The sequence below is a fragment of the Anaerotignum neopropionicum genome (assembly GCF_001571775.1).
Lineage (GTDB): Bacteria > Bacillota > Clostridia > Lachnospirales > Anaerotignaceae > Chakrabartyella > Chakrabartyella neopropionicum.
The window spans coordinates 1-57,671 of record NZ_LRVM01000014.1 but is presented as its reverse complement, the minus strand read 5'-3'; the positions used below and the strand labels follow the sequence as shown (position 1 = coordinate 57,671).

The 57,671-nt window shown below is 41.8% G+C and carries 51 protein-coding genes; 6 read left to right on the top strand and 45 right to left on the bottom strand.

Annotated elements, in window-relative coordinates:
* Positions 1-137: 137 nt before the first annotated feature.
* From CLNEO_RS14310 to CLNEO_RS14275, 8 genes are all read right to left on the bottom strand, one after another.
* Positions 138-440, bottom strand: a complete 303-nt coding sequence (locus CLNEO_RS14310) for a DUF1292 domain-containing protein (RefSeq protein ID WP_066090644.1) — start codon at positions 438-440, stop codon at positions 138-140.
* 36 nt (positions 441-476) lie between these two features.
* Positions 477-905: a Holliday junction resolvase RuvX gene (ruvX, locus tag CLNEO_RS14305; protein WP_066090641.1), complete on the bottom strand. Its 429-nt coding sequence runs from the start codon at positions 903-905 to the stop codon at positions 477-479.
* Positions 906-920: 15 nt separating this feature from the next.
* Entirely contained in the window at positions 921-1,181 is a 261-nt protein-coding gene (locus CLNEO_RS14300; protein WP_066090638.1) for an IreB family regulatory phosphoprotein, read from the bottom strand.
* A 105-nt stretch (positions 1,182-1,286) separates the two neighbouring features.
* Entirely contained in the window at positions 1,287-2,585 is a 1,299-nt protein-coding gene (mtaB, locus tag CLNEO_RS14295; RefSeq protein WP_066090635.1) for a tRNA (N(6)-L-threonylcarbamoyladenosine(37)-C(2))-methylthiotransferase MtaB, read from the bottom strand.
* A 22-nt stretch (positions 2,586-2,607) separates the two neighbouring features.
* Complete coding sequence (locus CLNEO_RS14290; RefSeq protein WP_066090632.1) at positions 2,608-3,399, bottom strand: HAD family hydrolase; 792 nt, start codon at positions 3,397-3,399, stop codon at positions 2,608-2,610.
* Positions 3,400-3,411: 12 nt separating this feature from the next.
* Complete coding sequence (locus CLNEO_RS14285) at positions 3,412-3,966, bottom strand: hypothetical protein (protein ID WP_066090629.1); 555 nt, start codon at positions 3,964-3,966, stop codon at positions 3,412-3,414.
* A 312-nt stretch (positions 3,967-4,278) separates the two neighbouring features.
* Entirely contained in the window at positions 4,279-4,749 is a 471-nt protein-coding gene (locus tag CLNEO_RS14280; protein WP_066090626.1) for a hypothetical protein, read from the bottom strand.
* A gap of 251 nt (positions 4,750-5,000) precedes the next feature.
* Entirely contained in the window at positions 5,001-5,699 is a 699-nt protein-coding gene (locus tag CLNEO_RS14275) for a 5'-methylthioadenosine/adenosylhomocysteine nucleosidase (protein ID WP_066090623.1), read from the bottom strand.
* Positions 5,700-5,883: 184 nt separating this feature from the next.
* Between CLNEO_RS14275 and CLNEO_RS14270 the strand changes: the two genes are divergently transcribed.
* The 4 genes from CLNEO_RS14270 to CLNEO_RS14255 all read left to right on the top strand — a co-directional run bounded on the left by CLNEO_RS14270 (position 5,884) and on the right by CLNEO_RS14255 (position 8,922).
* A complete protein-coding gene (locus CLNEO_RS14270) occupies positions 5,884-6,582 on the top strand; it encodes a gamma-glutamyl-gamma-aminobutyrate hydrolase family protein (RefSeq protein WP_066090620.1) in 699 nt (232 codons plus the stop codon).
* 2 nt (positions 6,583-6,584) lie between these two features.
* A complete protein-coding gene (locus CLNEO_RS14265; protein WP_083532054.1) occupies positions 6,585-7,442 on the top strand; it encodes a mechanosensitive ion channel family protein in 858 nt (285 codons plus the stop codon).
* A gap of 6 nt (positions 7,443-7,448) precedes the next feature.
* Positions 7,449-7,643 carry a DUF951 domain-containing protein gene (locus CLNEO_RS14260; protein WP_066090617.1) on the top strand — a complete coding sequence of 65 codons (195 nt, stop codon included), beginning with the start codon at positions 7,449-7,451 and terminating at the stop codon, positions 7,641-7,643.
* A gap of 526 nt (positions 7,644-8,169) precedes the next feature.
* Positions 8,170-8,922 carry a YdcF family protein gene (locus CLNEO_RS14255; RefSeq protein WP_066090614.1) on the top strand — a complete coding sequence of 251 codons (753 nt, stop codon included), beginning with the start codon at positions 8,170-8,172 and terminating at the stop codon, positions 8,920-8,922.
* A 437-nt stretch (positions 8,923-9,359) separates the two neighbouring features.
* Here the strand turns inward: CLNEO_RS14255 and CLNEO_RS14250 are convergent, their stop codons facing one another.
* The 12 genes from CLNEO_RS14250 to CLNEO_RS14190 form a co-directional block, all read right to left on the bottom strand.
* Positions 9,360-11,519 (bottom strand): heavy metal translocating P-type ATPase, encoded by a 2,160-nt coding sequence (locus CLNEO_RS14250; protein WP_330382614.1) that lies wholly within the window; start codon positions 11,517-11,519, stop codon positions 9,360-9,362.
* A gap of 99 nt (positions 11,520-11,618) precedes the next feature.
* Positions 11,619-11,966, bottom strand: a complete 348-nt coding sequence (locus tag CLNEO_RS14245; RefSeq protein ID WP_242864227.1) for an ArsR/SmtB family transcription factor — start codon at positions 11,964-11,966, stop codon at positions 11,619-11,621.
* Positions 11,967-12,025: 59 nt separating this feature from the next.
* Positions 12,026-12,934 (bottom strand): LysR family transcriptional regulator, encoded by a 909-nt coding sequence (locus tag CLNEO_RS14240; RefSeq protein ID WP_083532053.1) that lies wholly within the window; start codon positions 12,932-12,934, stop codon positions 12,026-12,028.
* 292 nt (positions 12,935-13,226) lie between these two features.
* Positions 13,227-14,072, bottom strand: a complete 846-nt coding sequence (locus tag CLNEO_RS14230; RefSeq protein ID WP_242864226.1) for a ferredoxin — start codon at positions 14,070-14,072, stop codon at positions 13,227-13,229.
* 118 nt (positions 14,073-14,190) lie between these two features.
* Positions 14,191-15,198 (bottom strand): peptidyl-prolyl cis-trans isomerase, encoded by a 1,008-nt coding sequence (locus CLNEO_RS14225; protein WP_066090603.1) that lies wholly within the window; start codon positions 15,196-15,198, stop codon positions 14,191-14,193.
* 116 nt (positions 15,199-15,314) lie between these two features.
* Positions 15,315-18,818 (bottom strand): transcription-repair coupling factor, encoded by a 3,504-nt coding sequence (gene mfd, locus CLNEO_RS14220; RefSeq protein ID WP_066090600.1) that lies wholly within the window; start codon positions 18,816-18,818, stop codon positions 15,315-15,317.
* Between the two features lie 2 nt (positions 18,819-18,820).
* Entirely contained in the window at positions 18,821-19,504 is a 684-nt protein-coding gene (pth, locus tag CLNEO_RS14215; protein WP_066090597.1) for an aminoacyl-tRNA hydrolase, read from the bottom strand.
* A gap of 573 nt (positions 19,505-20,077) precedes the next feature.
* Positions 20,078-21,058: a 2-hydroxyacid dehydrogenase gene (locus CLNEO_RS14210; RefSeq protein ID WP_066090594.1), complete on the bottom strand. Its 981-nt coding sequence runs from the start codon at positions 21,056-21,058 to the stop codon at positions 20,078-20,080.
* 393 nt (positions 21,059-21,451) lie between these two features.
* Positions 21,452-22,411, bottom strand: coding sequence for a ribose-phosphate diphosphokinase (locus CLNEO_RS14205; RefSeq protein ID WP_201032947.1), 960 nt, complete (start codon positions 22,409-22,411; stop codon positions 21,452-21,454).
* A gap of 121 nt (positions 22,412-22,532) precedes the next feature.
* Complete coding sequence (gene glmU / locus CLNEO_RS14200; RefSeq protein WP_066090591.1) at positions 22,533-23,909, bottom strand: bifunctional UDP-N-acetylglucosamine diphosphorylase/glucosamine-1-phosphate N-acetyltransferase GlmU; 1,377 nt, start codon at positions 23,907-23,909, stop codon at positions 22,533-22,535.
* A 193-nt stretch (positions 23,910-24,102) separates the two neighbouring features.
* Positions 24,103-25,221, bottom strand: coding sequence for a glucose-1-phosphate adenylyltransferase subunit GlgD (gene glgD, locus CLNEO_RS14195; protein WP_066090588.1), 1,119 nt, complete (start codon positions 25,219-25,221; stop codon positions 24,103-24,105).
* A gap of 2 nt (positions 25,222-25,223) precedes the next feature.
* Entirely contained in the window at positions 25,224-26,498 is a 1,275-nt protein-coding gene (locus CLNEO_RS14190) for a glucose-1-phosphate adenylyltransferase (RefSeq protein ID WP_066090584.1), read from the bottom strand.
* A gap of 547 nt (positions 26,499-27,045) precedes the next feature.
* On the opposite strand from CLNEO_RS14190, the gene murC reads away from it, so the two are divergent.
* A complete protein-coding gene (gene murC, locus CLNEO_RS14185; protein WP_066090581.1) occupies positions 27,046-28,422 on the top strand; it encodes a UDP-N-acetylmuramate--L-alanine ligase in 1,377 nt (458 codons plus the stop codon).
* Between the two features lie 142 nt (positions 28,423-28,564).
* On the opposite strand, the gene rlmH is transcribed toward murC, so the two are convergent.
* From rlmH to CLNEO_RS14060, 25 genes are all read right to left on the bottom strand, one after another.
* Positions 28,565-29,044 carry a 23S rRNA (pseudouridine(1915)-N(3))-methyltransferase RlmH gene (gene rlmH, locus CLNEO_RS14180; protein WP_066090578.1) on the bottom strand — a complete coding sequence of 160 codons (480 nt, stop codon included), beginning with the start codon at positions 29,042-29,044 and terminating at the stop codon, positions 28,565-28,567.
* Positions 29,045-29,052: 8 nt separating this feature from the next.
* The gene (locus CLNEO_RS14175; protein WP_066090575.1) at positions 29,053-29,847 is read right to left on the bottom strand and encodes an MBL fold metallo-hydrolase; all 795 of its coding nucleotides are present in this window, start codon (positions 29,845-29,847) and stop codon (positions 29,053-29,055) included.
* Positions 29,848-30,015: 168 nt separating this feature from the next.
* Positions 30,016-31,272, bottom strand: coding sequence for a UDP-N-acetylglucosamine 1-carboxyvinyltransferase (locus CLNEO_RS14170; protein WP_066090572.1), 1,257 nt, complete (start codon positions 31,270-31,272; stop codon positions 30,016-30,018).
* A gap of 237 nt (positions 31,273-31,509) precedes the next feature.
* Complete coding sequence (gene yycI / locus CLNEO_RS14165; protein ID WP_066090569.1) at positions 31,510-32,373, bottom strand: two-component system regulatory protein YycI; 864 nt, start codon at positions 32,371-32,373, stop codon at positions 31,510-31,512.
* A gap of 45 nt (positions 32,374-32,418) precedes the next feature.
* Positions 32,419-33,831, bottom strand: a complete 1,413-nt coding sequence (locus CLNEO_RS14160; RefSeq protein ID WP_066090566.1) for a hypothetical protein — start codon at positions 33,829-33,831, stop codon at positions 32,419-32,421.
* Between the two features lie 27 nt (positions 33,832-33,858).
* Entirely contained in the window at positions 33,859-34,320 is a 462-nt protein-coding gene (locus tag CLNEO_RS14155; RefSeq protein ID WP_066090563.1) for a hypothetical protein, read from the bottom strand.
* Between the two features lie 150 nt (positions 34,321-34,470).
* Positions 34,471-36,219, bottom strand: a complete 1,749-nt coding sequence (locus CLNEO_RS14150) for an ATP-binding protein (protein ID WP_066090664.1) — start codon at positions 36,217-36,219, stop codon at positions 34,471-34,473.
* Positions 36,220-36,269: 50 nt separating this feature from the next.
* Positions 36,270-36,962, bottom strand: coding sequence for a response regulator (locus CLNEO_RS14145; protein WP_066090560.1), 693 nt, complete (start codon positions 36,960-36,962; stop codon positions 36,270-36,272).
* Between the two features lie 201 nt (positions 36,963-37,163).
* Entirely contained in the window at positions 37,164-40,334 is a 3,171-nt protein-coding gene (locus CLNEO_RS14140; protein WP_066090557.1) for a PAS domain-containing hybrid sensor histidine kinase/response regulator, read from the bottom strand.
* A 267-nt stretch (positions 40,335-40,601) separates the two neighbouring features.
* A complete protein-coding gene (locus tag CLNEO_RS14135) occupies positions 40,602-44,870 on the bottom strand; it encodes an acyl-CoA dehydratase activase-related protein (protein WP_066090661.1) in 4,269 nt (1,422 codons plus the stop codon).
* 371 nt (positions 44,871-45,241) lie between these two features.
* Entirely contained in the window at positions 45,242-45,619 is a 378-nt protein-coding gene (locus CLNEO_RS14130; RefSeq protein WP_066090554.1) for a hypothetical protein, read from the bottom strand.
* Positions 45,620-45,666: 47 nt separating this feature from the next.
* Complete coding sequence (gene rsmI / locus CLNEO_RS14125; RefSeq protein WP_066090658.1) at positions 45,667-46,515, bottom strand: 16S rRNA (cytidine(1402)-2'-O)-methyltransferase; 849 nt, start codon at positions 46,513-46,515, stop codon at positions 45,667-45,669.
* Between the two features lie 8 nt (positions 46,516-46,523).
* Positions 46,524-47,279 carry a tRNA1(Val) (adenine(37)-N6)-methyltransferase gene (locus CLNEO_RS14120; RefSeq protein WP_066090551.1) on the bottom strand — a complete coding sequence of 252 codons (756 nt, stop codon included), beginning with the start codon at positions 47,277-47,279 and terminating at the stop codon, positions 46,524-46,526.
* Positions 47,269-48,141 carry a PSP1 domain-containing protein gene (locus tag CLNEO_RS14115; protein WP_066090548.1) on the bottom strand — a complete coding sequence of 291 codons (873 nt, stop codon included), beginning with the start codon at positions 48,139-48,141 and terminating at the stop codon, positions 47,269-47,271. Before CLNEO_RS14115 ends, CLNEO_RS14120 begins: the two co-directional genes overlap by 11 nt.
* A complete protein-coding gene (gene holB, locus CLNEO_RS14110; RefSeq protein WP_162266484.1) occupies positions 48,141-49,127 on the bottom strand; it encodes a DNA polymerase III subunit delta' in 987 nt (328 codons plus the stop codon). Before holB ends, CLNEO_RS14115 begins: the two co-directional genes overlap by 1 nt.
* Before the next feature lie 269 nt (positions 49,128-49,396).
* On the bottom strand, positions 49,397-49,723 hold the full coding sequence (locus CLNEO_RS14105; protein ID WP_066090545.1) for a cyclic-di-AMP receptor: 327 nt from the start codon (positions 49,721-49,723) through the stop codon (positions 49,397-49,399).
* Between the two features lie 20 nt (positions 49,724-49,743).
* Positions 49,744-50,370 carry a dTMP kinase gene (gene tmk / locus CLNEO_RS14100; RefSeq protein ID WP_066090542.1) on the bottom strand — a complete coding sequence of 209 codons (627 nt, stop codon included), beginning with the start codon at positions 50,368-50,370 and terminating at the stop codon, positions 49,744-49,746.
* A gap of 446 nt (positions 50,371-50,816) precedes the next feature.
* Positions 50,817-51,812 (bottom strand): ATP-binding protein, encoded by a 996-nt coding sequence (locus CLNEO_RS14095; protein ID WP_066090539.1) that lies wholly within the window; start codon positions 51,810-51,812, stop codon positions 50,817-50,819.
* 15 nt (positions 51,813-51,827) lie between these two features.
* Positions 51,828-52,754: a DnaD domain protein gene (locus CLNEO_RS14090; protein ID WP_066090536.1), complete on the bottom strand. Its 927-nt coding sequence runs from the start codon at positions 52,752-52,754 to the stop codon at positions 51,828-51,830.
* Between the two features lie 106 nt (positions 52,755-52,860).
* Positions 52,861-53,898, bottom strand: a complete 1,038-nt coding sequence (locus CLNEO_RS14085) for a glycosyltransferase family 4 protein (protein WP_066090533.1) — start codon at positions 53,896-53,898, stop codon at positions 52,861-52,863.
* A gap of 207 nt (positions 53,899-54,105) precedes the next feature.
* Complete coding sequence (locus CLNEO_RS15990; RefSeq protein ID WP_157723601.1) at positions 54,106-54,246, bottom strand: hypothetical protein; 141 nt, start codon at positions 54,244-54,246, stop codon at positions 54,106-54,108.
* A gap of 141 nt (positions 54,247-54,387) precedes the next feature.
* A complete protein-coding gene (gene upp, locus CLNEO_RS14075; protein WP_066090527.1) occupies positions 54,388-55,014 on the bottom strand; it encodes a uracil phosphoribosyltransferase in 627 nt (208 codons plus the stop codon).
* A 55-nt stretch (positions 55,015-55,069) separates the two neighbouring features.
* On the bottom strand, positions 55,070-55,498 hold the full coding sequence (gene rpiB, locus CLNEO_RS14070) for a ribose 5-phosphate isomerase B (protein WP_066090524.1): 429 nt from the start codon (positions 55,496-55,498) through the stop codon (positions 55,070-55,072).
* 32 nt (positions 55,499-55,530) lie between these two features.
* Positions 55,531-56,586 (bottom strand): L-threonylcarbamoyladenylate synthase, encoded by a 1,056-nt coding sequence (locus CLNEO_RS14065; protein ID WP_066090521.1) that lies wholly within the window; start codon positions 56,584-56,586, stop codon positions 55,531-55,533.
* A gap of 1 nt (position 56,587) precedes the next feature.
* Positions 56,588-57,088, bottom strand: coding sequence for an SEC-C metal-binding domain-containing protein (locus CLNEO_RS14060; RefSeq protein ID WP_066090517.1), 501 nt, complete (start codon positions 57,086-57,088; stop codon positions 56,588-56,590).
* A 283-nt stretch (positions 57,089-57,371) separates the two neighbouring features.
* On the opposite strand from CLNEO_RS14060, the gene CLNEO_RS15985 reads away from it, so the two are divergent.
* Positions 57,372-57,671, top strand: a 300-nt coding sequence (locus CLNEO_RS15985; protein ID WP_201032945.1) for a hypothetical protein, incomplete at its 3' end; no start/stop codon positions are given.

Sequence of the window (57,671 nt, the reverse complement as noted above, 5' to 3'; positions counted from 1 at the left end):
TTTAAACAATGATATTCAATAATACGAAAATAATTTGTCTATCTGTAGGGAAAGTGGCGTCAGCTTAATTGAGTTAATTAATTTTTTTGTCTAAATAATCCGCCACGTCATATTTCTCTCAATTGAATGAATAAGAGTTAATTTATTTCCACATCATAATCTTCGCCTTTTTGGGCAAACAGTTCAGCTACGCGGTCAAACTCCGCGTCATCCTCAACCAATTCATAGGTTACATCATCCGTATTAATAGAGGTTTCCTTCAAAATAAGAGCCTCGGTTTCTTCATCGTCCATCAATTCCGTTTCCACAACCAATAAATAACGCTCGCCACCGCAGGCAACGTTGTCAATAATAGAAAATTCAACCTCAGTGCCATCTTCCTCTGTCATGGTTACTGTTTCAAATTCATATTCATTTGCTTCATCAAAAATATCTGCCATAATCTTTTTACTCCTTTTTCTCCGTTTGCAACTGGTTTATTCTCTGTTTATGCTATCCAAATAGCCTTGAAGAATATGCACCGCTGCCATCTTGTCAATCACACGTTTTCTCTTTTCGTGGCTCAACTCCGCCTCACGCAAAGCACGCTCTGCCGCAATGGTACTAAACCGTTCATCCCACAAAACCAACTTAACCTTTGGAAAGCGTTTTTCAAGACGCTCAGCAAAAGCCTTTGTTTTCACACAACGCTCTCCCTCGGAATTATCCAGATTTTTCGGATAGCCCAACACAATGGCCTCCGGTTGATATTCCTCCACCAATTCCGACAAGCGCTTTAAGCTCTTCTTATATTCAGCAGGGTTCTCCCGACGAATAATTTCCATTCCCTGTGCTGTCCAGCCCAAGGGATCGCTTAGGGCAACACCAATGGTTTTATCGCCATAATCTAATCCTAAAATACGCAAATGATTTCCTCTTTCTTATTCGTTACGCTCCATATAATCCTTTACCAATTCCTCCAGCAGTTCATCCCGCTCCAATTTCCGAATCATGACACGAGCATTCATATAACTGGTAATATAAGTAGGATCACCGGATAAAATATAACCGACAATCTGATTTACAGGGTTATATCCTTTTTCCTTCAAAGCCGTGCTAACAGCGATGAGGATCTTTTTTGCTTCGTTTTCGGGTTCTTTGTCTAATCTTCCAAAATATTGTGTTTCATTAATATTGTTCATACCGCTCACTCCCCAACATACGATCCATTCGCTTCTCATCTATTATCTTATTTCATCATAATATAAACCAAAGCGGATTGCAACTATATTATCCTTAAAGAATTTTTACAAATTGGTATCACCAAAGGCATTTTCCCCTTCGACATAGGTTATTTTCGTCAAGACAATGCTGTTTGTTATATCCTTCCCGCTTTTTGCGTGCACCTTCATGTAATTTGAAGTATGCCCCTCATATGTTCCCTCAGAAAGCTTCTTTTCATACAAAACCTCAGTTGTTTCCCCAATATATTGTGCCAAAAACGCAGCACTCATTTCATCACTTAAAGCAAGCAATTTATGGCTTCTTTCCGATTTTACGCTATTGGGCAGCTGATCCTTTCTTTCTGCCGCAGGCGTCCCTTTTTTGGGAGAATAGGGGAATACATGAATCTTTGCAAACCCGATTTCCTTTGCAAATCCATAGGATTCTTCAAAATCTTGCTCTGTTTCACCGGGAAATCCAACGATAATGTCTGTTGTCAGCGCCACCTGAGGCAAATATTTTCGCAAAAGCACCGCAGCCTGCCTATATTTTTTTGTATCATACTTACGGTTCATTTCCTGAAGCGTTCTGTCACATCCACTTTGCAAGGACAGGTGAAAATGGTGGCAAACCTTTGGCAGTTCAGCCATTGCTTTTGCAAATTCCTCCGTAACCACATTCGGCTCTATAGAGCTAAAACGAATACGACGAATCCCTTCCACCCCATGCACCTGGCGCAAAATATCCAAAAGGCCGGTATCCTTGCGGTCTTTGCCGTAACTTGCCACATGAATTCCCGTTAAAACAACCTCCTGAAATCCATTTCCCGCCAAACGCCTTACCTCTTGCAAGACATCCTGTGGCTCACGGCTGCGAATTGGCCCTCGGGCATAAGGAATAATGCAATAAGTACAATACTGACTGCAGCCATCTTGAATTTTCAAATAGGCACGGGTGCGATTGGCCAGTTTTTGAATGGAAAGCGGCTCGAAAATCCGCTCTTTCATAATATCGGAAACATGGTTTTCTACGCCATCCTCCGGATGATAGCTTTCCACCATCTCCACAATCTGCCCACGATCCTTCGTGCCGATGACTAAATTTACACCTTCAATTTCCATAATCTCTTTCGGCGCCGTTTGGGCATAACAGCCCACTACGGCAACCACGGCATTCTCATTTTGCCGTTTTACCTTACGGATCAGCTGTCTTGATTTTTTATCTCCAAAATTTGTCACCGTACAGGTATTAATAACATATACATCTGCTGCTTCATCAATTCCTACTATTTCATAGCCCTTTTCTGCAAACAGCTCGGCAATTGCCTCACTCTCGTATTGATTTACCTTGCACCCAAGGGCATAGCTCGCCGCTCTTTTCATGGTTCTCTCCGTTCCTTATGGGTTAAAGCCCTGTTCTTTCTCGTATGGCTTTCACTACCCCGCCTTTATTATTGCTTCCCGCCTGAAAACGGGCAAATTTTTTCACACCTTGTGTCGCACCTTCCATGGCATAGCTATAATATGCCTGTTGAAACATTTCCACATCATTATACTGATCGCCGAAAACAATGGTTTCTTCCGGCGTTACACCCCACATTTTTTGCAAAGCCTCTACCGCTGTTCCTTTGGTAACACCGTTTAATCCCGTATCTAAGCAAGTATCGCCGGAAATCACAAGACTTAAACAATCATCCAACCGTGAACGCAGTTTTTTGTAGCAATCCTCCGCAGTTTCCCCTTCATGAGATATCATGGATACCTTAATGATATCATCCTCTACATGGTACAAATCCTCCGCTAGACGTACTTCATACTGAAATAGCGGGGAGGATAACAATTCCAAAAGCTCCCGACTTCTTGTATAGCTGCAATATTTTGCACAAAGCAGCGGCTCCACCCCTTTGAGGGAAAAAATGGAATCAAGACAATGAACCACCTTCTCCGCCTCCATAGGCTTGACCACAAGCTCTTTCCCGTTATCAACCACAAAAGCACCATTTTCCGCGATGACAACAACATCTTCGATGTGTTGATCAAAATGCTTTTTTAGGCTTGGATACTGACGTCCACTGGCAACAACAAATCGAATTCCTTTTTCCCTAAGCCTTGGCAAAAGTTTGTAAATATCTGTGTCGATATTCTTTTTGTCATCTAAAAGCGTTCCATCCATATCCGAAACAATCAATTTAATCATCTATATTCCCTCTTAGCTGTTATTAATTTTAAAAAACGCAGGGAGTATTTTCAACGCGATCTCAACGTCCTTGCCCGATAACCAGACCAAATACTTGCGTATTAATTCCCATTTTTGACGTTTAAACAAAACCTTGGCGCAGATTTCTTCCATTTCCTCCAATTTTTCTATGATCTCATCCTTCTCGTAATTAGAAATATGATCCATCATGCCAAATTCCAGGCGCAGCTGCGTAAAATCTACATCCAATATTACGTCATCATGCTCTTGCTTAAGGTAATAATCCAACAGACCTTCGTTTTGATAGCCATTTTGTCGAAACCCCTCAAGGCGCTCCAGCATTTTTTTAATGTTTTGTCGATATGCTTCCGCTTGCAACGCAGTATCCTCGTAGGGTTGAATGACAGTAAGACCACTGCAAAAGCCATCTATTTTTTCTTTATATGCACTCATTAGATAGCGAAACAAAACGGACATCTTTTCTGCATCATACGAATAAGCATCCCATGTTTTACAGCTACGGTCAATATCCTCATCTATTTTTAGAGAAAAATCATTATGTTCCATAAAGACCCCACCCCTTTAACATTGGCATCCCAGTATGCTATTTTTCATCTTAAAAGTATATCATATTTGTTCATATATTTGCAAGATTTCCACGAAAACGAAAAGAGTCTTTCCATAAGAAAAACTCTTTCCTGCTGTTAACAAAGTCATTTTTCATGCAATCAAAGGCTTAAGAAACATAATGTTCCCCAAATAAAAACCCACAAACAGGGTCTTACAAATACCATACGCTATGAAAAATATCGCCGCAATCCTTTTTTTGTGCAAGATGCCGATTATACCAAAGGGTGCCACTTTTTGGCACCCTTCTCATTATTTCTCGTGACTTTCATTTTCCTCGTCTTCAATAATGACAACCATGCCGCCTAAGCGTCTGTTGAGCTCGCTTCTGGTAATCTTAATTATATTCGGCGTTAAACCGTCTGCCTGAACGTCAATAAAATATGGTTCCTCATTATCGCAATCGTTTTCATCCAGCCAACCGCCAAAGAAAGACAAAATGGAACGCATAATTTCCACACTATGCCCCCAATAATCCAAATCCAAAAAAATCATACGATTTTTCTCTCCGTTTTTGGAAAATTTACGGCTTTTATAAACCATTGTAAAAAGTCGTCTTTCTTCGCCTTTGTAGGTGAAATAAACAGCCATTTCATTGCTTTCACCAAAACGATTTTCATATCGGTTTATTTTGGCACTGGGATCAAAATATTTTAATACAAACTGATACAATTGTTCCAGTTCAATTTCTTTTGTAATATATCCATGGGTTTTTGCTGTCATAGATGGCACATCCTTTCTACGCTCTCTCGTGTCGAAAAATATTTTGTGTGCTAAATATTTCTTCTTGATTGCATTATACAGGAACGAAACAGCCATGACAAGACAAATCAAGAAGAATAACGAGAAAAAAATGAAAGACTTTTTTAGGCACTTTTGCATCCATATTTGTCCATATATACCAATGGGCACCTCTCAAAAAGCATTTCTATTTCTTGTTCTCTACGTTCACTTCAAACTATTATATGCAAAATTCACATTTTCTCTAATATTCTTTCAACCAATTCGCTGCAACGTTTTGCCGCCATGATGCTAAATTTTTCAAATGATATATTGGCCTCTTCCCCCGCACCATCAGAAATGGCACGCACAATTAAAAACGGAATTCGGTTAAGCCAGCAGGTATGGGCAATTGCAGCACCCTCCATCTCTGCACAGGTGCCTTGCACATCCTTACGAATTTTATTTTTTCCTTCTCTCGTACAAATAAACTGATCTCCACTGGCAATACGCCCTGAAATTACACGAAACCCATCCGCAATCTCTGCTGCGGATACCTGTGCCAGGCGAACCAGCTCCTCATCTGCTTTAAAATAGCTTTCTGCCATACGGGGAATGATGCCCACGGGATCCCCTAAGGCTGATGTATCCATATCATGCTGTACCGCATCGGTAGAAATAACAATATCGCCTATTTTTAAATCCTCAGCCAAGGCGCCTGCAACCCCCAGCACAAGGATATAATCCACACCAAAATGGTCAATCATCGCTTGCGTACAAACTGCCGCATTCACCTTTCCAATGCCGCTTCTAACCAAAATAATATTATTTCCCTTATATCTGCCAATATAGAAGGATAATCCAACAACATTTTTTGTTGTAACAATTTCAATCTTTTCTTTCAAACAAAGAATTTCCTCTTCCATTGCTCCAATAATACCAATGGTTTTCATTTTCTGTCATCTCCGTTCAACATAGTGTCCTTAAATGGTTACAATTTCATCCGCTTCATTGTTATTTTATCATACCACAACCCACCCAAAATGTACAAGCTAACTTTTTTACCTTGTCTGCCATTGCAAAAATGCAGCAACTTTTGTATACTATTAGGAAAGTTAATGTAGAGGGAAGGATTCTATGCAACCGGTAATTGGAATTACGCCAGACTATGACAGCGCAGCCGGCAGATATCAGCTGCATCAAGATTATGCTGCTGCCATTAGCGCCGTCGGAGGCTATCCTGTCATGCTCTTTGGTCAAGGGGAAATACCCTTATTTTTAGATGGAATTGTTTTATCCGGCGGAGGCGATATAGACCCACTGCTCTTTCACGAAGAACCCTTGCGAGAAAGTGGAGAAATTTCTCCACGAAGAGATCAATTTGAGCTTTCCCTCTGCCAGGCTGCAATACAAAAAAACATACCTTTATTAGGAATTTGTCGGGGTATGCAAGTGATTAATATTGCTTTGGGCGGAACAATCTATCAGGATATTGGGGTACAAACAAAAAGTACCCTAAAGCATAGGCAGCAAGCACCGCGTGACTACGCAACACACAGTATTATGATTGAAGAAAACACCTTGCTCTCTCATCTTTGGGGAAAAGAAAAAGCGGCGGTTAATTCCTTTCATCATCAAGGAGTTGCTCTTTTGGGCGAAGGACTTCGTTATTCAGCCAAAAGCCAGGACGGCCTAATTGAAGCCATTGAGCACACGGAAAAACCATTTATTTTTGGCGTGCAGTGGCATCCCGAGGCAATGAAAACCGGGGAACAAGGAAGAATATTCGCCGCTTTTGTTCAGGCTGCAGCCGAATTTCATGCAATTAGGAGGTAACTATGAAAAATTTACAAGATCTACTTGGTTTCGAAGCAATGATGCAAACCGGGGTAAATTTCGGCATAAAAATTTTACAAATTGTGGGGACGCTAGTGCTGTGTTGGCTATTCATCCGCATATCCAGTAGTGTTGCGCAAAAGTTCTTTAAAAAACAAACGGAAAAGCAGCGTTTGGCCATGCCTGATAGAAAGGCCAAAACACTAAGCTCTATTTCTTCAAGTGTTTTGAAATATGTAATCTATTTTGTGGGACTTTTTACAATTTTGAATTTATTAGGTGTAGACAGCAAATCCTTATTGGTCATTGCCAGTGCCGGCTCTGTTGCCATCGGCTTAGGCGCACAAAGCGTAGTGACCGATATGCTGGAAGGGTTTTTCATTTTTTTTGAAGATCACTATGCAGTGGGAGATATTGTTACAATTCAAAATATCACAGGCACCGTAGAAGGTGTGTCCTTGCGTTATACAAAAATTAGAGATCCGCAAGGAAGAATGCACATTATCCCCAATGGCTCCGTTGGAATTGTAACGAACCTCTGTAACGATTTTATTAATGCAATTGTTACGGTGGGGATTGCGTATAACGAGGATATTGACCGTGTATTGTCAATTTTGGAGAATGAAATGCAGCAGACCTCAGATATGGATAGCATTTTGGAAACACCGGTTGTTGTCGGTGTTGTGGGCTTGGATGATTCGGCTGTGAATATCCGCATTGTTGCAAAATGCAAAATCAAAACCAATTTTGCCGTTGAAGCCGAATTGCGCAAACGTATTAAAAATCGACTTGACAGAGAGGGTGTAGAAATCCCCTTCCCCCAGCGTACGGTTCATATCGTACAACAAAAGGAGGCATAACAAATTATGGTTTTTTCCGTTGGAGATATTGTGCAAATGAAAAAAACGCACCCCTGCGGTTCCAATCAATGGGAAATTTTGCGTGTGGGCATTGATTTTCGCATTAAATGCTGTGGCTGCGGGCATATGGTTATGCTGCCCAGAGTAAAGTTTGAGAAAAATGTGAAAAAAATCGTTTCTGGAAGCAAGGAAGAAAAATAAATAATTTTGATGAAACAACCGAAAGCCCTTCCATAAAAATTAAGCCTCCATGGTAGAACCAAATGAGGCTATTATATTAGAATGGAGGATGGTACGTTTATTAAAAATGAAAACAAAGATTTATATATACTGTGAAAATAATATCTAAAACAAGCCTTTCCATAAAAACACCTCTCCATGGTAGAACCCTAGAGGGGTGTTTTGGAAAGGCTTGTTTACGGAGATCCTACAATTTTCTTAAATAAGTAGTACCATTTCTTAAAACAATTGATATCCTTAAATTTTAAATGTAAAATCTTAGATAATGTCTGTTGCTGATGCATTACGATCACATAAGGTCAAAATCTTGGGGGGGGTTTTGCTCCTGACTGTTAATCCCCATAACATGGGATTTGTACATTAATTTTTATTCTTGCTTTTTACGAAGATTAATGGGGTGCGGGTGGCATCAAGGTTTTCCATAAGCTGTACTACCTGCTGAAAAGCTAGTACAGGCTATTTTAGAATTTAAGAGGTGGGGTAAACATTGAAACGTTTTAAAAAAGCTTTATTTATCATTCTCGGCATATTTTTCGTTTGTGATGCACTGCTTTTATCAATATTAACAAGTTTTAATATAGGTCCTCTTGCAACGTTTATGGTTGGTGGTGCCTATTTAATTTATGGTTTCTATTATGAAACCATTCAAATCCTTTCAAAAAAAGGCCTTCTTAAGTGGATAAAAAATTTATTCCTAATAGGTAACGCAATTATGCTTTCAGCCATTTTATTTCTTGGTGTCTTTGGTAAAATAGACACCGTAACTTATAAAGAAGATGCTGTCATTGTTCTTGGTGCAGGACTGAATGGCGAAACGATTACTTTACCCCTTTATTATAGGCTGGAAAAAAGCGTAGAATATTTCAATAAAAATCCAAATGCCATTATCGTTGTATCCGGAGGACAAGGACGTAACGAAACCATAACGGAAGCCCTGGCAATGGAAAGGTACTTGCTTTCAAAAGGAATTCCTGAAAACAAAATAATAAAGGAAGACAGTGCAACAAGTACCTACGAAAATTTTCTTTTATCCAAAAAGCTTTTAGATGATTATTTTAAAAGCGAATACAAGACAATTTTTATAACAAATGATTTTCATATATATAGAGCAAAAGAGATCTCAAAAGTTGTAGGGTTCAATAGTAACTATATGCATGCAAAAATACAATGGTATTTAGCTCCAGCAACCTATATCAGGGAGCTTTTAGCGAATATTAAGTTTATTTTGCTAAGACAGTAGCTGTTTTAAATGGGATTGGAGTACTCTATGAAAAAATTAAAGATTATTTTAGGTTGTTTTGTGATTGCCTGAACCCGCATAAACATGCGGGTTCCAGACTGAAGACAAACCTTGGGCGCCGCCCAAACCTGCTTGCTTTTTGAAAAAAGCAAGACCAAAAACTTTTATTGAAACCGCATAGATATGCGGTTTCTAAAGGGTCAAGGTGCAATGGCAAAGAAGTGCCATCTGTCCAAAGGACAGCTTTGCGCAGCAAAGTGCTGAGGTGAAACCCTTGTGGGTGTTTGAGGGCAAAGCCCTCATGGTTTTGACTTTGTCTACGTTCTGGAACCCGCAAACATGCGGGTTCAATTTTTTGAAAAAAACAAGCGGGGCATCTATGTTCTAACAGCCCCATATAGTATGCACTGTTATTTCTTCCTCCATATAAAAAACACTTACTTCTTCCTCATCGCATTTAAAATTGCCAATACCGCCACGCCCACGTCCGCAAAGACTGCCATCCACATGGAGGCCATACCAACGGCACTTAGGATTAAAACTAAAGCCTTTATGCCTAAGGCAAACACAATATTTTGCCTTACAATGGTGCGTGTGTTTTTTGCAATACGAAGCCCCACTGCCAATTTCCCAATATCATCATCCATCAGCACAACGTCCGCCGCTTCAATTGCCGCATCAGAACCAATGCCGCCCATGGCAATGCCCAAATCCGCCCCGGCCAACACAGGGGCATCGTTTATACCATCCCCTACAAAGGCAATTTTCCCAGGTGCTTCTCTTTCCTTTATTTCATCCAGTATGCGAACCTTATCCTGGGGTAACAGCTCCCCGTAAAAACCATCAAGCATCAGCTCATTTGCCATGGCTTCCGCATTTTCCTTACGATCCCCCGTCAGCATTGTCAAGGACTGAATGCCTTTTTGACGTAATGCCGTCAAAGCCTCCTGCAATCCATCTTTCAAGGTATCTGCAACAACAATATAACCCTTGAATTTTCCGTTTTTCGCCACATAAATTACAGATCCTACGCCTGCAAAGGGAGAAAACGCAACATTTTCTTGCTCCAGCAAGCGCTGATTTCCCAATAATACCCGCTCACCATCCAAACTGTAGGAAACACCAAAACCGCCTAATTCCTTATATCCTGAAATTAAATCCACAGGAGTTTTCTTTATTTTCTCATATTCTTCAACAATCGCCTCTGCAATGGGGTGATTGCTGTTTGCTTCGCCCAGTGCCGCTAAATACAAGAGCTCCTCTTTTTCTTTGCCCTCGATTGCTACCACAGAGAACTTGCCCTTTGTCAATGTTCCCGTTTTGTCAAAAATAAGGTGGGTAATGTGGCAAAGCGTGTCTAAATCGCCGCCGCCTTTTACCAAAATACCATTTTTTGAAGCAGCACCAATGCCCGCAAAATAGCTTAGGGGCACAGAAAGCACCAATGCGCATGGGCAAGACACCACTAGGAAAATTAACGCACGCCCAAACCACATGCTAAATTCGCCAAAGCCCAGGATAGGTGGAAGCAGGGCAAGGGCCACCGCCAGGCCTACCACAACAGGTGTATAAACCCTTGCAAACCGCGTTATAAATCGTTCCGTTTTGGATTTCTTTCCGGCAGCATTCTCCACCATCTCCAAAATTTTCATTACCGTTGAATCCTTGAAGGGTCTGGTAACTTGTATTTTCAAATTTCCGTCCAAATTGATGCATCCGCTTAATACATCACTACCCGGCGCAACTCCTCTGGGCAATGCCTCGCCGGTTAATGCCGCCGTATCTAAGAGGGCAGATCCTTCCTTTATCCTTCCGTCTAATGGAATTCTTTCCCCCGCCTTAACGAAAATAAAATCGCCAATATTCACCTCGTCGGGATGCACCCGTTTGATGCCGTTTTCTGTAAACACCTCCGCGGAATCGGGACGAATATCCAGTAGTGAAGTAATGGATTTTCTGGAGCGGTTTACGGCATACTCCTGGAAGGCTTCACCAATTTGGTAAAACATCATTACAAACACCGCCTCCGGCATTTCGCCAATGGCAATAGCCCCCACCGTAGAAAGGGACATTAAGAAATTTTCGTCAAAAACTTGACCTCTCAAAATATTTTTTGTTGCTCTCAGCAAAACATCATAGCCAAAGATTCCATAAGAAAACAAAAACAAAAGAATGCCCGCCGTGGAATCTCGCAGGAAAACCGCAGCCAAAAAAATCATTCCTCCACAGCCAAAGCGAAGCCATAGCTTTTTACCATCAACTTCTTCAACAGGCTGATGGTGGTGATGCTGGTGGCTATGAATATCGTGGTCATGATGGTGGTGGTCATCATTTTCTGTATGACAGCGGGAACAGGAACAACCCTTAAGCTTCACCGATTCTTTATTTTCCAACGCCACCGCAACCTCCGGCTCATACTTATGTACAATCTTTTCTATTTTTTCCAAAACAATTTGTTCTTCTGCCCCTTCTGCCAAGGATACGTCCATGGTTTGCTTAACCAAATTTATCTCCGCTTGGCGGGCTTCCTTTAATGCATTAACCGCCGTTTCAATTTTTCCTGCACAGTTTGCACAGGTTAAGCCTCTTAAATACACCTTCAATCAAAACACCTCCACGATTGTTCACGTGATTATTTGTTCATTTGTATTCCAAAAAAACAGGCTGTGAAGCATATCCTTTCATCAGCCTTAATTTTATTCAACATATCCCCGTTTATGGGCGATATGAACCATACCTTGTTCCAATATTGTTTGAACATGCCCATCATCCAAAGAATAAAATACAGCTTTTCCGTCCTTGCGATATTTCACCAAATTATTTTGCCGCAAAACCCGCAATTGATGGCTAATGGCCGACTGGGACATATCCAAAGAATCCGCCAGCTCCCCCACATTTTTTTCCCCAATTAAAAGGCTCTGCAGGATACGAATTCTTGTAACATCACCAAAAACCTTAAAAAACTCTGCCACATCATGAATAAACTCTTGTTTCAACTCGGTAATGATATCGATTTCTTCTGTAGGAACGTGGCTGCTTTCCACGATAACACCCCCAATCAAATGAACATTTGCTCATATATTAGCATATTGTTTCTCCTTTGTCAACCCAAATCATTTTTTTGAAGCTCAATTAGTTCAATAAACCCTTGAACGGCATGGGGTGATGTAACATTTTTCAGCTTTACCATTCCTATGCTACGTTTTGGCAAGGGTGGCGCAACAGGTATTTCATACAGCCGTTTTTCCCTTAAAGCATCTTGGGTAAATTCCTTTATGACATAAGTTAAACCTAAGTTGATTTGAGCAAAGCTAATCAGCAAATCGCTGCTGCCTAATTCCAAAATTGGGTTTAAAACGACACCGTTTTCTTCCGCATAACGGTCAATATACCTTCTGGAATTGCTTAAATCCTCTAAAAGCAACAGAGGATATCCGGGCAAATCCTTCAACTCCAAGCCAACCTGGGACAGCAGCTTATATCGTTCTCCCCCCACCAAAACATCATGGATCTCGATGCAGGGCATAATTTCAAAGTCCCCATCATCACTTATGGGCAGGTTGATAAAACAAACATCTACACTTCCATTTTTTAATAGACGCAAAGACTCATAGGTGGTTTTATTGGTTACCTTAATATTGATATCCGGATACAGCTTATGATACTTTTCCAAATATGGCAGCAAAAAATTTGCAATTACCGTATCACTGGCGCCAATTTTCAGCTCGCCCATTTCCATATTTACCATTTGAAAATATTTTTCCTCCGCCGCGTGGATTAAGCCCAACGCCTGCTCCAGATAAGTATACAGCAGCTTTCCCTCCGCAGTAGGATACACCCCTTTTGCGGTACGAATCAAAAGGGGACTGCCCATTCTGTCTTCCAATTGACGAATTGCCATGCTTACTGCCGGCTGTGAAATATATAATTCTCTGGCAGCCGCAGACATATTACCGGTACGCACAACAGCGCAAAAAACTCGGTACAAATCCAACGAAACATCAACCTTCAAACGCAACACCCCTTTTTCTTTTTACTTAAAATACTTTCTCAGAAGGTTGATCATATCAGTCCCCTCAAAAAATGCAGACTATACCGGACCAGAAAGTACCGCGCAAAACATAATCAACAAAGAAAACCCTGCCCAAATAAGGGGCTTAAAAGAGGGTTTCTCATTCTTTATCAGCTCAGCAAGCCCAAAGGCAAAGGAAAATACAAATAGAAAGGGCCATACAATCCATGTGTGGATACAAAAAATCCCAATATTATCAAGTAACCCTATAAGCATAGTCCATCATCCCCTACTACACAAAATATTCACCCTCAGCCCGTCTTTCATAAAGCTCTTCCAATTCCTCCTTATGGTAAATAAATCCCGCATCCTCAAAATGCTTTGCTCCCACAGGACATTTTTTAACACAAGCACAGCATTTCATGCAAATTCCGGAAACAACGGTTGGGTCTTCCTTGGAAATAGACCCCATAGGACAGACCTGGGCACAAATGCCGCAGCCACAGCAATCCTCCCCCGTTATAGGCTTTACCTTGCGAATATCAATGGCATGCTCATGCCGATCTCTGGGCGTGAAATAGGAGCGAATGGGCTCCTCACCTTTTACATAGGCAGGGCCGTCATATTTCCAACCACACTTTATCTTTTCGGCAATTTTTTCACCAAAAGCGGTGAGCTTGATTACATCCTCCTCATCCGGTCTGCCTGCACCTAGCTTTCTGGAAAAAGAATGCTCGCTAACAAATGCACCGCCTGCAATGGTTTGAAATCCCTTCTCCTCCATAATGTTTCTTAATTCAATAAGTGCATCATCATAATCCCTATTCCCAAAGGACACAACAGGAACCCCAAAGGCACCGTTCCCCTTTAATTTTTCATTGAAATATGTTAATAAAAGATTGGGCACACGCCCTGCAATCACAGGGGTTCCCAAAATCACAAGGTCACCCTCGCCAAAAAAGGCCTCGTTTTCTCTATGTTGAGGCAATGTAAAATCATATGTATCATATGGCACATTCAATGCCTTGTGAATCATTTGTGCAACAGTGGTTGTCACTTTTTGGGTACCTCCCGTAGGACTAAAAAAAACTGCCCAAACCTTTTTTATTTTCATCATTGACGGATGCTTTTTTCGCATCCTTCCTCCCTTCCAAATCAGCCTGCTTTTATGATACTCCATCCTTATTTACTTTTCAATATAGAAAAAGAGGAATGCAAAAATCATTTCTGATTAAAGAATTCCTCTGATCAATTGCTTAAACTACTGAATGAAACTTTTCAAGGTTTTTGTAGGCTTCATCTATATACTCCACTTTTTGAGCGGCCATCATTTCTTCAAATCTGGCATCACTATAATCCGTCTGCTTCTGATTTACAAAAGTAGTTTCTGCCTTCTCCTTAACTTCGCTTTCCTGGGGAGTGGTAATACTGGTTACACGCAAAATAAAATATGTTCCATCCACGTCAATAGGGCCAGTAACTACGCCAATTTCAGGAACTTCCGTCAGACCAAAGGATGAGAGCAATTGCGTCTTATATACCGTCATTTTCCCGCCGTCTTCCTTCAATCTTGCATTTTCATCAATATCATATTCCTGAAACAGACTAATGAAGTCTGTGCCACTTTTGGCCTTCTCTGCAACCTCATTTGCTTTTTGCGCATCATCCAAAACAATAGAATCCAACTCCACTGTAATCAGCTCTTCTTTGATTTGTTCCTTGTTTTCTTCGTAGTATCTTGCCTTTTCTGCCTCATCTACTTCACACTCAGCAACCAATGCCTGATACACCAAGGAATAAATATAAGAGCTTTCCATAAAAGGTGCTAAGGATTCCGCGTCAATGCCCATTTTTTTAATATCTTCCTGGGGCACATTGGCAACAAACTGTTCCGAGGCAGAAGCAACCTCTTGCTTTTGGTCATCTGTTAAGGTAATATTGTTTTCTTCCGCATATTTTTTTGCGGCAATTACGCTTTGTAATGTTTTAAGTGTTCTCTCCTCCACCAATTCATCTGCCGTCTGCCCATCAAAATCCATCGTCCAGATATCGTCACCGCCAACAGCCGTAAAGCTTTTGCTGGTAGTATACAGATACACCATATATTCCGATTTCATGATCTCTCTGCCATCAATTTTCATGACTACTTCGTCATTAAAATCGCTGCCGCCAGCATTATCGCTATTGCTTGCATTATTGCTACCGCAGGCAGAAAGAGCCATCGCGCCGGCAATCAGCAGGCAAAGAAGTCCTTTTTTCTTCATTTTAATCCCTCTTTCTTTCACTTTTTTTAGTTTAAGTACTTCTACAAAACCCTTTGTTTTATCGTCGAAAAAATACCTAATGTTATCATTATACACATTCTTTCTTCAAATGACCATCATTTTATTGCATTTAATACGAATTTAATTTCTTCTAAAACCTTGGTTTCCTTTTCTTTATTTAACTTTAAGGTTAAATATGGACTAGCTCCCGCTGTAAATAAATATTTCCCCCGCCCTTGGGAAATAAGCTTCGTTAACTTCAAAGGATCCGTTTTCGCATCCGCTCGGAACTCAAAAAGTATATTCCCCCGCTTTTGCACAATAGAAGAAATCCCCAAGCTTCTTGCTTCACTTTTTAACAGCACAATTTCCAGCAGCGTCTGTACGCTTTTGGGCAAATCCCCATAGCGATCCTCCATTTCTTCTTGAATATCATAATACTCCTCTTGAATACGTACATTGGCAATCTTTTTATACAATTCCATGCGCTGCTCCTGATTTTTGATATAAAAATCAGGAATATATGCACTGATGTTTAAATCCACCGTTGTTTCGAAGGGTTCTTCCTTGGGTGCTTCACCTTTTAGCTGCTGTACCTCTTCTTCCAACAAACGGCAATACATATCATACCCAACAGATTCCATATGTCCATGCTGTTCTGCCCCTAAAAGATTTCCGGCACCGCGAATTTCCAAGTCCCGCATCGCAATTTTAAAGCCGGAACCAAACTCGGTAAACTCTCGGATGGTCTGCAAGCGTTTTTCTGCCACCTCACGCAGCATTTTATCCCTCCGATACATCAAATATGCATAGGCTATGCGGTTACTGCGCCCCACACGCCCCCGCAGCTGATAAAGCTGTGCCAAGCCCATTATGTCGGCATCCTGAATGATGATGGTATTCGCATTGGCAATATCCATACCCGTTTCAATAATGGTGGTACACACCAATACATCTGTTTCTCCGCTGATAAAAGCCTCCATAATACGCTCCAGCTCCCGCTCAGACATCTGCCCATGGGCATAGGCAATATTGGCTTCCGGCACCATTTTTTGCAGGCGAAAGGCCTCTTCGCGAATGGACTCCACGCGGTTATATAAATAATAAACCTGTCCGCCTCTGGCCACCTCCCGATGAATTGCCTCCCGCACAAATTCCGGATTATTCTCCATCACATAGGTTTGAATGGGATGCCGCTCCAAGGGCGGTTCCTCAAGCAGGCTCATATCTCGTATCCCCGAAAGGCTCATATGAAGTGTACGAGGAATGGGCGTTGCCGATAATGTCAATACATCCACATTTTCCCGCAGTCGTTTCAGCTTTTCCTTGTGAGAAACACCAAAGCGCTGCTCCTCATCTACAATAATCAACCCCAAATCCTTAAACACAACGTCCTTAGACAAAATTCTGTGGGTGCCGATTACAATATCCCCATATCCCCCTTGTAATTTTTTCAAAGATTCTTTCTGCTGCTTTGCCGTTCGGAACCTTGAAAGCAGCTCCACCGTAATGGGATATCCGGACATACGCTGAACAAATGTATTATAGTGCTGCTGTGCCAAAATCGTTGTTGGCACAAGGAAGGCCACCTGCTTCCCATCCTGTACGGCTTTAAATGCCGCCCGAATGGCCACCTCCGTCTTTCCATAGCCGACATCTCCGCAAATCAGACGATCCATTACCTTGCTGCTTTGCATATCATGCTTCACATCTTCAATGGCATTTAGCTGATCATCTGTTTCCGCATAAGGAAAAGCTTCTTCAAACTCCCTTTGCCACACCGTATCCCGAGCATACTGAAACCCCTTTGTCGATGCACGTTTTGCATATAATGCAACCAAGTCCTCCGCCAAAATTTTAATGGCAGCACGGGTTTTGGCCTTCGCCTTTACCCAATCTTGACCGCCCAACTTATTCATCTTTGGTGCTGCGCCGCCGCTGCCGATATATTTTTGCACCATATCCATTTGATTCACGGGTACAAAAAGATTTCCGCCGTCACGGTAGGAAATTTTCATGTAATCCTTCTGAACACCCTCAACGGATATTTTCTCCAAACCGCCAAATACACCGATTCCGTGGTTATCATGAACAACATAATCTCCCACTTTTAAATCCGTAAAGCTTTCAATGGCTGCGCCGTTCTTTCTTTTCTTATTTTTCCGTTTTTTTTCACCGCCGCCAAACAGCTCGCTGTCGGAAAAAACAGTAAGATTAATGTATTCGTAGCCAAACCCCTTGGATAAGCTGCCCTTTGTAACCCAAACAGCCCCTTTGGGCATAGGCGAATCCAAGTTTTCCATATAAACCGCAGGGATATCCATTTCCGAAAGCTCCTTTGCCATACGCTGGGCTCTGGAACCGGTTCCGCCCAAAATCAAGATTCGGTGCTCATTTTTCTTTAAATATTGCAATTCCTCGCAAAAAAGATCCACTCTTTTGCTAAAGGATGGCGTAGACCGCACGGCAAAATTCACCTTCACCTTCGGTTCAAAATCCGAGGTTCTTTGATTCAAACCGGCAAGTAAAATACGATCAAAGCCTTCCCCCTGCCTTAAAATATCCGTATAGTCAAACAACAGCTTTGCCTGACCGGGCAGCAAATAGCCTTGGGCAATACGCCCCTTCATACTCTCTTCATATTCTGCCATAAGTGCAGCCATGTGCTCCCGGATGCGTTCAGGCTCATCAAAGCAAAGCAAGGTATCCTCAGGAATATAGTCCAGCAAGCTTACTGTATTTTCGTAAAAATACGAAATATACACGCCAATATTTGCTAAGTTTTTTTCAATGCGCAGACGTTCTGCATCCTCACCAATATTTTCCTTTAGGCGTTCGCTTTCCTCTACCAAACCCTTTTTCGTCATGTTTTGCAAGCATTTTCCAAACTCCTTACTGATTTTGTTCGCTGCCTGCTCCGCCATGCTTTCTTCATAAACCAGCTCTCGCATGGGGAAAATACGAGCCTCCTCCAGCTTATCTACAGAACGCTGACTTGCAGCATCCATAGAGCGAATGGAATCTATCTCATCATCCCAAAACTCGATTCTCACGGCATCCTCTGCCGTTAGAGAATAAATATCCAAAATGCCGCCACGCAAAGCAAACTGACCTGGGCTCTCCACCAATTCTGCCCGCTCATATCCTAAGCAAATCAACTGCTTTGTCAGCTTATTGATGTCAATAATATCTCCAACCTTTAAGGTTGCAATAAACTGGGTAAAAAGCTCTTTTTGGGGATACCTGTCTAAAAGCGCCTCCACAGAGGCAACAATGACTGGTCTTTCTCCTGATAGCAGTCGTTCCATGGCATGAAATCTATGGCGATTCATTTCCATACTATGCACATCTGCGCTGTAAAAAAGAATATCCTTTGCTGGGTAGTAGATGGGATTTTTATGAAAAAACGAAAACTCCTCCAGTATCTCTCTAGCACGCAATTCGCTATAAGTTAGAATCAGCAACGGCCTTTGGCAATGCTCCTTAATGGAATAAAGCAAATGTGTTTTTTCCACGTCAATGACCCCTGTTGTAAATACAGGGGTATGATTCTTTCGTATCGCTTCCAATACATTCTGATAGCCTTCCAATTCCAATAAAGGCTCAGTTAGTGCTTTCATCCTTACACCTCGCCTTGAGGTTTCTTTTCCACCTTAACCTCAGCTGCTTTCTCAATTTTTTCTTTTTTTGGCGGTTTCGGCCTTTGATTTATCTGGTTCATGGCCTCCATAATCCCTTGGGATAAAATTAGCTCCACCGCCTTAACCGCCTTGTCCAACCCTTGCTCCAACATAGGCAAATCGTCCTTGGAAAACTTTGCCAAAACATAATCCGCCAAATCCCATCCATTTGGTTTTTCGCCGATACCCACTTTAATGCGCCAAAACTCGTCCGTCCCCATCTGGGCAATAATATTACGTATCCCATTATGCCCACCGTGACTCCCTTTTTCACGAATACGCACACCGCTGACAGGTAAGCTTGTATCATCAAATATCACAACAAAATGATCTTGTGGCACCTTATAAAAATTTATAATTTCCCGAATGCTCTCTCCGCTTAGGTTCATAAAGGTTTGGGGCTTAACCAAAAGCACCCGTCTGCCCTCGATCATACCATCCCCTACCAATGCTTTATGTTTGAAATTATTGATCTCTATATTATATTTCTTTCCCAAGTGATCTACCACATGAAAACCAACATTGTGCTTTGTTCCTTCGTATTTCGCCCCCGGGTTTCCCAAGCCTGCAATTACAAAAAAATCCTGCCCCTTATCATTTTTTTTAAATTTATCGAAAAGTCCCATGTTATCCTCCGGTAGTTTAGCTCTATTCCTATCATTTACATATTTTCACTTTTTTTATGTATCTTATCAAGAAACTCCAACAGATTTCTTCATGAAAAAGCTCAACATAAAAGTTAAACACAGTGAAAAGCCCTAATTTATAAATTAGAGCTTTGATGTATCACTTCTTTGTTCATGGTATTGTTTTTGAAATAAAATCAATCCAGCAATCACAGAAAATGTCAAGTTATTTCGTATTATCTTATATTTTCTATCATTTCCAAATTATTGTTATATTATAACATAATTATCCTAACAAAAACAATCCCCTCTAGGCCTCACAGCCAAAAAGTACGACAAATGCCCCCCTTAATATTCAGACCTATTACTGTGCAACATTATGCGGCGCAATCATTTTAGAACCAGACATCCTAAACAATCTTAGCCTTACAAAAAAATTATAAAAAAAGCGGGCAACCCATGCCCGCTTTTATACCGCTATCAAATATGCTTGTATGCAGCCAGGGATTTCCTGCTGTATACATTTTCAAAGTACCACCACACAAAAGGCGGGCCTTACAAAAGTCCGTTCACTTATTTTACTTCGTTAACCAATTCTGCACCTTCAAGGAATGCTTTTGCATTGCCGCAGGTTACTTCTGCCATAGAGGTCAAAGCTTCTTCTGTCAAGAATGCCAAATGGCCGGAAAGAACAACCTTATCGCTAGCCAGCAATCTTGCCAATGTAGGGTCTTTGTCTTCTTTTGCACTTCTGTCTTCGAAGAAATATTCATGCTCAACTTCGCAAACGTCCATACCAACACCACGGAATTTACCTGCTTCTACTGCATCAGCCAAAGCTACGGAATCAACCAAACCGCCACGAGCAACGTTAACCAAGATTACGCCATCTTTCATTTTACCGATTGCTTCTGCATTAATCATATGGTGTGTTGCAGGCATCAACGGGCAATGAAGAGAAATTACGTCAGAACGAGCATAGAGCTCATCCAATGTAACATATTCTAAGCCAAGGTTAGGATTGGGGAATGCATCATAAGCGATGATGTTCATGCCAAAGCCCTTCAAAATATTAATCATACACTGACCAATTTTACCGGTACCAACAACGCCTGCTGTTCTGCCAACCAACGCAATACCATCCAAGCCAGCAATGTCAAAGTTGAATTTTGTGGATCTTTCATAAGCCAAATGGGACTTTCTGTTTACAGCCATCAACAAAGCAGCGCCCTGTTCTGCAACAGATTCAGGAGAGTATGCAGGTACTCTAAGAACAGGCAAACCGCATTCCTTTGCAACTGCCAAATCAACACTATCAAAACCAGCGCAACGCAACAACAATACCTTAATACCTAATTCCTTCAATTTACGAACTGCTTCAGCGGCCACTTCGTCATTTACAAAGGAACAGGTTGCATCATGGCCTGCTGCCAAATGCGCTGTAGCAGGTGTCAATCTTTCATTAAAGAAAGTGACCTCATAGCCATACTTTTCAGCCACAGGACCGAAAGAGTCTTTCCAATAGGACTTAGTGTCAAAAAATGCAATTTTCATATTAAAACTCCTCCTAAAATTATGTGATAATGGTAAAATTCGCTGGGAAACACAATCGGTTTCTCCAAAATGAATACAGTACTTGCTCATTTGTCTTACTTTTAACAATATAATCCTTTTATGCTAGTTTGTCAACTAACAAAACATAAAATTGTCAGTTTGCCCAAAGCATGCCAGACTTCCTCTTATATTCCAATGAAAAAAAGTGTATTTTTCTAATAATTTTAAAATATTTGCTTATTTTTTTCTTTTTCACAAAAAAATACAAAAAAAACAACCAAATATATATTCATTTTTTCTGCTTCTTATTGCCTTTTTGTAAAATCAAAGGCTCCCATTTTCCAATTTAGGGAAAACAGGAGCCTTTCTTATGAAAAAATTAATTTCTAATATTTAGTCAAACAGCTGAGAAATTGAGCTGCCTTCATGAATGCATTTCAGTGCATTTGCAAAAATATCAGCAACCGTTACCATAACGATCTTTTCAATCCTTTTTTCTTCAGGCAAGTTAATTGTGTCAAGAACTAACAATTCATTAATTGCGGAATCTTGAATACGCTTAATTGCAGGCCCGCTTAATACTGCGTGGGTACAGCAAGCATCAACTTCAATGGCTCCTCTTTCCTTTAAGGCATTTGCAGCATTTGTAATTGTGCCTGCGGTATCAATCATATCGTCAACCAAAATTACTTTTTTGCCCTTAACATCCCCAATAATGTTCATAATTTCACTAACATTTGCCTTGGGTCTGCGCTTATCAATAATGGCAAGCGGAATATTTAAACTTTCTGCAAATTTTCTTGTTCTGGTTACGCTGCCAAGGTCAGGGGAAACAGCAACGAAGTTTTGCAAATCATCGCCGTACTTTTTAATATAAAAATTTGTCAATAATGGACTTCCCACCAAGTTATCTACAGGGATATCAAAGAAGCCTTGGATCTGCGCACAGTGCAAATCCATTGTCAATACGCGGTTTGCACCTGCTGATGTCAAAATGTTCGCAACCAACTTTGCACTGATGGGATCTCTTGCTCTTGCCTTACGATCCTGTCTTGCATAGCCGTAATAAGGCATTACCGCCGTAATTCTTGCCGCAGAAGCACGTTTCATGGCATCAATCATAATCAGCAATTCCATTAAATTATCATTTACAGGAGCTGAGGTGGACTGAATAATGTAAACATCCGCACCACGAATCGTTTCGTTAATTTTTACCGAAATTTCGCCGTCACTAAATTGCTCAACCTCTGCATTTCCCAGTGTCATATCCATCTTTTTTGCGATTTCCTCTGCTAAAACACGGTTGGAATTGCACGCAAAAACCTTGATGTTGCCACCATTAGAATTAATCATTTCAATATCCCCCTAATAATCTTTTGCATTTTATTATCTGTGGCTGAACGCAGCCCGCCATTTATATGTTACACCTATTAGCCTGCAATTTCAACTAAATTCCGACGCATTTATTCATATTTTACGATTCTTTTTTGATTTTTTTCTTTTGCCAACCTTCAATAGTCACTTGTCTAGCTCTTGCAACAGCAAGCACATCCTCGGGAACATCCCTTGTAATGGTAGAGCCGGCCCCAATATAAGCCCCTGCCTTTACAGTAACCGGCGCAACCAAATTTACGTTACAGCCTACAAAAACATGGTCCTCCACGGTGGTACGGTGTTTCTTCTGACCGTCATAATTTACCATAATGCTGCCGCAGCCAAAATTCACCTTCTCACCGGCATCGGTATCACCGATGTACGCCAAATGGGGAATCTTTGTGCCGTTGCCCACCGTTGAATTTTTCACTTCCACAAAATCTCCAACCTTAACGTTTTCACCAATTTTACAGTTGGGGCGGATATAAGCAAAAGGCCCTACGGTTGTATTATTTCCGATTTCAGATTCTATGCCCGTAGAACTTTGGAAGGTCACACCATCTCCAAGTAACATATCCGTCAAACGAGCATTCGGCCCGATTTTACAATCCTCACCGATTTCAGTATTTCCTTCTAACACACAACCCGGCAAAATTACGGTATCCATTCCAATTTTCACCTCTGCGCCAATATAGGTGTTCTCCGGATCCACAAGAGTTACCCCGTTTTCCATATGACGGCAGTTAATCCTCTCCTTCATAATTTTTGCAGCCTCCGCCAACTGCACCCTTGAATTAACACCGAAAAATTCCTTATCATCCTCTGCAGAAACTGCGCCTATTTTTCCGCCTGCTTTTAAAATCAGCTCCAGACAATCGGGCAAATAGTATTCTCCCTGCACATTATGGTTTTCCAGCTTCGCCAAGGAGGCTTTTAAATCAGTGCCTTTAAAAATATAAATGCCCGTGTTTATCTCGTTTATGCACCGTTCTTCCGCCGTTGCATCCTTATGCTCCACAATTTTCATGAATTTTCCATCTAAATCACGAATTATGCGTCCGTATCCCTCTGGATTTTCAACCATTGCAGAAACAACCGTCGCTCCAAAACGCCCCTGACGATGCTTTTCCACTAATTTTCGCAGAGTTTCCCCTTGAATCAAAGGTGTATCCCCATAAAGAATTAATATATCTTGATTGGACTCAATAAAATCGCCCACCATCATAACTGCATGGCCTGTGCCCTTTTGTTCCGCCTGCAAAGCAAAGGTTACACCATCCTTTGCAATGGCTGCCTTTACCTCCTCCGCCTTATGCCCTACAACAACGGAAATCTCTCGGGCACCGCAGCCCTTTGCCGTATCTATTACATAATCTATCATTGTTTTATTTAGTATTTCATGCAGCACCTTGGGTTTCTTCGACCTCATGCGGGTGCCTTCTCCTGCCGCCAAAATAACAGCCTTCAAATTTTCCATGCCATTCTCCCTTCTCACGGCCTTTATCTATAAGCCGCACATAGCCTTGGATATTTTCTCATTTTTAACATAAAAATTCAATATACGCTTTTACTAAAAAATTCTTTTGTTTTTAAAGAAAGTCAGTAAAAGCACATTTTTAATATAAAAAAAGAAAAAACAGGCGCTGTTACCATCGCCTGCCTCTTTCCTTTTATAGTCTTGTCCCTTTTTTCAGGATGGCTAAATTTTGAACGGACTCTCCAATTACCTGTTGTCCATCGGAAAGCACAACCTCTTTATCCAAAATTGCATTTTCAACCACGCAATTCTTTCCGATTCTGCAGCCCTCCATAACAATGGAGTTTTTCACCACAGAACCCTCCCCCGTGTAAACCCTACGGAAAATAACAGAATGTTCCACCCTGCCGTTAAAAATCGTGCCGCTGCCTGCAATGCAATCTCGCACCTCAGCACCTATATTATATTTTGCCGGAGGTTCATCCTTTGCCTTGGTTTCTAAATATGGATACTGATTAATGAAGGTATCTCGAATTTCTTTCTTCAAAAAATCCATGTTTACATTATAATAAGCGCTAACACCTGTGCTTAAGGTGTTCCAATAGCCTTGAAATTCGCATCCGTAAATTTTTAGCTCCTTGCGCTTTGCAATCAAAATATCCTTTACAAAGTCGTATTTTCCTTGGGGAACAATCTCGTTTAAAAGATCAATCAATAGCGTCCTGGAAATAACGTAGGTCCCAAGGGATGCGTTATTCGTCTTTGCCTGTACGGGCTTTTCCTCAAATTCAAGCAAGCGCCCCGTTTCATTCATCTCCATGATACCAAAATTCTTTAAATCCTCTCGCTCCATTTCCTGATAAGCGATGGTAATATCCGCTTCCTTTTCCTTATGGCGCTCTAGCAAATTACGGTAATCCATTTTATAAATGGAGTCCCCACTGGTTATAATCACATATTTCTCGTTGCTTCTCAAAAGATAAGTCATGTTTTGGTAGATAGAATCAGCAGTACCTTGAAACCAATTGGAATCAGTGCTGCTGATAAAGGGGGTAAATACAAATAGCCCTCCCTGCTTTCTGCCAAAATCCCACCATTTTGAAGATGTCAGATGATCCCTGAGGGAACGGGAATTATACTGGGTGAGTACGGCAACCTTACCAATGCCGCTGTTTGACATGTTGCTTAATGTAAAATCTATGGCACGATAGCTGCTTCCTACGGGCAATGCAGCCGCCGCTCTATGGTCGGTAAGAACACCGAGTCGTCCCTCATTGTTACCGCCTGCTAAAATGATACCAATGGCTTTCATACTCATTTCCCCTCCCGCACTACAGCTTTACCACTTTCCAGCTTACCGTTTTCATAATCTTCCGCCCTCGTATCACCATAGATTACGCAGTTTTTCCCTATGGTAATGCCATCGGGCACCTTACTATGACTACCAATTACAGTAATGCCCGTATTATAAATATTGGGTTTCGTTTCATTTGGCACATTTTCGCCAACACCCATGTGTACGCCGTTGCCAACCACACAATCTTCATCTACAATGCAACGCTCCAGCACCGCATTCTCTCCGATAAAGGTTTTCCCCATAATTATGGAATCACGAACAATGGTGCCCTTGCCAATAATAACCTGCGCACCCAAAACAGAATGGTATACCTGACCGTAAATTTCACTGCCGTCTGTCACAAGGGATTCCTTCACCACAGCCTCCGGCGCAGTATAAGTTGGGGGCTGATGGTCGGCATTGGTATAAATTTTCCAAAAATCCTCATATAAGTTAAACGCAGGCAGCGCTTTAATCAATTCCATATTGGACTCCCAATAGGATTCAATGGTTCCAACGTCCTTCCAATAGCCTTTAAAACGATATGCATACATTATCTGCCCTTCATCCAGCATTTTGGGGATAATATGCATACCAAAATCACTATCTGGGTGCACCGTCCGATCTTCCACCAAAGCCTCTCTCAATCTGCTCCAAGTGAAAATATAAATCCCCATGGAAGCCAAATTACTTTTCGGGTTTGCAGGTTTTTCTTCAAACTCATAAATGCTGTCGTCCTCCTTGGTATTCATAATACCAAAGCGACTCGCTTCCTCAAAGGGCACTTCCAAAACGGCAATGGTTGCCGCTGCGCCCTTTTCTTTATGGAATGCCAACATTTTAGAATAATCCATTTTGTAAATATGATCCCCAGATAATATCAATACATATTCGGGATTATTACTGTCAATATAGTCTATATTTTGATAAATGGCATTTGCCGTACCCATAAACCATTCGCCGGAATCCCCGCCCTTCACATGAGGGGCTAAAATGGTAACACCGCCGTTTTTCTTATCCAAATCCCAAGGAATACCAATGCCAATATGCTGATTCAACTGTAGAGGCTGATACTGGGTCAGTACCCCCACCGTGTCTACTCCCGAATTAATACAGTTACTGAGGGGAAAATCAATAATTCGAAACTTTCCGCCATAAGCAACCGCCGGCTTGGCTACCTTTCGTGTCAAAACTCCTAGACGGCTTCCCTGTCCGCCTGCCAAAAGCATTGCAATCATTTCTTTCTTGCGCATTTGTATCTACCCCCTGCCTTTATTTGTCCAAAGTATCTTTACAAAAACAAATATATATTAGACAATTCATAATAATATTCCATGAAACAAATCCTTAATCCCAATTTTATTCAAATTATCGTGATATTTTGCCTTGTCCAATGGCTGCTTATGCAGATGCTGCAATCGAAAGCTGTTAAAAATAACCAACCCTTTCCTTAAAAAATGCTGACCAAAGAATGCGCCTTCGGTCTTTCTCTATGTAAATGCTTTATGTTTCTGAAAAAATCCTTTGCTTAATTGCAATTTTCCTTTTATTATCTTAATTATACCATAATATTACCATAAAAAAAATAAGTATTTCTCTCGTCATTTCTACCAAATGCTTTGTTCTTCGTGTTTTTTCAAAATAAATAGTATGTTTTTGTTTTAATTTAATCGTTTTGGTATACAATTAAATATATAAATTTTTGTTAATCATTGCCTTTCTTTTTTCTGTATACTATAATGGTAGGCAATGTTATGTTAGAATTCGTAACGATTCATACAACAATAGAGGCGGTAATATATGACAACAATGTTTAAAAATTCAGACCATATTTATTTTATTGGCATCGGCGGAATCAGTATGTCAGGCTTAGCGGAAATTTTGGCAAGTCGGGGTTATAAGGTTTCCGGCACCGATATTCGCAGCACCCCTGTGACAGACCATTTGCAAGCCACAGGCATCCAAATCAATATCGGCCATGATGCAAAAAACATTACAGATGACGTAACCCACGTTGTTTTTACAGCTGCAATCCATGATGGAAACCCTGAATTGGAGGCGGCAAAGGCTAAAAATCTTATTATTTTGGATCGTGCACAGCTTTTAGGACAAATCATGGGAGAGCATACAAACTCCATTGGTATTTCGGGAACCCATGGCAAAACAACCACCACCTCCATGGTGTCGGAAATTCTTTTGGCGGCGAAAAAAGATCCTACCATCACCGTAGGCGGCATTCTACCTACCATCGGAAGCAATTTAAAAATCGGAAGCTCCTCTTATTTTGTGGCAGAAGCCTGTGAGTACTGCAACAGCTTTTTGCAATTAAACCCCTTGGTGGGTGTTGTTTTGAATATCGAAAGCGACCATCTGGACTTTTTCGGTTCTTTGGAAAACATTTACCATTCGTTTCATGATTTTGCAAAACGCATTCCCGATAATGGTGCTTTAATCATTAATAAAGAAATTCCAAATATTTCAAAAATCACAAAGGATTTGGCGTGCCGCGTAGAAACCTTTTCTATGGCGGAGGCTGCAAACTGGACGGCAAAAAATGTAGTCCATCACGAGGATGGAAAAAACACCTTTGATGTTTATTATAATCAAGAAAAGAAGGCAACCATCCATCTAAATGTTCCGGGAGATCATAATATTTCCAATGCCTTGGCGGCAATTGCCTCCGCAAGCTTTTTGGAAATCCCTCCGGAAGATTGGGTAAAAGGCCTTGTCCATTTTTCGGGAACAGAACGGCGTTTCCAAAGAAAAGGGGAAAAGAACGGCGTTGTTGTCATTGACGACTATGCCCATCACCCCACGGAAATTCGGGCAACCTTAGCCGCCGCAAAAAAAGTGAAACACCGCACCACTTGGTGCGTTTTTCAGCCCCATACCTATTCTCGCACCAAGTTTTTGTTTGAAGAATTTGGGGATGCCTTTTTTAATGCAGATGAAATTATCATTGCCGATATTTATGCGGCAAGAGAAACCGATGACGGCACAATCAGCGGAACAATGCTGGCAGAGCGTATTGCAAAAACAGGAAAATCTGCCCGCTATGTGGGAAACTTTGATGAAATCACAGCTTATTTGCAAAAAAACTGTCAGGCGGGGGATTTACTTCTTACGGTTGGCGCGGGGGATGTGTATAAAATCGGGGAAGCTTTTCTTGCCAAATAATTTATCAAAACATTTTCTTCGACGTAAAAAGCTGTACCATAAAAAATTATTACTTGCAACTCCATAAATTTCAACAAAAAAAGCAGACCTCTTTCCCCTTGCTGGGAAGGATTGTCTGCTTTCCATTTTGCTATTTTTCGTTTTATTTATGATAAGGCTCTTTCCGATTGATTTTTACCGCCCGATAGATTTGCTCCAGCAAGATAACACGCATCATTTGATGGGGGAAGGTCATGGGAGAAAAGCTCAAGGAAAAATCCGCCCGTTCCATAACCTCTGGGGATAACCCCAAAGAACCTCCAATGATAAATACCATATGGCTCACCCCTCGAACCGCCCTCTCTGCCATAAAATCAGCCAAAGCCTCAGAGGAAAGACTCTTGCCCTCGATGGCCAAAGCTACCGCAAATGCGTCATCCTTAACTGCCTTTAAAATGCGCAGGCCTTCCTTTTGGCGTACCTCGTCCTCTTGGGCAGGACTCATGGTTTCTGGTGCTTTTTCGTCAAGCAGCTCCGTAACTTCCAGCTTCATATAACGTCCAAGACGTTTGCTGTATTCCTCCACTGCCCCTCGCCAATATTGCTCCTTCAGTTTACCGACACACACAATCGTAACCTTCATTTTCTCACCTATAATTCAACCTTTATCCCCGTATTATGGCGATAAGCCATGTCCATTTTAATATGCCTGCCCACCTCAATTCTATTCTTCCCCAAAATTTTTTCCACCGTATCAAAGGCCAAATGGGGCTCATTGTTTTCCTGACTTAAATGCCCCAAAAAAACATGCTTCATTTTTCCATCTACAACTGAGGAAAGAAGCTCTCCCGCCGTTTTATTGGAAAGATGACCTTTATCGCTTAAAATTCTCTTTTTTAAATGCCAAGGATAACTCCCCTTTTGCACCATATCCTCGTCATGGTTTGCTTCCAGTAAAAGAATATCACTGCCGACAAGGTTTTCCAAAATTTCATCTGTAACATGCCCAATATCTGTAGCAAGGGTAACCTTTCTTTCCCCTGCAAAAATATTGTATCCCACCGGATCTACGGCATCATGGGGAATACAAAAAGGCTTTACACAAATATCATTTATAATGCAATTTTCTCCCGGATAAACAAAGCGCTTGTTTCCCGGTGCAATCTTTCCCAAGGTATCCTCCATGGCCATCCAAGTTTCACAAGTAGCATAAATAGGCACGTTAAAGCGCCTAGAGAAAATCCCCGCGCCTTTAATATGGTCTAAATGCTCATGGGTAATAAATAACCCGTCTATATCTTGTCCTGTCAGCTTCAGCTCCGCCAGGCTTTCCTGAATCTTCTTTCCGCTAACACCCGCATCAATTAAAATACGGGTATATTTTGAAGCGATGTAGGTACTATTTCCGCTGCTTCCACTTGCGAGGGTACAAAATTCTACTGCCAAAAAAACTCCCCCATTCCAATTTTAAACCGCTCTTTGAATGACAGAAAGCAGGGTTTCCCCTGCTCAGCCTGTAAATCTATTTTTGTAGACCAACGGCAAAAAGCCATGTTTTGGCCAAGCTGTTCTGTCTTGATCTCACAAAATCAAAACCTCTGCCCCATCATTATTTCACTCAGAAATACGCTGAATATTCGCCCCTAAGGCATTAAACTTCTCCTCAACGTCCTCGTAACCTCGATCAATGTATCGAACACCGTTAATTTGCGAGGTTCCCTCTGCGGCCAATGCTGCCAAAATCATAGCTGCGCCAGCCCTTAAATCAGTAGCCTCAACAGTGGCGCCTTGATAATGGGGAATGCCCTCAATTGTAGCAATTCTTCCGTTAATATCCACAAGTGCTCCTAATTTACGCAATTCATCCATATATTGGTATCTGTTGTCCCATACATTTTCTGTAATTACGCTGGTTCCCTTGCAAATACTCAAAAGTGCAGCCATTTGGGGTTGCAAATCCGTAGGAAAACCAGGATAGCTCATTGTTTTAACATTTACACTGCGTAAGGGTTGATTTGCCATTACCCGTATCGAATCGTCCCCTTCTTCCAGCTTCACATTCATTTCCTCCAGCTTCGCTGTCAATGAATCCATATGCTTGGGAATTATATTCTTTATCAAAACATCTCCGCCTGTAATTGCGGCCGCAATCATATAGGTACCCGCCTCTATTTGGTCGGGAATAATGGCATACTGTGCTCCATTTAGCTTTTCTACGCCTTTGATACGAATAACATCTGTTCCTGCTCCCTTAATATTTGCCCCCATCATGTTCAGATAGTTGGCGGTATCAACAACATGAGGCTCTTTTGCTGCATTTTCGATGGTTGTAATCCCCTCTGCCAGGGTTGCCGCCAACATAATGTTTATGGTCGCCCCAACACTAACCTGATCCATATATATAGAGGCTCCAACCAATTTATCCGCATAAGCCCTTACAAAGCCGCATTCTTCCTCTACCGTTGCACCCAATGCACGAAAACCTTTTAAATGCAAATCAATGGGGCGTTTTCCAAAGTTACAGCCACCGGGCATAGCAACTTCTGCCTTTTTGTAGCGAGCCAAAAGTGCGCCTAAAAAATAATAGGATGCTCGAATTTTCTGTACTTCCTCAAAGGTAGCCTTAAAATCAATTCCCATCGAGCAGTCAATTTCAATAGTATGCTTATCTTTATGTACGCATCTGCCCCCCAATTTTTCAATGGTATGACAAATACAGCTTACATCCTCAATATTGGGTAAGTTTTCCAAAACACTTTTTCCGCCCGCCATAATTGCGGCTGGCAACACCGCTACCGCAGCATTTTTTGCTCCACTAATCATCACTTCGCCCACAAGACGTTTTCTGCCTTTTACAAGCAATTTATCCATTAAACGTTCATCCTTCCAATGAATTGCCAAAGGACACTCCCTTTGTACACGAAAGCCGGGCTTGTCTTTCTTACTCTCAACCTACTATTATCCGTTGTCGCCCTAACCATTCGAATTATATCATGAAAAAGCCACTGAGGAAAGTATTTTTTCCCGCTTGACAAATTTAATAATCAATTATTCTTATCTCCTTTTACGCAGAAAGAAAAAAGGCCTAAGCCTTTTTTTGTGATTCGCTTATTTTACATCCTTTTTTACAATTTGGCAAGTGTATGCATTTACCAGATAAGGCTGGCTGTCTTCCATCAAGTAAATGCGATAGCAAGGCTCCAAATATAAGCCTGTCCCCACCGCCGCATTGCCTTGCTCCATTAAGTCATACCCAAGCTCAAGGCGTTGTATTGCCACACCATTGCTATCCTCTCGTTGGTTCCATTCCCGCATAAAAGTCATTAATGCCTCATCAATCATGCAAATATCCTTCTTTTCCTGACTCATACCTGTTATTTCACAATAGGTAAAATCCAGCTGATAAATCCCCTTGGCAGACACAAAAACAGAAAAATAATTGGAAAAAATTGCTTCATCCTTATATACAGAGCAAAAGTCAACCCGCCACCCATCTTCTTCTTTGTATGAATAACAAGACTCAAACTGTCCAAAAACCGCCGCCATTTGTTCCATTTTCCGTTGTGCCACTTTGATTGCATCTTCCTTCGTCAAGCCTGCCAAGCCCTTTTCAACGATTTCATCCGTAAAGCTCCCCCGATCCCACTCCAGCGTAAGCGTTTTACTCTCTGTTTTATATACTGTTTTTGTACCAATCGTTACCTTGGTTTTTTCTCCATTAAAAATAGCGGCCTCCAAGTCCTCCTTATTATAAGAAGGAACCTTTGCCTCCAATCGATACATGGGCTTTGCATCAATTTTTAAATCTGTATATAACGAGATTCCATTTCGGGACAAAACCTCAAAAATCGCCTTTTCCTGGGCAGCGGTCATGGTATTATCCCGTTTTTGCTGTATATTTAACCCAGCCAACACTACATTCAAAATAAGTAGCAAAATAATCACAAAGCGCTTAGCTCCTGCCCATTCCACGACCCCGCCTCCTTTCTAATTCCCATTTTTTCTACATCCATTTTTCTACTGAGAAATATGACTCATCTCTGCAGCAGGATCTGCGTAGGTGTCGGTTACAAACAAGTAGTCATATAATGTAATAAACCACTTTAAGTCTATATTCCCTGTCAAATCCACATAATAACCCAAGGAAATATTTCTTACATCCGAAATCACCTTTTCCTCCACAGTTTCCTGATAGGTTTTATTGGCATCATCCAGCGCATCAATAAACTGAACATCCAACTCCATGTCCGGCGTACTTACAGCTTCATAATTTACCACATATCGGTGATATTTTTTCACCCTTTGGTTTCGTACGGTAACCTCTATTGCATGGCTGCTCCCGATTTTTTCCTGCATGGCCACGGATAGATTGACAGGCAAATCGTTGACAGCATAATCAAAATAATATATTGTTTCATTGCTCTTTTTTTCAATATCCGCCAGAAAAACATCTGTGGTCAAGGATGTGTCATTCTCCAAAAAATTACAGCAAATCTGATACCCCTCAAGAAGCCCTGTATTATTGGTATCATTTCCGTAGGCCCCATAGCTGTAATAATCCAAAACCCGGGTATTGGAAAAATATTTAATTACCGTTTGGCTGTCACTAAAAATAAAATCACCGCTTTCATCCTTCGTGCTCCAGTCCACAGAAAAATTTCGAAAAAAGCCTTTTACCGCATTTTCCATATCAACACGACTCAATACGCCATCTTTTTCAAATGCCGCAAACTCCCGTAAGCTGCAATAACGATAGGGCAACTGCGCCCACTGGGGCAAAAATAAATTTCGCCAAATGACAGAGGTTCCTGTTTTCTGCCCTGTGGAAATGTATGTCATTTCATCATCATTGGTCACCAGTTTATCATAAAAATCCGATGCGGACTGGCTTTTATTTGTGGTGTAGCATACACTTTCGTTGGTTTTTGAATTTACAAAATAAGCCTTGCTCTCCTCCCCCGGGCGTCTGGAAGGAAGGATTGTAATATAATCGAAGGAATCCATTTTGTCGCTATTTTTCGCTCGTTTGTATTGGCTTAAATATTCATCGGCCGATACCATAAAATCATACTGCATTACCATGCAGCGTTTCCCAAGAATTTCCTTCCAATCGGCAGTCAAAAAGTCCACTTGGTTATCCTTTTCCGATAAAATTTCATTTAAAACACCATTTGCCTCCTGCAAAAGACTGCTTGTCCCTATTTCATCGGGATAATATACGGAAAATGCACCTTTCCCCTCACCCACAGCATAGCGGGTCGCCAAAAGAACATCCCCATCCGCCTGTTTGCCAAAAAGAGATTCTCCATTTACCATCAAATTAAAAAAGTTATGACTTGATGTTCCTTCAAGCCATAACTCTCCTGTTTGATAAACCGCAGCTATGACCAAAGCAACAATGACAAAATTCGTGATTTTGTATAATTTCATTTGATCCCACCGCTTTTTCTCTAATTTTTATTTGAATTTTGGCAATAAGCCGGGTAAAGCAATCATGCTTTTTAATTCATCCTTCACTGCCTGAGGTTTTCTTTTCAATTCATAGATATACACCGCTTCGTCATAGTCGTCGCCGGAAACCATTATCTCAATATAATTTGTTCCCAGCTTCAAAGGAAGCGTCATACTAAAAATACCCAAAGAACCCACTTCGAAATCGTTACGATAATCCTCAAGCATGATTCCTTCCCCATCCCTGCGACAAATCGTTACTGTAATATCAGCAAAGGGTACGGTTTCTCCGTAAACCATACGAGAATCATCAAACGTAGCTTCCTGCCCTTCCTCATTCTCATTCAAGCCACTGGTAATTGATAACGGCACAGGATTATTTATCTCATCAGCAAAGGCGCACACGGGCGAAATAGAAAACAATAACACAATAAAAAACATTGTGAAACTCAAAATTCTCCGTTTCATTCCCGACCACCTCCATTCCATTGTACAAAATAATTATAGTTGCGTTATTATTATACAATAGAAATATTACATTCATGTTACAACGTGCTTACAGTTTTATAACAACTTTTTCCTATGCAAAATAAGCGGTTTTTTTGCAGGAAAAGGCTATTATACTTCTGTATAGGGTTGTGTCGTGAATTTTTTAGGAAACCACATGGTCATGGTTGTTCCCTTTCCATACTCGCTTTCTGCACTCAGCCTTCCTCCGTGGCCTTCCATGATTTCTTTTGCAATGGCAAGACCAAGGCCTGTGCCTCCCATGGCGCGACTTCTGGCTTTATCCACACGATAAAATCGCTCAAAAATACGGGGCAAATCTTCCCTTGCAATTCCCATACCCGTATCCTTCACGGAAATTTTATAATAGGTTTCATCCTCCGTGATGTAAATTTTAATTGAGGCCTGCTCCAGGCTATATTTCATAGCATTTGTAACAATATTATTCACAACCTGACCAAGACGATCTCGATCCGCATGAATAATTACCGGTTTCTCGTATGGTTCGAAGGTCAGCTCCTGTCGCTTAGCCTCTGCGTGAATTTTGTTTTGCTTTACGGTTAAAGCTAGAAAGTCATTCATTTCAATTGCACAAATGTCCAGACACACCTGCTTATTATCAAAGCGAGAAAGCTGAAGCAAATCTCGAACTAAAAATGCCATTCTGTCGGCTTCACTGTCAATAATGCCTAAAAATTCCATGGCAATTTCCTTGTCCTCCATTGCGCCGTCCATAAGGGTTTCCGTATAGCTTTTTACCGTTGTTAATGGCGTTCTAAGCTCATGGGAAACATTGGCCACAAATTCCTTGCGCATATCATCCAGCTTCTTTTGCTCCGTAATATCTTGCAAAACAACAATCACACCCTCTATTTGCCCTGCAGCATTGTAATATGGCGTAAAGGTTGCGTTGATAAAATGCTTATCCACAGGGAAGGCTACCTTTTGGGAAGGCTCACTGCCCATATCCAAATATACCCCCGAATTAATATCATACTTTCGAATAAAAGTAGAAAAATCCATTTCTATCTTATCTACCCCAAGCATTTCCGTTGCGGCAGTATTGGCTAGCATCAATTCCCCGTCTTTATTAAAAGAAATCACGCCGTCACTCATATTATGCAGCAAAATTTCCAAACGATTTTTTTCCTGGTAAATCTCCGACATGTTTTTGGTCAACTCAGACGCCATGTAATTAAAACTGCTGGTCAGCTGACCAATTTCATCAGAGCTGCGTACCTTTAAGCTTTGCTCAAAGTTGCCCTCCGCCATGCTTTTAGCGCCCTTTGTCAAGGCCAAAATAGGGCCTGTGAGCGTTTGTGCAAATACATACCCCATAATCACCGCCAAAAACAAGGAAATGGCAACAGCAATGATAATGGTTTTTGTTGTCTGATCCAAGCTTGAGCGCATATCCCCCGCATCCAAACGGGTGTAGATGATATATGACTCGTTGTCCCCCGTCCCTTCTATAGGCACGGCGTAGCTCATCCATTCCTTCAGCAGACCAAAGGAATCCGTACTCTTTTTCCCCGAAGAAAAGGATGAAATTCCGTTCATGGCGGCAATGATCGCCTGGTCTGAATAAACGGGATAAGGCTCTTGAAAAACGGAGGTGGATGCAATTGTATTGCCATTGGCATCCAAAATATTCCCTTCAATCCCCACCGCATTGGTAACCGCTCTGAGTAAGTTCTCTTGAAAATACTGGGAATCGTTATCCTCTATAACCTGCTCGTCAATTTTTTCTGCATATTGCTCCAGCTGCGTTCTGGATTTTTCCATCTCAATATTTCTAAGGCTCAGCAAAATATAAGAGCCACTGACAATCATCACAATCAGCACGAGCCCAAGATACATAATAATTAACTTCCATTTAATACTTCGCAAAGGCTCCAACCTCGTCTTCCTCAGCAATCAAAATAATAGCCTACGCCTCTTTTGGTTAAAATATATTCCGGCTTTCCCGGATCATCTTCCAATTTTTCCCGTAAACGACGAACCGTAACGTCTACCGTACGGACATCGCCAAAATATTCATAACCCCAAACCTTTTCCAAAAGAGTTTCTCTGGAAAAAACCTGTCCCTTTTGCTGGGTAAGAAATTTCAATAGCTCAAACTCTCTCAGGGTTAGCTCAAGAACACGATCGTCCTTGCGAACCTCATAGCGCTCCAAATTCACGTTCAGCCTGCCATATGCGCATCCGTCTGTTTCCGCTGCAACAGCTTCTTCTTGAACAACCTGACGGCGTAAATTCGCCTTCACTCTTGCCATCAGCTCCCGCACACCAAAAGGCTTAGTAACATAATCATCTGCACCTAATTCCAGTCCTAGTACCTTATCAACTTCTTCCGCACGCGCCGTAAGCATAATGATAGGTGTATTTTTCTTTTCACGAATTTTTTTACAAGCCTCATAGCCATCCATTTTGGGCATCATGATGTCCAGCAAAATCAAATCCGGATTTTCCTCCAGGGCAAGCTTTACGCCATCCACGCCATCGGCGGCTTTTAATATCTTGTAGCCTTCTTTTTTTAAATTAAACGCTATAATCTCAACAATATTCTTTTCATCATCCACAATAAGTATTTTTTTATCCATTTGTTGTCCCCCATTGCATAGGTCAGAATAAACTGTCTTTCTTCATTATACAAAAAATATTGGAAAAAGTACAGTTTTACATTTTTTCTCTCTATAATACAATTTAACATAAATACTTGCAAAAAATAAGTATACCGTGAAATGTTCCAGCCATTCCCTCTGTTTTCAAATCTCCCCGCAAGCCAAAATTTCACAGCAACTCTATTGTTCCATATCCTTTTTTGCCTTTTCGTATTCCTTCAATAAATGGAATAAAACACTTATATCAATGGGCTTTAAAATATGCTTCGTCATCCCTGCCGCCATGGATTCCCCAACATCCGAGGAATACGCATTGGCTGTCATCGCAATAATGGGAATGCTGTTTGCATCCTTATGATTCATTTTACGAATTTCTCTGGTTGCAGTAAAACCATTCATAATCGGCATTTGTATATCCATAAGTATGGCAAGATAATAGCCTTCTTGGGACTGTCGAAAAAGCTCCACGCACTCCTGTCCATTCCTTGCAACATCAACTGAAATATCACACATTTCCAATAGCGTTTTTGCAATTTCCACATTCATCTCGTTATCCTCAGCTAAAAGAACATTGGTATTTTCAAATTTTCCAAGGAGCCTTCTCCCCTCAGCGGCTGAATTCATATCTGCCTGTCCTTCTTGCATTTTTTTGTCTATGGGAGAAACGGCAGCTTCAAGCTTTCTTTTTAGAGGAAGCTCAACACGAAAAACACTTCCCTTGTCCTCTTCACTTTCAACAAAAATCTGACCGCCCATAAGCATCGCCAGATTTTGAGAAATTGCCAGGCCTAATCCTGTTCCGCCGGCATCCAGCCCACCCTTGCCCTGTTCAAAGGGAAGAAAAAGTTTTTTCAGAAAACTCTTTTGTATTCCTATTCCGTTGTCTTGAACTTCTATTTGGAGCAAGACTCGGCTTTCATCCAAAATTTCAACCGCAGCGATTAAGGATATTTTCCCCTTTGACGGTGTATATTTAAAGGCATTACTCAGCAAATTGATTAATATCTGGCTGATTCTAAGGGAATCTCCTTCAAAAATTCCTTCTTTTTCTCCTTTAATCTGCACCAAAAATTCCTGCTCCTTCATTTGTCCCTGGGTATAACCATAAACCACCGACTCATACAGCAATTCATGAATATCAAATTCCTTTATATTTAAAATTGTTTTCCCTCCTTCAATTTTACTCATATCCAAAATATCATTGATTAATGCCAGCAGATATTTGGAAGAAGTATTGATTTTTTTCAAGCAATCCTCCGCTTTTTCCTTGCATTCCAAGTTTGCCTGCGCAATGGCTGCCATGCCCATAATTGCATTCAGCGGCGTTCTGATATCGTGAGACATACGGGATAAAAATTCACCTTTTGCCGCGTTTGCCTGCTCCGCCAGCTTAAGTGCATCCTTAAGGGTGTTTTGGTGCTGGGCTTCTCGTGATTTTTGCTCATCAATATCCTTAAAGTAAACCATAACACGTGTGGAATCCGGTTCCCCCTCGATGAGCTGAACCTGAATACGATACCAGCGATAAACACCCATACTGCTTCGCACAGGAACCTCCAGCATAACCTCTTTTTTCCCATTATGAAATTCCTTCTCCAAAGAATATACAGAAAATTTCTTCCTTGCCGCTTCACGATACTCGTCATGAATTAAATTAAAGCAATCGGAGGTTAGAAAATGAAACACCTTTTTCTCTGTTGAACTAAACGTAATATAGTCCTTCGAATCCTTCCAAATAAAGGTTTTTCTGCTTTTTATATCCACTTCAATAATCAAATCGTATAATTGATTAACCACCTGAAGAAATCTTTGATTTGACATTCGGTGCTTCTTCTGCTCTGCCTGCAATTTTTTTTCTACGCGAATCTGCTCCTTTTTCATGGCATCAATGGAGCGTAATGTACCTATAATCTTCTTTACTCTCCCATTCTCAACTATGGCGTTTCCTTGACAGAAAATCCATTCTTTTTGCTTATGCTGATTCACATAAACCTCTATTTCCGCCCCTGTGCTTTCACCATGCAATATTTTTACTATCAATTCAGCAGTTTCCGCAGGAAAATAAGACAGCTCCTTTATATTTTTTATAAAATCCCGAATTTTCAGTGTGCCAACCCCGTCCCTTCGGGTACCATGATATACCAAAAAATCTTCCTTGGCGTAATATTCGAAAAATCCTACCGCCATATCTTCTACCGCCAAACGATATCGCTCTCTTTCTTGCATTAACTGTGCCTGAACTTCCTTGATTGTGGTAATATTGAGCAATATCAGCAAATATACTGGCCATCCCATCTGGTGCCCAACCAATTTCCCCTCACATTGCACCCAAATGAGTTTGCCTTCCTTGTTGCACACACGGCATTCAAAGGTAATTGGCTGTCCCATCTTTCCCTTTTCTTTGATTTCTGTTATTACATACTCTCTGTCTTCCGATAAAACATTATCCCCCACTTGAAAATTTCCATCCGTTTCATAAAAAAATTCATAAAATGTTTTACTGGCTTCCATTAACACAATTTCATCGCCTATCCTTATTTTTAATACATACCCAGGCAAGCTGTCAAAAAGAGCCTCTTGCTCCAAAAGCAGCTGCTGTGCAACATCGTTTTCCTTTTCAACTTCTTTCCACAGCATCATTGCGATCACATCCGAGGTATCCGTATTTTCCGGAAACACCACGTTACCTCTGACCCAGCGATATGCTCCTGTTTCATCCTGAAGCAGGAAATCACTGCTAATTCTTCTTTTTCCCATTGCATAGTCCTGCAATAGCCGTTCCTTACCATAAATCCCCTTGATCTCTCCATCGTAAATGGGATGTACCCTTTGATTGAGAGATTCTGTCAATTCATCATAGGTTTTTCCAGAAAAAATCACCCTTTTGCTGCAAAAATTTGGTAGTATGTTTTGATATTCATTTTGGGTTAAATTTACCATGCAGCTATATAAATAGCCTTCTGACAGTATTACATCTATATATTCAAAAAGAATAAAAAGCTTTGTCCCATCCTTCCCGCAGATAATAGGCGTAAGCATAACAGCAAAAGCCGGCACATTTTCCACGCCCCATAGTATATTTGTTGCCGCCATTCTTATCATTCTCTTGGTAGTATCATCAAATATTGTTGTTACATAATTCCCTTTATGGTTTGTATTTTCTTCCATCCATTGGGCAGACTGATTTGCCCATAAATCTTTAAATTTTATACCTGTTTCATTCGCCTCTTGTTTTTTTGCCTCATTGTTGCAAAATAATATTTCTTGAGTATCCTGACAAACCACAAATACCGCCACTTCTCTTATGGCATTTAACAATCGTTCCAGATTTTCTTTTTCTACTGAAGCCATTTTGGATACCCCTCTCAACTTATTTTGAAACGTTTTTCCTTTCATTGATTTAAGTATAATTTCTTATCTCTTTTATTGTCAATCCTTTAAAGAAAGCTTTCTTTTCATTCTTCTTGTGCTTCGCCCTGCCACGCCAATTCGGCAAAAGAAATTTTCTTATTCTGACGGCTTTACAGCAACTTTGATGCAGAGAGCTTATAAATTTGCACCAAAAAAGGGTATCCACCTTCTCGACACCCTTTTCCCTTAATAAAACCCCATTTTTCCCTATTTTACTTGAAAAGCCGCTTCCTCAATGGAGTGTGCTTTATTTAGATGATTGGAATTCTTTTCCTCTAAATTCTTGTTCGCCCCCGCTAGCATCAGCTTAATGCGGTTTAGCTGATTGATTTCACTTGCCCCCGGATCATAGTCAATGGCAACCACATTAGACAAAGGATACTGCTTGCGCAGCTCTTTGATTACCCCTTTGCCCACAACATGGTTGGGCAAACACCCAAAGGGTTGGGTGCAAACAATATTCGCAACTCCGGTATGTATCAGCTCAATCATTTCCGCCGTTAAGAACCAGCCCTCTCCCGTTTGATTACACAGGGAAACCACCTTTTCAGCATACTTGCCCAGCTCTCGTATATCCTGGGGACAATCAAAACGACGGCTCTTTTTTAATGCTGTTAGCATAGGCTTTTGATATAGCTCAATCATTTTGGCTACCATATCTGCCATAATTCTGCTTTTTTTGGAACCGCCCAAGTATTTTTCCTTTTGCGTCGCATTATAGCAAGAATATAGGCCAAATGTAAGTAAATCAGGCACAACCGCCTCTGCGCCTTCTCTTTCCAAAAGGTTTACTAAGTCATTATTTGCAGTTGGGTGGAATTTTACCAAAATTTCACCCACCACACCTACTTTTGGCTTTTCTATATCAAGTAACGCAAGCTCGTCAAACGCTCGTATAATTCCTCGAATATTTTCCGCATATGTATGAAAATTCCCTATTACAACATCTTTTTTCACCTTTTCGTTCCATTTTTCATAAAGGGCATTGGCAGAGCCTTTTACTTTTTCATAAGGACGTGTTCGATACAATACCCGCATAAACACATCGCCATATACCAACGCCTGCAACGCCTTATTTATCAAGCTTAAGCTGATTTTGAATCCCGGGTTTTTTTCCAACCCTACAGGGTTTAAGGAAATAACAGGAATATTTGGCATTCCCGCATTTGCCAGTGCTTTACGAATAAAAGAAATATAATTGGTTGCCCTACAGCCGCCGCCTGTTTGAGAAATCAAAAGAGCGGTGCGATTTAAATCGTATTTTCCAGAAAACAAGCCGTTCATCAGCTGACCAATGGTAATTAACGCCGGGTAACAGGCATCATTATTAACATATTTCAAGCCTGTGTCAATAGCACTTCTGTCCATGGCCTCCATAATCTCCAGATGATAGCCGCATGCACCCATGGCTGGCTGCAAAATATTAAAATGTATGGGTGACATCTGAGGACAAAGAATGGTATACTTTTCCCGCATTTCCTTTGTAAACAGTACCCTATGCAAGCTTGCATCACCCTCCCTAAGGGTAACGCCCTTTTCCCTTCTGTCCTCCAAGGCTGCAATGAGGGAGCGAATACGGATACGTGCTGCGCCAAGGTTGTTTACCTCGTCAATCTTAAGCACCGTATATATTTTCCCCGAAGCCGTTAAAATTGCCCTTACCTCATCCGTGGTAACCGCATCCAACCCGCAGCCAAAAGAATTCAGTTGAACATACTCTAGGTTTTCCTGGGTGGTTGCAAATGCAGCAGCTTCATACAGCCTGGAATGATAGGTCCATTGATCTCTGACTACGGTAGGCCGTTTTGCCTTGCCAAGATGGGCAACGCTATCCTCCGTCAAAACTGCAATATTGTAGCCTGCAATCAATTCCGGAATTCCGTGGTTGATTTCCGGATCCGCATGATAGGGCCGTCCGCCCAAAACAATTCCCGTCATCCCCTTTTCTTTGAGGTAACGCAAGGTTTCTTCACCCTTTGCATGCATATCCCGACGGAAGGCGGACCATTCGTTCCAGCCGCAGAAAACAGCTTCCTTGACTTCCTTTTTACTGCAGCCCAAAGGCTCAAATTCCTCTGTCATACGTTTCAAAACGGTTTCTATTTTGTCCATGGCAAGGAAAGGGTTCATAAAACGCACACCCTTTTCCTGTAGTTCTTCCACGTTATTTTTTATATTTTCGTTGTAAGAGGCCACAATGGGGCAGTTATAGTTATTATCCGCCGCAATGCTGTCTCTTCTTTCGTAAACAACGCCCGGATAGAAAATCATATCCACGCCCTGCTCAATCAAATACATAATATGTCCATGTACCAGCTTGGCGGGATAGCATACGGATTCACTAGGGATGGATTCCATGCCCTTTTCAAAGATTGCCTTTGAGGAATTGGGAGAAAGTACCACACGGTACCCCAGCTTTGTAAAGAAGGTGTACCAAAAAGGATAGTCCTCCCACATATTCAAAACTCGTGGAATGCCCACCGTACCTCTCCTTGCCTCCTGTAGTGATAACGGCTCATAATCGAATAATCTATGGCATTTATATTCAAACAGATTGGGTGCCGGATTTTTGATTTTTTCCTTTCCCAGCCCTCTTTCACAGCGATTTCCCGTGATAAAGCGTCTGCCCCCGCTAAACATATTTATCGTCAAAAGGCAGTGATTTGTACAGCCCTGACATCTTGCCATGGTAGAGTGCACCTCCAGGGCATTCATTTCTTCTCGGCTGATTAATGTGGTTTTAAAGCCTGCTTCGTATTTATCCCTGGCAATGAGCCCTGCACCAAAGGCGCCCATAATACCCGCAATATCGGGACGAACTGCCCGCCTGCCGCTGATCATTTCAAAGCTTTTTAAAACTGCATCATTATAAAAGGTTCCTCCCTGAACAACCATGGATTTCCCCATGGATTGAGGATCAGCAATTTTAATTACCTTTAACAACGCATTTTTAATGACAGAATAAGCCAATCCCGCTGAAATATCCGAAACATCGGCACCTTCTTTTTGTGCTTGCTTGACACGGGAGTTCATAAACACCGTACAGCGAGAGCCTAAATCAATGGGATGCTTGGCAAAAAGGGCAATTTTTGCAAAATCAGCCACATTATAATTCAAGGATTTGGCAAAGGTTTCAATAAAGGAACCGCAACCCGAGGAGCAAGCCTCGTTTAGTAAAACACTGTCTATCACATTATCCTTTATGCGGATGCATTTCATATCCTGCCCGCCAATATCCAAAATAAAATCCACATCAGGGCGGAAAAATTGCGCCGCTTTATAGTGTGCCACCGTTTCAATATACCCCAAATCGATCATCAAGGCCTCTTTTAACAGCCCCTCCCCATATCCCGTTACGCAGGAACTGCGAATCACTACATCCTCCGGCATTAAATCATACATTTCGTTCAAGCTTTTTGTTACAACACCCAAGGGGTTTCCTTCGTTGCCTGCATAAAAGGAGTAGAGCAAACTTCCATCCTCCCCAACCAGCGCAACCTTTGTTGTGGTGGAGCCTGCGTCAATGCCCAAAAATGCATCACCATGATATGTAGTAATTGCCGTTCTTCTTACCCTATTGCGGTCATGTCTGTTTTTAAACTGCTGATATTCCTTTTCATCGCAAAACAGCGGTTCCATACGACCAACTTCCGCTGTCAACTCACCTTTCTCCCTTAATTTTTTCAAAAGCGTAGAAAAATAAAAGGTTCCTTCTGCCTTGCAGGAAACAGCCGTGCCAAAGGCCGCAAACAAATGGGAGTTCTCAGGAATAATTGCCGTTTCCTTTGTCAGCTTTAAGGTTTCCATAAATCTCACTCTCAATTCCGAGAGAAAATGCAGTGGACCGCCCAAAAAAGCAACGTGACCCCGAATGGGCTTTCCGCAGGCAAGCCCCGCTATGGTCTGGTTTACTACGGCTTGAAAAATAGAAGCCGCCAAATCCTCTCTTTTTGCGCCTTCATTAATCAAGGGCTGAATATCCGTTTTTGCAAAAACACCGCAACGAGAAGCAATGGGGTAAATTACCGTATGCCCCTTTGCCAATTCATTCAAGCCTTCGGCGTCCGTCTGCAAAAGGCTTGCCATTTGATCTATAAAAGAGCCAGTTCCCCCGGCGCAAACGCCGTTCATTCTCTGCTCAACATTACCATTGTCAAAATATATTATTTTTGCATCCTCTCCGCCAAGTTCAATGGCTACATCCGTTAATGGTGCCGTTGTTTCCAGAGCCTTTGCTGTGGCAACAACCTCTTGGATAAATTCCACACCAATACTATTTGCAAGAGAAACACCGCCGCTTCCTGTAATCATAACGGAAAAAACAGCCTCGCCCAGGGTTTGACCTGCTTCCTCTATAATATCCATGACTGTTTTTTTGATTTCTGAATAATGCCTGCGATAGCAGGAAAAAACCATCTCCGATTTTTGGTTTACCAAAACAACCTTCACGGTTGTGGAGCCGATATCTATACCCATTTTGTATGTATGCTCCAGCTTTTCCCCAAAACAATTCACTTGCAAAACCCCCCTCAATATACTTCTACCATCAATCCGGCTAACCGATAGTCTTTCATATATTTTTTCATTATCTTCTCTATATAAACCTTGTTTCAGTCAAAATTTTCCATGCGTCGTTGCAAGACCATAATTTCATGGCTTTTACATCCCTAAATATCATTTTATCGTTTCATCGTTGTTTTTTTAACATAATTTAATTATATGCTTATTCAAAGCAAATACAATAACCCAAGCCGCTAAAATCCTGTTAAGGTTTTCTCTTTGCCTTTATTTCACGGATTTTTTACAGCGAAAAAGGCTATTCCCTTGTAACGGAAATAACCTTTTTATTAATCTAAACCTATAATTTCTTCAATTTTTTCTAACTGATGGGCAATAATTTGATTGGGGGTGCGAATACAGATTAGGTTCACTTTATTCATTCCAATCAATTCACCCTCAATAATTTTCTTTTGAATTGTGACTATCTTAATTCGCATACCTCGGGTAAATTCTTTTCCATGAAAAGTAAGGTTTTGTATGGGAAACAGTTCCTTACATTTTTCATAAACATCTGCCATATCCATGTTTCGCACTTTAAACCCAGGCTCCTGTTCCCTCGTCCCAAACAACCCTTGCAGAAACCGTATCCCAGCAAAAATCACATATGCAATGCACGCAGCAAGAAATACATCTCGCAAGCTTAGTGCTAAAAAACCGTTAAGCATCCTCAAACGCCCCTTTCTAGTTATCTATCTATGTTTCTTCCTACAATTTATTCATTCATTTTGTAATCCTTATAGATGTCTCGTTTTGAAACGCCCCTGTCCTTCGCCACTTGCTTCATCGCATCTTTTTCATTGAAGCCCTGCTGCAAATATTTTTGCATATGCTCCCCCACTGAAATTTCCGCCCAGCTTGCCTGCGCCTCTTTCTTTTGCACTTCCAAAGAAAGTCCTGCAATCACCAGAACAAATTCACCCTTGGGTGGATTTTCCGTAAAATATTTTCTTTGATTTCCCACGGAGTCCCGCCGAACCTCCTCAAACTTTTTGGTTAATTCTCGAACAGCGGCACTTTCACGTTCAGCGCCGAACAATCCTTCCAACTCTTCCAATGTATCGAGTAAGCGATGGGGCGCTTCATAAAAAATCATAGTGCGGTGTTCTCTCTCCAAGGTCTGCAAAACCATGCGGCGTTCTTTTTTGTCCGCCGGCAAAAAGCCCTCAAATACAAACCTTCTGGTATTTAACCCAGAAAGCACTAAGGCAACCACCGCTGCCGAAGCGCCGGGGGCAACGGTAACCGGAACCCCCGCTTCATAGCAAAGCTTTACCAAATCCGCCCCAGGGTCAGAAATTCCAGGCATTCCTGCATCCGTAACCAAGGCAATGCTTTCTCCTGCCAAAAGCTTCTCTATCAAAAATGGCCCTTTTCCCATTTTATTATGCTCGTGATAGCTTGTCATCGGCGTTTTTATTTCAAAACGATTCAACAGCTTCAGCGTGTTTCTCGTGTCTTCTGCAGCAATCACATCAACGCTTTCCAAAAGCTTTAATGTTCTAAGGGTAATATCTTCCAAATTACCAATGGGCGTTGCGCAAAGATATAATGTTCCTGCCATATCCTGCATCATGCCTGCCCCTCTCCGTAATATATATCGTATGCTTCTTGGGTATATTTTCCTGCTTCACTGTAAATAATCAGCGGCGGCTCCACCTTTATCATAGGATTTCCGCCTTTCACCCCTTCCACTAACACCATGGTAGGCGCTTTATCTTGAAAAGGATGCACAAATCGCACTCTTTTCGGTTCCAGCTTATACTGGCGCATGAGCACCATAATATCCGTAAGGCGGTGGGGGCGATGTATCATATAAAACCTGCCGCCCCTTTGCAAAACCTTTTCCGCCCCTAAAATCACATCCTCCAGGGAGCAAAGCACCTCGTGCCTGGCAATTGCCTTTGCATCGAAGGAGTTGACAAGCCCGCCCCCCTCATTCATATATGGGGGGTTAGAGGTGACAACATCAAAAGGGTGCTTAGGGAAAATACTGCCCACCTCTTTTATGTCACCATGATGGATCGTGATTTTCCCCTCCAGTTCATTTAACGCCACACTTCTTCTGGCCATTTCTACGCTTTCTTCCTGTATTTCAAGGCCTGCAAAATGGGTTCCCTCTGTTTTTGCCGCAAGCAAAATAGGAATAATGCCTGTGCCTGTTCCCAAATCCAAAACACATTCTCCCTTTTTTACTCTGGCAAAGCCGCTTAATAAAACCGCATCTACGCCAAAACAAAACCGCTTTGGATCTTGAATAATTTTATATCCATTGCGATGCAAATCGTCTACCCGTTCAAATTCATTAATTTCAATATCAGTCCTCATATGCCTTTAAATCCTCAGGAATGGGTTCTTGTTTCTTCTTTTTCTTCGACTTGATTACCTTAATTTCATCTGCATTGTAAAATGCAATTGTGGGTGGATCGTTTTCTTTCTTTCTCACAACAGCCTTTACCTGCTGAAGCAAAACATTGGTGGAAAGAATTTCTCCTGTTCCGTCAGGTGTGGAAATAATATCTCCAGCCTTGGGCATCTTGCTGTTTAACTCCTCATAAACGTCCTCTTCATATTTTAAGCAGCACATCAATCTTCCGCAGATACCGCTAATTTTAGTTGGATTGAGAGAAAGACTTTGTTCCTTGGCCATTTTAATGGATACCGGCTGAAAATCCCCCAAAAAGGTGGCACAGCACAGGGTTCTTCCGCAAATACCAATGCCATTGAGCATTTTTGCCTCATCTCTGACACCAATCTGGCGCAATTCAATACGGGTTCGAAAAGTTGCCGCTAACTCCTTTACCAGCTCTCTAAAATCAACTCTGCCATCAGAGGTAAAATAGAAAATCAGCTTATTGCGATCAAATGTCATCTCCACTTCAATCAGCTTCATATCTAAGCCCAAACGAGCAATATACCCAAGGCAAATCTGGAAAGCCTCAGCTTCCTTCTTTTCGTTGTTTTCCACCGTACGGGCATCATCCTTTGTGGCCTTGCGCAAAACCTTCTTCAAAGGAGGCACAATGCTTTCCTCCGGCACAAAGGTATTTTCCTTAATTACCAGCCCATATTCCACCCCACGGGCTGTTTCCACGATGGCAAAATCCTCTTTTTCCAGCTGAAAGCCATCTGGGTCAAAGTAATACATTTTCCCTGCTTTTTTAAATCGAATTCCTACCACTTCAGTCATTAGGTTCCATTCTCCTTTAGCTCTATCAGCATAACCTCCAAGGTCAGCCGAAAATTTCCGTTTTGAATCAAACGTTCTTTTGCCTTTACCACCGCTGCCGCCTTTTTTGCCAATACTTCCCCAGACTCATTTGCGGTGGCAAATATCAATTCTTTTTTATCCTTTTGGACAATAAAACGCTCCTGACGCAATGCTTTTACTGCCAACAAATCCCGATACCATAAGCCAATAATATCCAAAAAGCGGTAATCGTTTTTATAGCCGTCCCATTCCTTTGCCAAAAGCAAGGCCTCTGCCAGGCTCATAGAAGGCAAGCGGCTCATTTGTCCCAGAATGTTCTCTCGCATTTGGCGAAAGGTTTCATCCTCAATTAATTCCAAGGCATGACCAATTCGGCCCTGTCCATAGGCCGCATAAAAAACCGCCTCTTCCTGGGATGCCAAGCCTTTTTGTATTAAATACCTGCTAATTTCCTCCTCGGAAAGAGGGCTGATTTTTAATGTAACCGTTCTGGATAGAATGGTTGGCAAAAAAGCATCCGCCGTTTCTGCCAAAAGCAAAAAAACAGCATATTGGGGCGGCTCCTCCAGGGTTTTTAGTAACGCATTTTGCGCCTGTACCGTCATAGTATGGGCTTGATGAAGAATATATATTTTTTTATCGTAATGATAGGGCTTAATATCCACCGTTTCCAATATTTGCCCGCGAATTTCATCTACCCCCAGCGTCTTTTTCGGAGATGTCACATGGATCACATCAGGATGGTTCCCACTGTCAAACACCCGACAGCTCTCGCAAATTCCACAAGGCTCGTCTTGATCGCAACTGCATAGAAGGTACTTCGCAAAGGTATTTGCAATCATCCGTTTGCCTGCCCCCGCACTGCCTATAAACAAATACGCATGGGAGGTTTTTTGTTTTTTTACTGCCATACGCAAATGGCGGAGTAGGCGCTGATTGCCCCAAATTTCCTGAAAGGTATACAAAGCACCTTCTCCTTTCGTATATGTGATTTCCTTATAAAAATACAAGTTCTCGGGACTCTGTCCCGAAGCAAGCAGCAGCAAGTTCTCGGGACTCTGTCCCGAAGCAAGCAACAGCAAGTTCTCGGGACTCTGTCCCGAACCCTGCAAGCCCTTGGAAAAGGCTTGAGCGAAACTTTATTTGCAAAAATATGCATTTTTGCTCTGTGCCAACTATCTATTTTATGTCTCTAAAAATGAAATTCTGTTTATAACTCATACGGCTTATGTGTTTAAAACTTCTTAAACTGATCAACATCCACCACAAACACCGTTGCACCGCCGATATTTACCTCAATCGGCGCCAAAATAAACCCGTGCATTGCACCGCAAGAAGATGGCAGCGTTGCATATTGGGTGCGGGATTTACTGTTTTCTTCAATAATCCCCATTACCTCTTGAACCCGTTCTTCTTCAACACCGGTTAAGAGCGTCGTGTTTCCTGCCCGTAAAAAGCCACCTTTTGTTGCCAGTCTTGTTACTTGAAAACCCTCTTTGTTCAACTTGGAGATCACTTCTCCTGCATCCTCGTCTTGAATAATGGCAATAATGAGCTTCATAGATATCCCTCCTGTCTTGTTTAAAAGCCAAACAATCTGTCCAGTCCCGCCTGTATTTCGACAAAAACAGTTTCTATATCTTGACTTGCATCAATTTTGCAGATGCGCTGTTCCTGTGTTTCACACAATGCTTTGTAGCCCATATAAACTTTTTGATGGAATTCCTGCTTCTCCAGCTCCAGCCGATCCATCTTATGATTTACTTCCGCTTTTTTTCTGCCGATTCCCGCTTCGGGGGAAAGCTCCAAATAAAACGTAATATCCGGCGAAAGCCCGCCTGTTGCAATGCGGTTTACCTCTGCCACCATATCCCCCATTGCACGGCCAAAGCCCTGATAGGCAATGCTGGAATCCGTAAAACGGTCTGTCAAAACATGCTTTCCTTGTTTCAAATTGGGGAGAACAAACTCCTCCACATGCTGGGCTCTAGCGGCAGCATATAAAAGCATTTCCGTTTTCGCCGCCATGGCTTTATTAGAGGGATCCAGCAATAATTCCCGAATTTTTTCAGAAATCATTGTGCCCCCCGGCTCCCTGGTCAGAAGGACTTCCTGCTTCTTTTTTTTCAGATATTCCTCTATTTTTCTAATTTGTGTGGATTTGCCGCTGCCATCGCTGCCCTCCACCGAAATAAAAAATCCCCTCATTGGTCACCTCAAAAACAATTTCCATTCATTTTCAGCCAATAACAGCTTTCTTCGAAGACAGAAAAAGTTAAACTCCCTGTGTGGTTTATCGTATGCCATCCCTTCAAACGAACGGCTATCTTAAATAGAAATCGTGATTCACACACAAAATTCTATTGTTTTTTTATTATATCACAAAACCCTATTATTGCCTATTTTTTTTGTATCCATAAACAAATGTAACTTATTCCTTATTCAATATTACAGTTGTTTTTTTAAAATGCCGTATTACAAATAATTTTACTCAAAAATTCTTTTTTATATGAGGCATACTTTCTTTAAAATTTACGTTTTACAAGTTTTTACACCGTTCTTTATACTTTCCCTTAAAACTCCAATGAAAAAAGGAGCATGTCCATTTTTACAGACACTCGCTCCTTTTTTATTGTCATTTTATTTCCCGTTTTTTATCTTTGATACTTCTTTATAATGCGAATATCATCTCCGAAAAACTTCATTTGCTCAAATTCACCAAGAAATCTTGATGTTACACGCTCGGAATATAGATTCATCAGCTCCGTTGGCCCTAGGTTTGTGGAAATCACAACCGCCTTTTTCGCCAGCTGTCTATCATTTACGATGCGAAAAAGCTCCGACGCCGTAAATATTGTAGAAAACTCCGTCCCCAAATCGTCAATGATCAAAAGCTCTGCATCAAGGAGCTCCTGGTCCCATTCCTTGGATTCCTCTTCGTCATCGCTCTTATGAAATCTTTGCTCCTCCAGCCTTCGAAACAACTGTCCTGCAGTAAGATATAAAACCGTATGACCTCTTTCCAATAAATCCTTGGCAATGCAGTTGCACAGGAATGTTTTTCCAAGGCCTGTCCCTCCGTAAATCAAAAGGTTTGCGCCATTCCCAAAATCCTCAACGAATGCTAAAGCCCTGCGATACAGCTTTTCCGCGTTGACCTTTGGCGAAATTCCCTCTTCCTTGGACTGTGCCGCGCTATACAGCGAAAAATTAAAGTTATCAAAATTTTCAACCTGAAGCATATCCCGCACATTCGACTGATCATACAGCTTATCCATCAGACGTCTTTTCATGCAAAGACATTGCTCCGTTCCAATATAACCGGTATCCTGACATTTTGGGCAGGCATATTCCATCTCCAAAAGCTTCGGCGACAAATAATTGGCTTCTAAAATTTTCAAACGCTCTTGCTCCAAAATTTTCTGTTCCCTTTTCAGCTGCTCCAAAACATCCTTTGGATCTGCTAGCCCTTGCAACACCAATCGGGCGGTTTTCGTACCTAAAAGAGCCAGTTCCCGTTCAATGTCCGCCAAACGAGGCAGTTTTTCGTAAACTGCAGTCCTTCTTTCTCGCAATTCCGCTGCCTTTTGCGTGCGCAAGCCATCATATTCCCGCAAAATCTCACGGAAAATTTGCGTTCTTGTTGCCAATATTTCCACCTCCTCTTACCACTTATCTCTCTCTTCTCGCTGGAGCTTTTCCAATGTGTCAAAATCCCATTGTCTTTGGGTATAATTGATAAAACGATTTTGTTTTGGTGCCTTCGCCGCAACCTTCGGCTCATTACTTTTCACCGTTTTTTTTGCTGTAAATGCACGATCCAGTGCTTCAACATCCGCCGTATTTTTCACCCCGGCATTTTCCCATCTTTTTAAAATGCTGTCGGCATAGGGAAAACTCACCTTTCCTGTCTGCATTACCGTTCTTTCGCAAGCCATTTTTATCACATCCAGGGGTAATTCATATTCCTTCAGCCATTTTTTCATATAGGCCTCTTCTCCATCCACAGGCATTCTTCCGCTCTGGCCAAAAGCTCGCATAATCCCACGAAAGCCTGTTTTTCGCATCTCTATGTATTGCGCCGCCTTCTCCACGGAATCAATGCCCTCTTCCGCCCAAGCAATGGCCACCTTTTCCACATAGCGCATTCCCTTGAATCCGTCACTTACGCAATAGGAAAGCAAAACCTCGATAAGGTCAGGGGAAAACCCAAGCCAGTCATAAAAACCAAAAATCATGCTGATATCCTGCTGGGTTAAGGGCTTGCCCAATTTTCGTTGGGCAGTTTGCAGCAGTGTTTTCATATCCTGATGCTTCATATATTCAGAAAGCTCCTCCATGCTGTATTCGGGCTTTTGCGCAACAGCAATTGGGGTTTGGGCTGCAGCACTAGTCTTTGCCCCTTCTCGCTCCTGCCAGTACTGCCAAGCACGAATGACATCACTCTCCAGTATATTCAGCTTTTGCGCAACCATCCCCGCATCGGCATCCTCCAAAGCTTTCGTCATCAGGTAGACAGAAACATACATGGGCGGCGCCAAAGGCAATTCTTTTTCAATAAATTCACTTGATATACAAATTTCTCCAGCCACTTGTATTCTCCTTTCCACCCTAATATTTTCGCAACTTTAAGTATACCATGTCTTTCGGGCTAAGAAAAGACTGCCACCGACGAAATCGTCCTTGGACAGTCTTTTTTTATTTGCTCTTGTGCTTCACATGCACATTAAAATAATAAATAATAAAGCTTAACAAAATTACCGTTAGCAATACAACCACAATCGTTCTGGAATCCTTAAAGGATATAAAAATAGCCAAGCACCCCAAGCAAAAGCTGATTGCATACAAAATCAGCACCGCTTGTTTTTGAGAAAATCCTCGGTCAATCAGCCGATGGTGCAAATGTCCCCGATCGGGCTGCATAATGGGTTGATGCTTCGCCATTCTGCGCAGCATGGCAAACACTGTATCAAATACAGGCAAGCCTAAACACAGAACACTCACACTGACCGCCAAAAGCGCATAGCCTTTAAATACCCCAAGAATACTGGTTACCGCCAGCACAAATCCAAGAAAGGTAGAACCGGTGTCTCCCATGAAAATTTCCGCCGGATTAAAATTTCTGGGCAAAAAGCCAAGGCAGGCACCAGCAAGGGCAGCCGTTAAAACCACCGCCGTATTACTTCCTGTCATGATACAAAGTACCATCAGGCTTAAGGCAGCAATAGAGGAAACCCCCGCAGCCAAGCCATCTAACCCATCAATCAGATTCACCGCATTGGTTACGCCCACAATCCAAATGAGGGTAATGGGAACGCTGAATTTTTGCAAAGCCGCAGTCACAGGCCATAGCACAACATTGATTCGGGTTCCCGAAAAAATTACAATAAACGCCGCCACAATCTGCACACAAAACTTCAGCTTTGCAGGCAAATTTTTTATGTCGTCTAATACGCCTAAGCCGGCAATCAGCAGTGCACCTGTAAGAAACCCGACAAATTGCTTTGTGCTCATGCTTCTGTCGAAATAAAACATCATTAAAACCGTAATGGTAAAGCCCAACACAATAGCTACCCCGCCCATTCTGGGCATAGGTTTTTTATGCACACCTCTGTCTTTTGGATAATCAATGGCTTTGCATTTTATGGAAACCCATTTTGCAAAGGGCGTTGTTACCAGGGTAATGGCAAAAGCACTGGCAAACCCTGCGATATATAATAACCAATTATGCTGCATCTAAAATCCTCTCCTAACAGTTGGGAGATGCTCCCGATAAAAGGAAAATAGGGAAGGTAATAGGATACTGCTGATATCCTCCCAGCTTGAAGACAAAGTCAAAATCTTGAGGACTTTGACCTCAAACACCCACAAGGGCTTGGTCATCACTTTTGCTTTGCAAAAGCCAGCTTCGCTGTCTGCCCTATCTTGGGCAGTGAGTGGTCATCACTTTTGCTTTGCAAAAGCCAGCTTCGCTGTCTGCCCTATCTTGGGCAGTGAGTGGTCATCACTTTTGCTTTGCAAAGCTGCCCTTTGGACAGGTGACACTTCTTTGCCACTGCATCCTTGACCCACCTGAAACCACATAAAATCAGGGTTCCATAAAAGTTTTTGGCCTTGCCTTTTTCAAAAAGCAAGCGGGTTTGGGCAAAGCCCAAGGTTTGTCTACGCTCTGATAGGATACAGCTTGTATCCCCCATAATTTCCCCATCACACTCTATTTGCAGTTTATTTTGTTCCAAAAATTCTGTCGCCGGCATCACCTAAGCCGGGAACGATGTACCCATGATCGTTAAGCTTGCCGTCGTAAGCTGCGGCATAAATATCTACATCAGGATGCATTTCCTGAATTCTTTTTACACCGTCAGGCGCTGCAAGAATGCAAAGCATAATAATGTTTTTTACCCCTTTGTCTTTCAAGAAACCAATGGCAGCTTCCGCTGTACCGCCTGTTGCAAGCATTGGATCTGTTAAGAAAACAATTCTTTCTTCCACATCGCAAGGCAGCTTACAGTAGTATTCCACAGGATTCAAGGTTTCAGGGTCACGATATAACCCGATATGTCCGATTTTTGCATTGGGCATCAGGTTCAAAAGCCCGTCAGTCATGCCAATTCCCGCTCTCAAAATAGGTACAATCGCAATCTTCGCATCAATGGTGCGGCACTGCGCCATAGCCACAGGTGTTTCCACTTCAATATCCGTCAAAGGCAGATCTCTGGTTGCTTCGTAGCACAAAAGCATTGCCACCTCTCCGATAATCTCTCGAAACTCCTTTGAACCTGTTTCTTTGTTTCTAAGCATTGCCATTTTGCTCTGAATCATGGGGTGTTCAGATACGAACAGTTTACTCATCATCGTTCCTTCTTTCTCATCAGTCTTTTCAGTCTTTTCAGTCTTTTCAGTCTTTTCAGTCTTCAATTTGGTTGATTCTTCTTATATGACGTTCATCATTGGAAAATGGTGTTTCCAAAAAAGCCTTCACAATTTCCAAAGCCAAGCCAGGGCCTGTAACACGGGCACCCATGGCAAGAATATTCGCATTATTATGCTCTCTTGTTGCTTTCGCAGAAAAAACATCTCCGCAAAGAGCGGCACGAATTCCCTTAATCTTATTGGCTGCAATAGAAATACCGATTCCTGTTCCGCAAATTAAAATCCCCTGCTCGCACTCGCCACTCGTAACCCCATGGGCAACCAGCTTTGCAAACTTTGGATAGTCCACGGATTCCTCCGAAAACGTTCCAAAGTTTTTATACGGAATATTTTGCTCGTCCAAATATTTAATTACCTCTGCCATCAACGGAAAACCGCCATGATCACAACCTAAAGCTAACATAATAAACTCTCCTTATTGTTGTTTTTCTTTTCTTAATTGGCATTAATTTGGTGATAGCCCGCCGCTTTATTCAAGCGGTTCATAATTGCCAAGCCTTCGCCCTCCTCGGAAAATACCTCAGAATAAACCGTATCCACCCCAAGAAAATCAAACTTACGCAGGTGTCGAAACAGATTTGCGCCAATTTCCTCGAGCTTCTCTCTGTTTCCCAAGGATAAAACCACATCCGCCTGATACTGCTCCTTAGTTTCCTCCGTGGCCAAAACGCCGGTTTTTTTGCCCTGGGCTTTATCTGCCGCACATAACTCATTCACCTTGTATATAACAGCTTTCCCATCTCCTCGAACCAAGGTAACCTTTGCCACAGGAGAATAATGTGTATATTTCATCCCTGGGGCTTTCGGGCGCAAGTCAACAGAAGGCTTTGATAAGATGGCCGGATCAATCAAAACCTGATCCACCACAGCCTCCATCATTTCCTTTGTAATTGCCCCGGGGCGCAAAATAACAGGAACATCACCGGATACATCCACAATGGTGGATTCCAAGCCCCATTCCGCCGCACCGCCGTCCACAATCATATCTATCTTACCGGATAAATCAAATTCCACATGAGATGCCCTTGTAGGGCTGGGTTTCCCCGAGGAATTTGCACTGGGCCCCGCAATCGGCAAGCCCGAGGCACGAATCAACGCCATTGCCACAGGATGAGAGGGAAAACGCACCGCCACCGTATCCAAGCCGCCTGTTGCAGCCATAGGGACAATATCCGATTTGGGAAAAATCATGGTAAGGGGGCCGGGCCAAAAGGCATCCATCAGCTTTTGCGCCGCCAGGGGGATTTCCCGCACAATGGGACGCAACTCACTGATTTGGGAAATATGCAAAATCAAGGGGTTGTCCGACGGACGCCCCTTGGCAATATAAATTTTCTTACAAGCTTCACTGTTCAGCCCATTTCCACCCAAGCCATACACCGTTTCCGTAGGAAAAGCCACAAGCCCGCCTTCCTTTAAAACACGTGCCGCTTCCTCCACAAGATCAGATTCGGGATTCTCTGTGCTGATTTTTATAAGCCTTGTTTCCATTTTACAGGTTTAGACCGCAGCATTTTTTATATTTTTTACCGCTGCCGCAAGGGCAAGGATCGTTGCGTCCGATTTTTTCGCCTTTGATAATTGTACGGGAATTCTTTTGTTCCAGCATGAATTTCTTACGAGTTTCCCCGTCAAAAATTCCATCCCACTGAGATAACGAATAAAGATGCTCTGCTTTATACTCAACCATTTTTTTAAATAGCTTTTCAAAATCAATTTGCAAGGAAATTTGAGATTCTTCCGTCAATTCTTCCATTTCATATTTTTCAGGTAAAACTTCGTTAATACCATCCACAAAGGCAACAATTTCTTCTGTTGTCATTTTAAAACGAGCTGCAAGCTCCGTCACTGTGCCTTCCACAGAATTCACTTTTTCGCCAAGAATATATTCGTAGATTCGTTGTTCCTTGGGCAAATAACTATCCCAAATTTCATCCACGCTTTTTCCTTCTTTAGAAAAAGCCTTTTCCATCCAGTTTTCATATAAACTCATTGATTTTCTCTCCTTTATTTTCGGGTCTATCGGAAAACACCTCAAAAAAATACTCCTTTTTGCACCACAAAAAAGATTCTTTCTTTCAAAGCATTTATCTTGTTGCAGAATTCTCCACTATTTGAAATGATAATATAATTCTTCGCCGATTGCAACAAAAAATCAAAATTACCTTAAGAAACCGCAAAAATAGGGAGCCGATTTAACGCTCCCTTCAGACTGAATACAAACCTTGGGCGTTGCCCACTCACTGCCAAGATAGGGCAGACAGCGACACTGGCTTTTGCGTAGCAAAAGTGATGACCACTCACTGCCCAAGACAGGGCAGACAGCAAGCTGGCTTTTGCGTAGCAAAAGTGATGACCACTCACTGCCCAAGACAGGGCAGACAGCAAGCTGGCTTTTGCGTAGCAAAAGTGATGACCACTCACTGCCAAAGACAGGGCAGACAGCAAGCTGGCTTTTGCGTAGCAAAAGTGATGACCACTCACTGCCCAAGACAGGGCAGACAGCAAGCTGGCTTTTGCGTAGCAAAAGTGATGACCACTCACTGCCCAAGACAGGGCAGACAGCAAGCTGGCTT

Excerpts from the sequence above, each read along its gene's own strand:
- CLNEO_RS14115 (WP_066090548.1), bottom strand. The coding sequence starts at position 48,141 with ATGACTGAAGTGGTAGGAATTCGATTTAAAAAAGCAGGGAAAATGTAT.
- CLNEO_RS14140 (WP_066090557.1), bottom strand. The coding sequence starts at position 40,334 with ATGGCTTCAGTAGAAAAAGAAAATCTGGAACGATTGTTAAATGCCATA.
- CLNEO_RS14105 (WP_066090545.1), bottom strand. The coding sequence starts at position 49,723 with ATGAAGCTCATTATTGCCATTATTCAAGACGAGGATGCAGGAGAAGTG.
- pth (WP_066090597.1), bottom strand. The coding sequence starts at position 19,504 with ATGGGACTTTTCGATAAATTTAAAAAAAATGATAAGGGGCAGGATTTT.
- CLNEO_RS14280 (WP_066090626.1), bottom strand. The coding sequence starts at position 4,749 with ATGACAGCAAAAACCCATGGATATATTACAAAAGAAATTGAACTGGAA.
- CLNEO_RS14085 (WP_066090533.1), bottom strand. The coding sequence starts at position 53,898 with ATGCAGCATAATTGGTTATTATATATCGCAGGGTTTGCCAGTGCTTTT.
- CLNEO_RS14160 (WP_066090566.1), bottom strand. The coding sequence starts at position 33,831 with ATGAAATTATACAAAATCACGAATTTTGTCATTGTTGCTTTGGTCATA.
- CLNEO_RS14265 (WP_083532054.1), top strand. The coding sequence starts at position 6,585 with ATGAAAAATTTACAAGATCTACTTGGTTTCGAAGCAATGATGCAAACC.
- CLNEO_RS14190 (WP_066090584.1), bottom strand. The coding sequence starts at position 26,498 with ATGCGCAAGAAAGAAATGATTGCAATGCTTTTGGCAGGCGGACAGGGA.
- mfd (WP_066090600.1), bottom strand. The coding sequence starts at position 18,818 with ATGAAAGCACTAACTGAGCCTTTATTGGAATTGGAAGGCTATCAGAAT.
- CLNEO_RS14230 (WP_242864226.1), bottom strand. The coding sequence starts at position 14,072 with ATGCGAAAAAAGCATCCGTCAATGATGAAAATAAAAAAGGTTTGGGCA.
- CLNEO_RS14290 (WP_066090632.1), bottom strand. The coding sequence starts at position 3,399 with ATGATTAAATTGATTGTTTCGGATATGGATGGAACGCTTTTAGATGAC.
- mtaB (WP_066090635.1), bottom strand. The coding sequence starts at position 2,585 with ATGAAAAGAGCGGCGAGCTATGCCCTTGGGTGCAAGGTAAATCAATAC.
- CLNEO_RS14270 (WP_066090620.1), top strand. The coding sequence starts at position 5,884 with ATGCAACCGGTAATTGGAATTACGCCAGACTATGACAGCGCAGCCGGC.
- CLNEO_RS14150 (WP_066090664.1), bottom strand. The coding sequence starts at position 36,219 with ATGTATCTTGGGCTCGTGCTGATTGTGATGATTGTCAGTGGCTCTTAT.
- CLNEO_RS14065 (WP_066090521.1), bottom strand. The coding sequence starts at position 56,586 with ATGGAAACAAGGCTTATAAAAATCAGCACAGAGAATCCCGAATCTGAT.
- CLNEO_RS14300 (WP_066090638.1), bottom strand. The coding sequence starts at position 1,181 with ATGAACAATATTAATGAAACACAATATTTTGGAAGATTAGACAAAGAA.
- murC (WP_066090581.1), top strand. The coding sequence starts at position 27,046 with ATGACAACAATGTTTAAAAATTCAGACCATATTTATTTTATTGGCATC.
- CLNEO_RS15990 (WP_157723601.1), bottom strand. The coding sequence starts at position 54,246 with ATGTGGTTTCAGGTGGGTCAAGGATGCAGTGGCAAAGAAGTGTCACCT.
- rsmI (WP_066090658.1), bottom strand. The coding sequence starts at position 46,515 with ATGGCAGGAACATTATATCTTTGCGCAACGCCCATTGGTAATTTGGAA.
- CLNEO_RS14210 (WP_066090594.1), bottom strand. The coding sequence starts at position 21,058 with ATGAAAATTGCATTTTTTGACACTAAGTCCTATTGGAAAGACTCTTTC.
- tmk (WP_066090542.1), bottom strand. The coding sequence starts at position 50,370 with ATGAGGGGATTTTTTATTTCGGTGGAGGGCAGCGATGGCAGCGGCAAA.
- CLNEO_RS14260 (WP_066090617.1), top strand. The coding sequence starts at position 7,449 with ATGGTTTTTTCCGTTGGAGATATTGTGCAAATGAAAAAAACGCACCCC.
- upp (WP_066090527.1), bottom strand. The coding sequence starts at position 55,014 with ATGAGTAAACTGTTCGTATCTGAACACCCCATGATTCAGAGCAAAATG.
- CLNEO_RS14155 (WP_066090563.1), bottom strand. The coding sequence starts at position 34,320 with ATGAAACGGAGAATTTTGAGTTTCACAATGTTTTTTATTGTGTTATTG.
- rpiB (WP_066090524.1), bottom strand. The coding sequence starts at position 55,498 with ATGTTAGCTTTAGGTTGTGATCATGGCGGTTTTCCGTTGATGGCAGAG.
- CLNEO_RS14205 (WP_201032947.1), bottom strand. The coding sequence starts at position 22,411 with ATGATTAATTCTAATGGTGGCAACATCAAGGTTTTTGCGTGCAATTCC.
- rlmH (WP_066090578.1), bottom strand. The coding sequence starts at position 29,044 with ATGAAGGTTACGATTGTGTGTGTCGGTAAACTGAAGGAGCAATATTGG.
- CLNEO_RS14285 (WP_066090629.1), bottom strand. The coding sequence starts at position 3,966 with ATGGAACATAATGATTTTTCTCTAAAAATAGATGAGGATATTGACCGT.
- CLNEO_RS14060 (WP_066090517.1), bottom strand. The coding sequence starts at position 57,088 with ATGAGTTTATATGAAAACTGGATGGAAAAGGCTTTTTCTAAAGAAGGA.
- CLNEO_RS14275 (WP_066090623.1), bottom strand. The coding sequence starts at position 5,699 with ATGAAAACCATTGGTATTATTGGAGCAATGGAAGAGGAAATTCTTTGT.
- CLNEO_RS14145 (WP_066090560.1), bottom strand. The coding sequence starts at position 36,962 with ATGGATAAAAAAATACTTATTGTGGATGATGAAAAGAATATTGTTGAG.
- CLNEO_RS14120 (WP_066090551.1), bottom strand. The coding sequence starts at position 47,279 with ATGAGGACTGATATTGAAATTAATGAATTTGAACGGGTAGACGATTTG.
- CLNEO_RS14130 (WP_066090554.1), bottom strand. The coding sequence starts at position 45,619 with ATGCTTAACGGTTTTTTAGCACTAAGCTTGCGAGATGTATTTCTTGCT.
- glmU (WP_066090591.1), bottom strand. The coding sequence starts at position 23,909 with ATGGAAAATTTGAAGGCTGTTATTTTGGCGGCAGGAGAAGGCACCCGC.
- glgD (WP_066090588.1), bottom strand. The coding sequence starts at position 25,221 with ATGAAAGCCATTGGTATCATTTTAGCAGGCGGTAACAATGAGGGACGA.
- CLNEO_RS14310 (WP_066090644.1), bottom strand. The coding sequence starts at position 440 with ATGGCAGATATTTTTGATGAAGCAAATGAATATGAATTTGAAACAGTA.
- CLNEO_RS14135 (WP_066090661.1), bottom strand. The coding sequence starts at position 44,870 with ATGGGTATAGATATCGGCTCCACAACCGTGAAGGTTGTTTTGGTAAAC.
- CLNEO_RS14225 (WP_066090603.1), bottom strand. The coding sequence starts at position 15,198 with ATGAAGAAAAAAGGACTTCTTTGCCTGCTGATTGCCGGCGCGATGGCT.
- CLNEO_RS14170 (WP_066090572.1), bottom strand. The coding sequence starts at position 31,272 with ATGGATAAATTGCTTGTAAAAGGCAGAAAACGTCTTGTGGGCGAAGTG.